We start from the raw sequence: 55153 nt of genomic DNA, 5'->3' as shown, positions 1-55153 counted from the left end.
AGACCATGGCGGCGGTCTCCACCCACTTCGAGGGCTTGGTTACAGGCACGGCGCCGGCGGCCAAGATGATGATCGAGATCAGGGTCAGGGCGATGAGGGCGTGCTTGTCGTGAAGTTGAAGCGCAAAGAAGCCGACGGCGGCCAGGACGCCGGCCCAGCCGGCCAGACGCGGGGCGATCCAGACCTTCTGGGCGAACCAGGCCAGGCACATGCCCAGGAAGAACAGCGGCAGGGCGCGGATGATGCCGTAGCGCATCGGCATCTGATAGACGGGATAGCCGAGGAACGACCAGCACAGCTGGTTGGCGATCAGATAGACGCCGACGCCGACGGCCAGGGCGGACCACGGGCCCAGACGCATCAGGCCGCGAATGATCCACGGGAAGGCCAGATAGCAGCCGATCAGGGCCGAGATCGACCAGGTCGGGGCGTTCCAGCCCAGGCCGCCATGCACGCCATAGGATTGCAGCAGCAGCAGCTGGGCCGGCAGCTGATCCCAGGCGAACCATTCGGGATTGCGGGGCGGCGAGCCGGCGGCGGTGGCCAGCAGCACGAAGCCGACCAGCGACAAACCCATGATCAGGTGGGCGGGCACGACGCGCAGGAAACGCTTCAGGAAGAAATCGCCGGGCGACATCCGACCCTTGTCCACCGCCGCGCCATAGACGCGCATCAGCACATAGCCGCTGTCGATCAGGAAGAAGTTGGTCAGCAGAAAGCCGCCGCGTTCGAAGATTGGATTGATCAGATGGGCGAGCGGTTCGGGACCGGCGGCCTGGAAGTGATGCAGGATGATCAGGAAGGCCACGATGAAACGCAGCGCGTCCAGCCAGCCGCCGCGGGCGATCTGAACTGTCTCATTGCGGGTCGAAATCAGGGACCAGGGCATCGTCAGCGCCTCCTTTGATCCCTTTACCGCAAGCGTCGGGCCAGTTCGCCTGTCAGGCGAACATCAGCCCCGCACCAGACGCAGAAACTCCTCGCGGGTGCGGGGGTCGTCGCGGACGACGCCGATCAGGTGGCTGGTCGACAGGCTGGCGCCCGGCGCATTGACGCCGCGCAGGGTCATGCAGCTGTGCTCGGCCTCGATTACCACGCCGACGCCGTGCGGCTTCAGCACGGTCTGGATGGCTTCGGCGATCTCGGAGGTCATCTTTTCCTGGATCTGAAGGCGGCGGGCGAAGCCGCGCACGACCCGAGCCAGTTTGGAGATGCCGACGACGCGGTCCGTCGGCAGATAGGCGACGTGCGCCTTGCCCACGACCGGCAGCATATGGTGCTCGCAGAAGCTGACGAAGCGGATGTCCTTCAGCACGACCAACTGGTCGTAGCCTCCCGTCTCTTCGAAGGTCTTCTCCAGATAGGAGAGGGGATCGACCTCATAGCCCTGGAAAAGCTCGCGGTAGCTCTTGGCGACGCGGGCGGGGGTTTCCAGCAGACCTTCGCGGTCCGGGTTGTCGCCGGCCCATTCGATCAGGGTGCGGACGGCGGCTTCGGCGTCGGCCTGGGAGACTTTGGAGGCGGGGGCGTCTGTCATGGCGGCCTAGATAGCGGAGCATTTGAGGGAAGGGGAGGCGAAGATCGGCCCCATTACGAGGCAGGCGCGCGTTCAGACGGCGAAGTCAAAAAAAGAGAGTCTAATTCGTCTAATTCGTCTGAAATCGAATGGATGGCGCTCCCCAAGGCGAAGGCGGGGACGTCGGCATCGAAGCGGCGCCGTTCAAGGCCGCACGCGAGATTTTTCCGTGGGTCAGGTCTGCGCGAAGACGCGTGTGGTTAGCGGCCTGTTAACCATCCTGTCGGCATTTTCTGCCCAGTAGTTGCTGGAGTGGGCCGATGAACGGCGCGGAAGTTCTGGACGTCGGGCGCGACGCCATCTGGCTGACGATCCAGCTGTGCCTGCCGGTGCTGCTGGTCGGCCTGGTCGTCGGCGTGGTGATCGGCCTGTTTCAGGCCCTGACGCAGATCCAGGAACAGACCCTGATCTATGCGCCCAAGATCATCGCCATCTTCGTTTCGCTGATCCTGTTCCTGCCGCTGATGGGCGCCCTGTTGGGCGGCTTCATGCGCCAGATCGCGGCCCGCATCGCGGGGATGTAGTGGACGCTTATGCGACCGCTGATCAGGTCTGGGCCGGGGGGCTGATCTTCGCCCGGATCGCGGCGATCCTGATGCTGATCCCCGGCTTTGGCGAGGCCTATGTGCCCCCGCGCGTGCGACTGTCGCTGGCGCTGGTCATCAGTCTGGCGCTGTGGCCGGTGGTGCGCGGTTCGCTGCCGGGCCTGCCGGACAGCATGGGGCTGATGGTCGGATGGATCATCCGCGAGGTGGTCGTCGGCCTGATGATCGGCCTGCTGCTGCGGATGTTCATGAGCGCCCTGGCGACGGCGGGCGAGATCGTGTCGCTGCAGACGACGCTCAGCTTCGCCCAGACCGCCAATCCGATGCAGGCCCAGCCGGGTTCGACCATCGCCGCCTTTCTGGCCCTGCTGGGGGTGACGCTGCTGTTCGCCACCGACACCCATCACCTGTTCATCGCCGGCATGGTGGGCTCGTATCGGCTGATCTCGCCGGCCCAGCCGCTGATGATGGCCGACTTCACCCAGATGGCCGTGCGGACCCTGGGCGACAGCTTCCTGCTGGGCGTGCAGTTGTCGGCGCCGGTGCTGGTCTTCGCCTTGATCTTCAACCTGGCGTCCGGCCTGGTGGCGCGGGTCATGCCGTCGTTCCAGGTCTATTTCGCCGCCGCGCCCTTGAGCGTCATCCTGGGCCTGTCGATCTTCGCCCTGAGCCTGGGTGCGCTGGGCACCCTCTTCATCGACCGCTACCGCCGTCTGGCGGAGTATTTCGTGCTGGGAGGCCCTGGTGGCTGAAGGCGCGGATCCCGAGTCGAAAACCGAAGAGGCGACCCCGCGAAAGCTCGAGGACGCCCGAAAGAAGGGCGATGCGGCCAAGTCGCCCGACGTCGCCCAGGTGCTGTCGCTGGCGGGGGCGGCGGCGGTGATCCTGATGGGGGGAGGCTGGTTCGCCTCGTCCATCGCCGAACAGATGCTGCCCTTCATCGCCGCCCCGCACGAGATGCTGGGGGTGCTGAACTCGGGCGCGGGCAACCAGATCATGGTGCGCGCCGTCTGGGCCGTGGCGCCCTTTCTGGGAGCGGTCATGCTGGCGACCGTCCTGGGCGGGGTCGGGGGCAATGTCGCCCAGTCAGGCCTGATCTTCACCGCCGAAAAGCTGAAGCCCAAATGGTCGGCGGTCAGCCCGATGCAGGGGTTCAAGCGCATCTTCGGCCCCGACGGCCTGGCGCAATTCGTCAAGACCTTCCTGAAGCTGATCGCCGTGTGCGCCGTGTGCTGGATGGTGTTGAAGCCGCACCTGCGCGAGTTCGAGAACATGGCCGCGATCAGCCCGCTGGCGATCCTGCCGCTGGCGCGCGACATGGCCATCTCGCTGTTCGTGTCCTCGATCATCCTGCTGGGCGCCACGGCCGGGGCCGACTTCATCTGGCAGAAGATGCGCTTCGCAAAGCGGATGCGCATGACCAAGGAAGAGCTGAAGGAAGACTTCAAACAGTCCGAAGGCGACCCGCACATCAAGGCCAAGCTAAAGCAGATCCGCATGCAGCGCAGCCGCCAGCGGATGATGGCCAATGTGCCAAAGGCCACCGTCATCGTGACCAACCCGACCCACTATTCGGTCGCCCTGCGCTATGAGCCGGATCAGGGCGACGGGGCGCCGATCTGTGTTGCCAAGGGCGTCGATGCCCTGGCCCTGCGCATCCGCGAAGTGGCGACCGAGCACGGCGTGCCGATCGTCGAGAACGTGCCGCTGGCGCGCGCCCTGTACGCCACCGTCGAGGTGGACGAGGTCATTCCGCGCGAACATTTCGACGCCGCCGCCAAGATCATCGGCTTCGTCTTCCAGTCCCGTAAGCGCCGGTAAGGCGGCGTCAGGATTTGGGCGTATGATCGCAACACTGATTCGCGAGGCTGTATGACGTCCACCCGCCGCCCTTCGTTCGACCTGTTGTCCGGCGTGATGGCGTTCGGCGTCGTGGCGGCGATCGCGGCCCTGGCCTATCCGGCGTTTCGTGCCAATCCGACCTCGGCGCCGGGACTGGTGCTGATTCTGACCGTGGGCGCGATCGCCCTGATCGGTCTGTTCGGCTTCCGCCGGGCGGCGGACGCCAAGCCGAGCAGCGACGCGGCCATCGAGGTGCTGGACGCCATGGCCGAACCGGCGGCGCTGGTCTGGGATTCGGGGCAGATCCTGGCCTTCAACGCCGCCTGGTCCGAGGCCAATGGGGCGACCGGCGCCCTGCCGCGCGGCAAGTCGGCCCAGGCGCTGTACATGGCCTTCGCCCAGGCGCGCAAAGGCGAGCCGGGCCGCGCCATCGTCATGATCGGACAGCGCGAGGTCGAGGTCGTCATCGGCCAGATCGGCGATGGAAAGACGGGCGAGGGACGGTTCCTGATGCGCGCCGCGCCGGACGCCGTCCTGCCCATAGCCGCCGCGCCCGTTCACACGCCCGCCGCCGCGGCGACCGGCGAGGCGCGAGCCATGGCTGCCGGGGCGCCGTTCGGCTCGGCCGTGATCGGCGGCGACGACCTGTTTTCCGGCCGCGCGGAAGAAGCTAATCCGGCGCTGGCGGTCCTGACCGGACCGGGGGCGGCGCGCGATGCAGCCTTCGGGCATCTGTTCGATCCGGGCGGCATCGCCGAGGCGCGGCTGAAGCTGGCGGGCGGATCGTCGGGCCCGATCGAACTGGTCGCACGGGCCTACCCCGACAAGATGCTGCATCTGTATGTGGCGCCCGAGGGCGACAAACGGCGCATCTGGCTGTTCGACGTCTCGGGTCAGAAGTCGATGGAGCTTCAGCTCAACCAGGCGCAGAAGATGCAGGCCGTGGGCCAGCTGGCCGGGGGCGTGGCGCACGACTTCAACAATCTGCTGACGGCGATCCAGCTTCAGCTTTCGGGTCTGCTGGAACGGCACCCGGTGGGCGATCCTTCGTACGAGGGGCTGAACGAGATCCGTCAAACGGCCATTCGCGCGGCCGATCTGGTGCGCAAGCTGCTGGCCTTCTCGCGCAAGTCGACGGTGCGGCGCGAGCGGCTGGACCTGGGCGAACTGGTCGGCGAGTTCGCTATCCTGTTGCGGCGGCTGCTGCGCGAGGACGTCCGGCTGGAGACCGACTACGGACGCGACCTGCCAGTCGTGCTGGCCGACAAGTCTCAGCTGGAGACGGCGGTGATGAACCTGGCCGTCAATGCGCGCGACGCCATGCGCGGCGTGGTCGAGCCGGGCGCCGGCGTCGTCACCATCGCCACGCGCCGCCTGACGGGCGACGAGGCGCGAGCCCTGGGCTGGGTTGATGCGCCGACGGACGAGGTGGCCCTGATCGAGGTGTCGGACACCGGACCCGGCGTGCCGCCCGAACTGGCGGACAAGATCTTCGAACCCTTCTTCACCACCAAGGCGGTGAACGAGGGCACCGGCATGGGTCTGGCCACCGTCTATGGCATCGTGCAGCAGGCGGGCGGCCATATCACCGTCAGCAATATCGAGGGGGCTGGAGCCGCCTTCCGCATCTTCCTGCCGGCGGCGGGCGAGGCGGAGCTGGCCGAGGTTCAGCCGGTCGAGGTCAAGGCCAAGGCGCCGCGCGACCTGTCGGGAGCCGGCCGCATCCTGTTCGTCGAAGACGAGGACGCCGTGCGCGGCATCGCCGCCCGGCTGCTGCGCCAGCGCGGCTATGAGGTCATAGAGGCCGCCGACGGCGAGGAGGCCCTGCTGCTGGCCGAGGAACACGCCGGCCAGATCGACATGATGATCTCCGACGTCATCATGCCGGGGCTGGACGGGCCGTCCTTGCTGAAGAAGGCGCGCAAATATCTGGGCGACGCGCCGGTCATGTTCATCTCGGGCTATGCCGAAAGCGACTTCTCGGACCTGCTACAGGACGAGACGGGTGTGTCCTTCCTGCCCAAGCCGCTGGACATCAAGACGCTGGCGGAACGGGTGAAGCAGGAGTTGCACGCGGGCTGATCGCCCGCATGACGAGCGGGTTCAGGCGGCGCGGCGAAGCGCGGACGGCGTCTTTACATACAGGCCCCGGCGGCCGTTCACGGCGCGGAAGGCAACCGTCTCGCCTTCAAGACTCTCGTCCACGCCCAGAAGAAGGCACCCGTCATCGACCAGGCGGCGCTCCAGTCCGTCGAGAAGACGCGCCCGGCGCGACGGGTCCATATCGGTCATGACATTGCGGCAGAAGATGACGTCGAAACGGGCGTCATCGGTCGGTTCGTCCAGCAGGTTGGCGCGACCGAAACGCACGGCGTCGGCCAGTTCGGCCTTGACGATCCACTGGTCTTCTCGCGGCTCGAACCAGCGCAGCATGGTTTTGGCCGTAAGCCCGCGCTGAATCTCGAAGCCGGTATAGAGGCCCGAGCGCGCCTTCTCGATCGCGCGCTGCGACAGGTCGGTGGCGACCAGATCGACATCGACGCCGATCTCCCTGGCCGTCATGGCGATGGACCAGGCCTCTTGGCCGGTCGAGCAGCCGGCCGACCAGATCTTGATCCGCCCGTCGGGCCGCGCCTTGGACAGGGCCGGCAGCAGTTCGGTTTCGAGAATACGGAAAGGGGTGCGGTCGCGACGGAACCAGGTCTCGGCGTTCAGCAGGGCCTCGATCACCGACCAGGCCAGCGAGGCGACCGGATTGGCCCACAGGTTCGTCAGCAGAGCCTCGACATTGGCGTAGCCCTCACGCCGCGCGATCGGACCCAGCCGGTGTTCAGCCAGGTGGATGCGATCCCGCGACAGCCGATAGCCGGCGCGGGTGGCGAGAAGGGACTGCAGCTTGTCGAAGTCCTCAGGCGTCATGCGGCGATCGCTCCGACCTCCGTCAGCTTGGACTGCAGGATTTCGCCATCGAACGGCTTCATCACATAGTCGTCGGCGCCGGCGGCCAGGGCTTCGGCGATCCGCTCGGGGCGGGTCTCGATCGTGCAGAACAGCACCTTGGGTTGCTTGCCGCCCGGCATGGCGCGCAGGCGACGCAGGAAGGTGATCCCGTCCATCACGGGCATGTTCCAGTCCACCAGCAGGACGTCAGGCATGGCGCCGGTGCAATAGGCCAAGGCTTCGGAGCCGTCCGCCGCCTCATCGACCTCATAGCCCAGGCCCTCGACGATGCGGCGCGCAACCTTGCGGATGATGCGGCTGTCGTCGACGATCAGGCAGGTTCGGAAGTCCAAGGTCGATCCCTCAATGACACGACGGCTTTCGCCCGTGGCGCATGGACTGTTTTTATCTCAAACGCCAGTTAATGAGTCGTTTGGAAACGCCTCAGGCGGGCATTCGCGCGACCAGTGCGACCTTTCCGTCTTCAACCTTGACGCGTAGAGCGCCGCCGGCCTCGTTCACGGTCAGCCACAGCCAGTAGGGCTGGATCCATTGGCCGGCCAGGCCCTCAACCAGGCGTTCGCCGGCCAGACCCGTGACGGCCTCCGGCTTCAGCCGGGCGCGGGCGCCCTCGGCGAAGCCTTCCAGATAGAGCAGGCCGTTTTCCATCCGCGACTGAATGGTGGCGACGCCGCCCATCGGCAGGGCGCCGACGGTCAGATAGGCGAGGTTGGTCAGGGCGCGGGCCTGGGGCTTGGTGAACTCGCCGTCGGCGATGCGCCAGTCCAGCGAGGCGCGGCCCCCCTGGACCATGCCGGACACCAGGCCTTCGATCTCGCGGGCTGTGAACTTCTCGCTGGTGGTGGCGGCGCCGAAGGCGACGCGGGCGAAGTGAACCAGGGCGACCATCTTCCTGGCGCTCTGCTCGATCAGGGCCAGGGCGTCGTCGCGCATATCCTGAGCCGTCGGGTCCTGCATCAGGTCCAGGCCAGAGACGATGGCGCCCGACGGGCTGATGAAGTCATGGCACAGCTTAGCCGCGATATAGGTCGCCAGCTCCGTCCCATCGACCGGAAGGTCCAGCGGAGCGGCGTCTGTGTCGTGGGGGGAGGTCATGATGTCTGGCGCGCTCAGGTCACAGTTCGTGTCGCGCGGGAAGTTGGAGTGATTTGCCGGTTCATGGAACCGTCCGGATGGTCTATCGACCCGCCAATGACGACCTCTTCCACACCTGCTCTTGAGCGCGATCTGACGTCCGGCGCGCTGTCCCTGGCCATCGCCGAGATCGCAGAGGAGGCCGCGCGGCTGATCCTGCCCTATTGGCGCGCAGGCACGGCGGTCGAGACCAAGTCCGACGACAGCCCGGTGACGCAAGCGGACCGGGCGGCTGAGGCTCTGATCCTGGAACGGTTGGCGGCCCTGTATCCGGGCGTGCAGACGGTGGCGGAGGAGGCCGTGTCGGCCGATGGCGCGCCTGAAACCGCCGAGGACTGGTTCTGGCTGATCGATCCGCTGGACGGCACGCGCGGCTTCGTGCGCGGCGGCGAGGCCTTCACCGTCAATATCGCCCTGATCCATGACGGCTATCCGGTCGCGGGCGTGGTGACGGCGCCGGCGACGGCGACGACCTGGCGCACCGACAAGCCCGAGGGCGGCGCCTTCCGGCGTCAGTTCGGCGCCCTTCAGGCCGGCGAGGCGCATTCGGGCGAGGACTGGCGTCCGATCCGGGTGCGCGACCGGCCGCAGGAAGGCATGGCCCTGCTGAGCCACAGCGTCACCGACGAAGAGGCGACGCGTCTGGCCGCCCGTCACGGCTGCTCGCGCTGGCAGGGGACGGATTCGTCGCTGAAGTTCTGCCTGATCGCCGAGGGGCGGTTCGACGCCTATCCGCGCACCGGTCCGACCTCGGAATGGGACACCGCAGCGGGCCAGGCGGTGCTGGAAGCCGCCGGCGGGCGGGTTCTGGCCGATGACGGGCAGCGGATGGCCTATGGAAAGACGCGGTTCCTGAACGGGGCCTTCGTCGCCATGGGCGGCTGAGGTCTAGGCCCTCAGAAGCGCCTCGGCGCGATCGGCAAGGGCGTCGACGCCCATTTCCCGGGCCGTCATCGCCGCCTCGCCCAGGATCAGCCCCAGATCGGTCGGGACGACGCCGCCCAGCCGATGCCGCGCCAGCATGATCTCGGCCATACCGATCTGATCGGCGGCCCAGTCGAGCGGCGTCGCCGTCGCCATGCGCGCCCGCAACCGGGTCTCCAGCGTCATCAGGGCGGTCAGGTTCTTGACCGCCTCTGCCAAGGCCACCTCACGCGTGATGCGCCGCTCGCGCGCCAGGGCGCCGATGATCAGTTCGCCGCCCTGCGTCAGGGCTTCCGCCTGGGTCAACAGCATCAGCGGCTGGGCGTCGTCGCCGACACGCAGCACCTGGATCGCGGCCCAGTCCAGCGGGCTGTGATCCGGCGTGAACTGATCGGCGGCGGCGTCGAACATGATCCGCCCCTGGTTGCGGGCCTCGTCATGCCCCGCAATGGCGGCTAGGGCCGACAGGCCAGCGCCGCACAGAGCGAGGGCGCGGGCGCGGGTCAGGGGGCGATGGTCAGGGGATGCGGCCTCGACCAGGGCGCCCAAGTCGCGGCCGGCCTGATCCAGAAGATGCACGTCGCGCTGCACCACGCCCATTTCCAGCGACAGGGCCGCGCGATCCATACGCAGATCCATGTCCTCGGCGTCGTCTCTGCGCACCGCCTCATCCATCAAGACAGCCGCCTGATGAAGGCGGGCGATGTCGCCGCTCAGCCGGGCGGTGCGGACCGTGAGCCGGGCGTGAAGCGCGGCCATGCCGACCGCGATGCGTCGGCTGCGCGGCTGCCCGACCGCCGCAAGGGTCGTCGCCGCGCGGTCCAGACGGCCGGGGTCGCCGCACAGATCAAAGCGCAGCATCAGCACCGCCGCCTTGGCCATGGCGGCCCGCGCGATCTGATCCTCGCCCACGGCTGAACGCGCCAGGCTGTCGGCGCAGCGTTCGGCCCGGTCCAGACTGTCGGCGGCGCCGGTGCGCCGGGCGTGTTCGCGCCACAGGGCGCAGGCGCGGTTCTCGGTCTCGAAGGGACGAGCGCAGGAGACGCGTCCGGCGTCCGTGGCCTCGCGTCTCGCCTCGGCGCGCAGCAGATCTGCGCCGATCAGTTCGACCCAGCCCAGGTCTTCGCTCTCTCGCGCCTGGGCGAAGAGTTTTCGAAGATCACGGCCGAATTCGAACATGCTGGACCTCGGTTATCCCGCTTCGGGACGCAGACTGCGTCACCTGCGGCGTCCAATGCAAACGCAGCGCCGGGAATGCGGTTCGGCTTGGCCTTAAGCCGGCGACCTAGTCGAGTTTCGGCGTCTTCTGCTGGCAGCGTTGCAGATTGGCGCGGGCCTCGGGCGCCTCGGCGTTGAGCTGACGCACCGCGGTGATGCGCGCGCGGGTCTGATCGGCCTCCGCGGCCGGCGCCGTCTTGCCCGCCGCCGTCGCGGCCTGCATGGCCGCCAGGGACCAATAGAGCGCGGCGTCATAGAGCCGACGCCCCTGGACGCTCTCGCCGCCTTCAAGCTCCGACGCGGCCTGGGTCAGGCCCGCACAACGCACCGCCTCCTCATACGAAACCAGCCCCACGGAAGGGGCGGCCTGCAGCATAAAGACGGTGCTGGCTAGGGCGAGAAGCGTCGACATGACCTCAGAATGGCTCAGCTACGTGACCAAAGGAAGTCGTTAGCGGCGCCCGGCCTTAGCCGCGCTCCTTCGTCTTGGTGAAGGCGATCTTGGGGAAGCGTTCGCCGACATAGCCGGTCTCCCAGCTCGACTTGGCCAGGAAGACCGGGGCATGGTCGATGTCGCGCGCCATCTGGGGGCGGTATTTCCCGCTGAAGTCCTCGACGTCCGCGTCGGAGCCCTCCGCGCCTGGAGCGATCCAGCGCGCTTCGGCATAGGGGGAGGGTTCGAAGACGACGTCCAGGCCGTACTCCTCGCCCAGACGGTCGGCCATGACCTCGAACTGCAGCTGGCCCACGGCGCCGACGATGAAGTCCGAGCCGATTTCGGGGCGGAACAGCTGGGTCACGCCTTCCTCGGCCAGACCTTCCAGCGCCTTCTTTAGGTGTTTGGCCTTCAGCGGATCCTTCACGCGAACCCGTTGCAGGATTTCCGGAGCGAAGTTCGGCAGGCCGGCGAAACGAACCACGCCGCTCTCCGAAAGGCTGTCGCCGACGCGCAGCACGCCGTGGTTCGGGATGCCGATCACGTCGCCGGCGAAGGCGTCGTCGGCCAGTTCCCGATCCGAGGCGAAGAACATGATGGGCGCATTGACCGACAGGGACTTGCCGGTGTTCTGCACCTTCAGCTTCATGCCGCGCTTGAAGGCGCCCGACGCCATACGGAACATGGCGATCCGGTCGCGGTGGTTGGGGTCCATGTTCGCCTGGACCTTGAACACGAAGCCGGTGACCTCGTTGGATCCCGGTTCGACCTCGGTCTCGACGGGGGCGGGGGCGTTGCGGGTCTCGGGTGGGGATTCCTTTTTGGCCTTCATGACCTTGGGCGCCGGGGCCCAGTCGCCGATGGCCTTCAGCAGTTCGTCGATGCCGAAGTGGCGAAGCGCCGATCCCCACAGTACCGGGGTCATGTGACCTTCCAGGAAGGCCTGGCGGTCGAATGCCGGATAGCCGCCCTCGACCAGTTCGACGGCCTCGGCCAGGTTGTCCTGCTCGCTCGCCTCGAAATACTGCGCCGCCTGGTCCAGCGGCAGGGCGGGGGGGTGTTCGGGATCCTCGGCCGAACCAGCGGCCTTGCGGGTATAGGGCTGGAACCGGCCGGTTCCGACCTCGACCATGCCGCGCAGGCGATTGCCGCTCTCGGCCGGCCACCAGATCGGGGCGGGGTCCAGCTGAAGGCGTGACGCGATGTCGTCCAGCAGGGCCATCGGGTCCTGGGCCTCGCGGTCCAGCTTGTTGATGAAGGTGATGATCGGGATGTCGCGCAGGCGGCAGACCTCGAACAGCTTCAGCGTCTGCGGCTCGATGCCCTTGGCGGCATCGAGCACCATGATGGCGCAGTCGGCGGCGGTCAGGGTGCGATAGGTGTCCTCGGAGAAGTCCTCGTGCCCTGGGGTATCGAGCAAATTGAACATCTTGCCGTCGTGCTCGAACGTCATGACCGAGGCCGAGACCGAGATGCCCCGCTCCTTCTCGATCTTCATCCAGTCCGATCGGGTGCGCCGGTTCTCCCCGCGCGCCCGCACGGCGCCGGCCGCACGAATGGCGCCGCCGGCCAGGAGGATATGCTCGGTCAGGGTCGTCTTGCCCGCATCCGGGTGGGCGATGATGGCGAAGGTCCGGCGGCGCGCCGCTTCTTCAGGCAGGGTCAAGGAGGACATGGCGCGCGACTACCCTGCCGCGCGCCGAAAGTCACTCGTTGGCGGGAGATGGCGCGGATTCAGACGGTGTTTGCGGAGGGGTTTCCGGCTCCGGCTCGCTGATCTGGGGCGCCTCCTCATCTTCTGTTGCTTCCGGCAAGTCCTGACCTGCCTCGATGGCGGCGATCAGCCGACTAGCGTAGTTTGAAGCGCTGCCGCCGTGGGGGTTGTTGGCCAACGGTTTCAGCACCGCGATCGCCTCTTCCGGCTTGCCGGTTTTCACCAGGGCGTCCGCATAGGGGAAGCGCACCGCCGCCAGTTGAGGGGCGCGGTCCAGCGCCAGGCCCAGGGTCAGCAGATCGTTGTCATTGGGATAGCCTGGCTGGGTCCGACGGAGTTCGGACAGCAGCATCAGGGTGCGATAGTCGTTCTGACCGGCTGCATAGGCGCGAGAGAGATAACCGCGCGCCTGGATGCGCAACGCCTGAGCCTGGTCGTCATCGTCAGCCTCTCTCGCCTGTTTAAGCCGCTCCTGCGCCAGGAACTGCAAGGCTTCGACATGGTCCGGATTGATTTCCAGCAGGCGTTGAAGCGCACGTTCGCCGGCGGGGCGATCGCCGAAATGGAGACCGGCATGGCCGGCGGCGAGCAAGGCCAAGGGATCGTCGCCATGCCGGCCCGCCAACCTGGCGACTTCCTGGCCCAAGGCCTGGCGATCTTCGTCGGGGACGCCGATCTTGAGCCGTTGATTGATAAGCAGGAGATCATCGGCGGCGGGCGACAGTCGCGTGACGCTGATGTCCGCCGTTGGAAACTGGCCGCTGAGCGTCCTGCCCATCAGGCGACCACGGGAGTACTGTCGCAGCGCGGTCTGAAGGTCTCGCAACGACATTCCGGTAGCGGCCTCCATCGCAGGAACGGAATCCTCACCGCCCGAAACGCGCCTCAGATAGTCTTCCAACTGTTCCAGACGCGAAGGGTCGCTGATGAACCAGTGGGTCAGCAGCCAGGCGATCGGATAGTAGGTCGCCTTCTGGCTGTCGGACCGAACTTCACCCGGGCGCTTGGTCAGCAGGACATCAAGAGGAATCCAGCTCTCCGTCAAAATCCAGTAGGCGCGGTTCTGGTTGAACTGCCCCAGCTGCACCTTTCGGTCGCGAACATCGATGTCCGCGGTCATGTAATATTCGGCAAAGCCCTCGACGAACCACGCCGGGTAGGAGCCTGGGAAGTTGCCCAGCATGAAGTGGTGGGCGTATTCGTGCATCAGGATGTCATCGCCCGACATCCCGCCGGCGCCGTCGCCTCTGATGGCGACCGCAAAGATGTCCTCTTCCGTCGGGAAGTAGGTGCCCATCGTGTTTTCACCGCTTTGCGGATGCACACGCGTCAAGCCTCGGCGGCCGCCGACGAGATAGATCGGCATCTTACGCTGCGGCTCGTCCGACATCGAGCCGCCGTGTCGGACCTGCATGACACGATCGAAAATCTCGAGTTTTTGGACGTAATCGCGCAGGGCGCGCTCGCCGCCGTCGCTATAGACGATGAAGCGTTCGCTTTCGGCCCGCAGCCAGTCCGCCCGTGCTGGCTGAGCCATTGCGGCAAACACAATCGATCCCACCGCCGAAATGGCGCAGGTTACCAGCTTCGAACTCATACAATCAGTCCCGAACATCCCGTGAGGGCGAAGGTGCAACTTCCACGCGCCGACGTCCAGCCGATTGGTCCACGTAAAATAACCCCTCGCCACGAAGGGCTATCGGAGTCATGCTCGGTTCTGGAGGAGACGATCAGGCCGTCAGAGTCCGACGCTCCCCTCCCGGATCGATCCGGGATCATAGGGAAAGGACAAGGACGATGGCTGTCATCCATCCTCAAGATCGTATCGCCCACGCGCCGCGTGAGCGGGCGCCGCTGCATCCGGCGGTGGGGCTGGTCGTCGGCTTCGGCTTTATCGTAGCCGTGGCGACGCTGGTCCATGTGGTGTTCAACGCCGTCTTCTGACGGCGTTTCAGGCCGCGATCAGGCGGCCAGGCGGTTCCAAACGGCGCGGTCGGCAGAGACAGCGTCGAGGCGACGGCCCTTGGCCTGAAGCTGGCGCATCACCTGTTCGGGCAGGGTGCAGAAACGCGGCTCGACCAGGTCGGGATTGCAGGCGGGTGCCGGCGCCGCGAACAGGGCGGCGTTCACGTCCGGGCTGCGCTCGGCGATCAGCCAGGCCAGGCGACGGGCGCGTTCGGGATCGTTGCGGTGAAGCAGCGGGTCCTCGGCGAACAGTTCGCAACCCAGTTCCAGCAGATAGTCCAGACCCAGCTTCTCGAACCGGCGCGCGTCGGCGGGCGTGACCGGGCAGGCCTCGTCCAGGTCGAACACGACATCGTTCAGAAGAAACAGCATGGGCGAGACGCTCGACTGGCCGGACGCGAGTTCGTCCGTAAGCTCACAATAGGCGCCGCCGCTTGCAGTCCCGTTCACGGACGCGGTTAAGAGTTTCTGACCAGCCGGCCGTCGCCTTGTAAGAAAAGCGACGGCGATGACGCGACGTTACCCTTGCGCCAGTGTGCGGCCTCAGCTTACCTGATCACGCATTGTTACAGGCCGGCGTCGCGCCGGAGAGAGGCCGTCATGACGACCCATGAAGATCGCGCCGGGCTGAAGGTCGCGGGCGAATTGATCGCCCTGATCGAGCAGGACGTACTGCCTGGGCTGGGGCTTGATGCGGCCGCCTTCTGGAGCGGGGCTGCGGCGATCTTCGAGCGGTTCGCGCCCGAGAACCGCTCGCTTCTGGCGCGACGCGACGCCTTGCAGGCTCAGATTGACGACTGGCACCGGGCGCGGCGGAGCCAGCCGTATGATGTGGCGGCGTCGCAGGCCTTCCTGAAAGAGATCGGCTATCTGGCCGAGGAGCCGGCGCCGTTCACCGTCGGGACCGAAGGCGTGGACGCGGAGATCGCGCGCATGGCCGGGCCGCAGCTGGTGGTGCCGGTGCTGAACGCGCGCTTTCTGTTGAACGCCGCCAATGCGCGGTGGGGCAGCCTGTATGACGCGCTTTACGGCACGGATGCGTTGGGCGACCTGCCGGCCGGCGGCGGCTATGACGCGGCGCGCGGCGCGCGGGTGGTGGCGCGGGCCAAGGCCTTTTTGGACGAGGCGGCGCCGCTGGCGGAGGGATCGCATGCGGATGTCGCCGGCTGGTCGGTGATCGACGGCGCGTTGTCGCCCGCGTTGAGGGATGCGGGCCAGTTCGTCGGCTTTACCGGCGAGCCCGGCGCACCCGCCTCAATCCTGCTGGTCAACAACGGGCTGCACATCGAACTGGTGATCGACCGCAGCCATCCAGTGGGGCGCGGCGATGCGGCGGGTCTAGCGGACGTAGTCCTGGAATCGGCCCTGTCGACCATCGTCGATCTGGAGGATTCCGTCGCGGCCGTCGATGCGGCGGACAAGGCCGAGGCCTATCGCAACTGGCTGGGTCTGATGCGCGGCGACCTGTCCGCGACGTTCAAGAAGGGCGGCGAGACCCTGACCCGCGCCTTGGAGCCGGATCGCCAGTGGACGGCGCCGGGCGGGTCGTCGGTGATGCTGAAGGGACGCAGCCTGCTGTTCGTGCGCAATGTCGGCCATCTGATGACGACCCCGGCCATTCTTCTGGCGGACGGGTCGGAGGCGCCCGAGGGGATCATGGACGCCATCGTGACCAGCCTGATCGCCCTGTATGACATCAAGGGTCTGGGTGGGTTCGGCAACAGCGCGACGGGCTCTGTCTATATCGTCAAACCCAAGATGCACGGGCCGGAAGAGGCCGCCTTCACCGACCGTCTGTTCGACGCGGTCGAGGATCTGCTGGCCCTGCCGCGCCATGCGATCAAGGTCGGGGTGATGGATGAAGAGCGCAGGACCTCAGCCAATCTGGCGGCCTGCATTCAGGCGGTGAAGGACCGGATCGTCTTCATCAACACCGGCTTTTTGGACCGCACCGGCGACGAGATCCACACGGCCATGCAGGCCGGGCCGGTGGTGCGAAAGGCCGACATCAAGTCCAGCGCCTGGATCGCGGCCTATGAGGCGAGAAACGTCGCCATCGGCCTGAAATGCGGCCTGTCCGGCAAGGCCCAGATCGGCAAGGGGATGTGGGCAGCGCCGGACCGGATGGCGGACATGCTGGATCAGAAGATCGGCCACCCGAAGACGGGCGCCAACACCGCCTGGACCCCCTCGCCGACGGCGGCGACCCTGCATGCGCTGCACTATCATGCGGTCGATGTGTTCGTGGTTCAGAAGGAGGTGGCCGGGCGCGAGACGCCGGGGCTGGAGGCCTTGCTGACCCCGCCGTTGGCGAACGGCGTCAACTGGTCCGAGGACGAGGTGGCGGCCGAGCTGGACAACAACGCCCAAGGCATACTGGGCTATGTCGTGCGCTGGATCGATCAGGGGGTGGGCTGTTCCAAGGTGCCGGACATCCACGACATCGGTCTGATGGAGGACCGGGCGACGCTGCGGATCAGTTCGCAGCATATCGCCAACTGGCTGCTGCACGGGGTCTGTACGGCCGATCAGGTCGAGGCGGCGTTCCAGCGCATGGCGGCCAAGGTCGATGGTCAGAATGCGAGCGATCCGCTGTATCGGCCGATGGCGACGGACCCGGATAACAGTCTGGCCTATCAGGCGGCGCGGGCGCTGGTGTTCGAAGGCGTCGAGCAGCCGAACGGCTATACCGAGCCGTTGCTGCACGCCTGGCGGTTGAAGGCGAAGGCGGCTCAGTCCGTCTGACGGGCCTTGGGCGGAGCGGGCGGTTCCGGAATCTCCGCTTCATCGTCGGCCATGACGTCGTCGGCGGCGTCGTTGGCGGTTCGGGCGGGGGTTTGCGGGCCGGTCGGTCGCGGCGGTGCGCCGATGCCGTAGCCGAGGCGCTTCAAGGCCTCTTCGCCGTCCAGGCCGAAGGCGGTGCGCAGGCGAAGATCGGTCTGGGGCACCGGCACCTCGACGCCCGCCGCATCCAGGGCGTCGGCGATCAGCCAAGTGTAGGCGGCGTGCATGGCCGCCGGGCGTTTGACGGCGTCGCGCGTCGGCCAGACCACCAGTTCGAACGACAAGCCCCGATCGCCGAAAGCCACCAGCCAGACCTGGCTCTTGCGGGCCTCCGTTTCCGGCAGGGTGAAGGGGCTGGCGCGGGCGGCGGCCAGAACCGCATCGCGCACCTGTCCCCGGTCCGACCCATAGGCGACGGTGAAGGGCACATGGATGCGACGGGTGTCGCCCTTCATCGTCCAGTTGGTCACGGGCTGTTCGATGAAGCGCGAGTTGGGCACCAGCACATTGACGTTGTCATTGGTGCGGACACGGGTGGCGCGAGGGCCGATCTCCATGATGGCGCCGCGAATGCCGATGTCCTCGATCTCGATATAATCGCCGACCGACACCATCCGGTCGAAGATCAGGAACAGGCCGGAGACGAACTCCTTGACCACGCCCTGCAGCCCGAGACCCACGCCGATGCCCAGCGCGCCGGCGAAGACGGTCAGGGACGACAGGTTCAGCCCCGCCGCCGACAGGGCTGACATGATACCCACGACGATGATGCCGTAGCCGGCCAGGCGCTCCAGCAGATAGATCGCCTGACGGCTGCGGTCCGAGCGCTCGCGCACCCGGCGCAGCGACCGCGTCACCAGCCAATGGGCCGCGAACGCGATCAGCAGGATCACGCCCGCGCTGACCAGACCGCCCAGCGTCAGATTGATCCCGGCGATGCGCGCGATCTGCGACTGCTCGATGGTGTCGAGGCCCAGCTTCTGGATCGGATTGGTCATCAGTTCCTAGAGCGTCCGGCGAACGGTCAAGGTTCCGAACCTAGATGGCGAAGTCCTCGGTCGAGAATTGCCCATCCAGCCAGGCGACGATGCGTTCAGCGGCGTCCTCGGGCGACATGGTCGTGGTGTCCACGACGATCTCGGGGTGTTCGGGCGCTTCATAGGGGCTGTCGATGCCGGTGAAGTTCTTGAGCTCTCCCGCGCGGGCCTTCTTGTACAGGCCCTTGACGTCGCGGGTCTCGGCCACCGCCAGCGGTGTGTCGACGTGGACCTCGACGAACTCGCCCTCGCCCAGCAGGTCGCGGGCCAGACGGCGTTCGGCGCGGAAGGGCGAGATAAAGCTGACCAGGACGATCAGGGCGGCGTCCACCATCAGTTTCGACACTTCGGCGACGCGGCGGATGTTCTCGACCCGGTCCTCTTCGGTGAAGCCCAGGTCGCGATTCAGCCCGTGGCGGACATTGTCGCCGTCCAGCAGATAGGTGTGGCGACCGTCGGCGTGCAGCCGCTTTTCCACCAGATCGGCGATGGTCGACTTGCCTGCGCCGGACAGGCCGGTCAGCCAGACGACGCGCCCTTTCTGGTTCTTGATGGCTGCTCGAGCGTCCTTGTCCACCGACAGAGCCTGCCAATGGATGTTGTGGGCGCGGCGCAGGGCGAAGTGCAGCAAACCCGCCCCGACCGTGCGGTTCGAGATCCGGTCGATCAGGATGAAGCCGCCCAGATCCTTGTTCTCGGCATAGGGGGCGAAGGCGACCGGGGCATCCAGCGACAGGTTGCAGACCCCGATCTCGTTCAGCTCCAGCCGACGGGCCGGTTGCTGTTCCAGGGTGTTGACGTTCACCTTGTGCTTGGGCTCGGTGATGGTGGCGCCCACCAGCTTTGCGCCGATCTTGAGCAGGTAGGGGCGGCCAGGCAGCAGGGGCTCGTCGTCCATCCAGACCACGGTGGCCTCGAACTGGTCGGCCGCCTCGGGCGAGGCGTCGGCGCTGGCCAGGACGTCGCCGCGCGAGACATCGATCTCGTCGTCCAGGGTCAGGGTGATCGACTGACCGGCGACGGCCTGATCCAGATCTCCGCCGGCGGTGACGATGCGAGCGACGGTCGAGGTCTTGCCCGACGGCAGGACGCGCACCGGGTCGCCCGGGCGCACGGTCCCGGCGGCGATCTGGCCGGAGAAGCCGCGGAAGTCGAGGTTGGGCCGGTTGACCCATTGCACCGGCAGGCGGAACGGATCGGCCTGAAGATCGTCGCCGACCTCCAACGTTTCCAAGAGGTGCATCAGCGGCGGGCCGGCGTACCAGGGCGAATGGGCGCTGGGCTCGGTGATGTTGTCCCCGCGCAGGGCCGACATCGGAATGGCGTCGAAGCCCTTCAGCCCGATCTGACCGGCGAAGGCGCGGAAGTCGGAAACAATGGAATCGAACACGGACTGGGACCAGCCCATGAGGTCCATCTTGTTGACCGCCAGGATGACGTGGCGGATGCCCAGCAGGCTGACCAGATAGGCGTGACGCCGCGTCTGGGTCAGGACGCCCCGGCGCGCGTCAATCAGGATGACGGCGGCGTCGGCGGTCGAGGCGCCGGTGACCATGTTGCGCGTGTACTGTTCGTGGCCTGGCGTGTCGGCGACGATGAATTTGCGCTTTTCGGTCGAGAAGAACCGATAGGCCACATCAATGGTGATGCCCTGCTCCCGCTCGGCGGCCAGGCCGTCGACCAGCAGGGCGAAGTCGATGTCGCCGCCTTGGGTGCCGACCCGGCGGCTGTCCGCCTCCAGCGCCGCCATCTGATCCTCGAAGATCATCTTGGAGTCGTAGAGCAGCCGCCCGATCAGGGTGGACTTGCCGTCGTCCACGCTGCCGCAGGTGATGAAGCGCAGCAGGCTCTTGTGCCGGTGGACGTCCAGATAGGCGTCGATGTCGCGGGCGATCAGGTCTGATTGGTGGGCCATCAGAAATAGCCCTCCTGCTTCTTCTTCTCCATCGAGGCGGACTGGTCGTGGTCGATCATCCGCCCCTGTCGCTCGGAGGTGGTGGTCAGAAGCATTTCCTGGATCACCTCGGGCAGGGTCGCGGCCGTGCTCTCGACCGCGCCGGTCAGGGGGTAGCAGCCCAGGGTGCGGAAGCGCACGGACTTCATCTGCGGCGTCTCGCCGGGACGCAGTCGGAACCGGTCGTCATCGACCATGATCAGGGTGCCGTCACGCTCCACCACTGGCCTTTCGGCGGCGAGGTAGAGAGGCACAATGGGGATCCGCTCCAGGTGGATGTATTGCCAGACGTCCAGCTCGGTCCAGTTTGAGATCGGGAAGACGCGGATGCTCTCACCGGGCCTTTTGCGCGTGTTGTAGAGCCGCCAGGGTTCGGGGCGCTGGTTCTTGGGGTCCCAACGGTGTTCGGCCGTGCGGAAGGAAAAGATGCGTTCCTTGGCGCGCGACTTCTCCTCGTCGCGACGGGCGCCGCCGAAGGCCGCGTCGAAGCCGTAACGGTTCAGGGCCTGTTTCAGCCCCTCGGTCTTCCACAGGTCCGTGTGCAGAGCCGAGCCGTGATCGAAGGGGTTGATGCCGCGTGCGAGGGCGTCGGGGTTCTGGTGGACCAGCAGTTCGACGCCCAGATCGGCCGCCGCCTGTTCGCGCATCGCGTACATGGCGCGGAACTTCCACGTCGTGTCGACGTGCAGAAGCGGGAAGGGCGGCCTGGACGGATAGAAGGCCTTCTTCGCCAAGTGCAGCATGACGGCTGAATCCTTGCCGATCGAATACAGCATGACCGGACGCTCGGCCTCGGCCGCCACCTCGCGCAGGATGTTGATGCTCTCGGCCTCCAGGCGCTGAAGGTGCGTCAGGCGCGCAGGGCGCAGGGCGAGGCTGTTTCTGGTCAGGGTGGCGATATTCACCTAGGCGTCTCCGTCGAACGCCATGTGACAACGCCAATGCGCGCCAGGGGACAAGCGAGGGTTACTGTCGTCCGCTGTGAGATTTTCGGCCCGCAGCGTCCGATTTCGTCGTCGAAGCGTAACGGAACCAGGGTCGCTGAAAGCGGCTTATGGCTTCGAAACGGAAACGCCCATGTCCAGCTTGAAATCCCTCGCCGCATCCGCCGCCGCCGCGATCGCGCTGGCGGGATGCGTGACCGCGCCGTCGCCTTCCGAATATCGCGCGCCCCAGCCGGCCAAGCCGGTGGACGTGCAGCGTCTGTGGTCCGGGCGCTGGCACGAGATCGCGCGCCTGCCGGATCGGCTGACCGACGGCTGCGTCGCCGGCGCGTCGATCTATACGCCGGTGGAGGGCACACGCGTCGATGTGCGCGACACCTGTCAGGTCGGCACGCCGCAGGGCAAGGAAAAGGCCATCGGCGGGCGGGGCGAAATCCTCGATCCGGGCACCAACGCCAAGCTGAGGGTCAAGTATCTGGCCGGGTTCGTGACCTGGGATTATTGGGTGCTGGATCGGGCGGACGACTACAGCTGGTTCATCTCGGCCGATCCGACGTTCGAGCGCCTGTTCATCTACACGCGTGAACTGCCCAGCGAGCAGCAGGTGCGCGCCTTGACCGAACGGGCGCGGGCCCTCGGATACGACGTCAGTCGTCTGGAGTTCCCGGCCCAACCGGCGCGGTAAGGATCAAAGGCCATGCGCTCGTCACGGACGGTTCTGTTCGCCTCGACACTGCTCGCGACGGTGATCGGTCTGGGGGCCTGCGCGGGCGGGACAGCCTTGCCCGTCGCGGCGGGGTTTGGTCCGGACCCGCAACTGCCGGCGCCGCGTCAGGGCTTGCTGCCCACCGTCAACATCGCCCCGGCGTCGAGCTGGCCCGAAGGCGCGACGCCGGTCGCGGCGGCGGGTTTGCGCGTACAGGCGTTCGCGACCGGCCTTGATCACCCGCGCTGGCTCTATCGCCTGCCCAACGGCGATATTCTGGTCGCGGAGTCGAATGCACCGCCCAAGCCCGAAGACAAGAAGGGCGGTCTGCGTGGCTGGGTGATGGGCAAGGTCATGGCCAAGGCCGGCGCCGGTGTCCCGAGCCCCAACAAGATTGTCCTGCTGCGGGACGCGGACGGCGACGGCGCAGCGGAGATCAAGAGCGATTTCCTGACCGGACTGAGCTCGCCGTTTGGCATGGCTCTGGTCGGCGACCGGCTGTACGTCGCCAACGCCGATGCGGTTGTGGCGTTTCCGTATCAGAGCGGCCAGACGCAGATCGACGCTGCGGCCACGAAGGTCGCAGACCTGCCCGCCGGCCGCAATCACCACTGGACCAAGAGCCTTGTCGCCGGCCCGGACGGCCGGCGGCTTTATGTCGGGGTCGGATCGAACTCCAACGTCGGCGAAAACGGCCTGGATGAGGAAGTCGATCGCGCGGCCATCCTGGAGATCGATCCAGCGACGGGCGCGCGGCAGGTCTATGCCTCGGGCCTGCGCAATCCGGTCGGAATGGACTGGAACCCTCAGACCGGCCAGCTATGGGTCGCGGTCAACGAGCGTGATGAAATCGGCGACGATCTGGTGCCCGACTATATGACGTCGGTGACGCCGGGCGCCTTCTATGGCTGGCCGTGGAGCTATTACGGCCAGACTGTCGATACGCGCCCACCCGCCAATCCGGCGATGGTCGCGCGCGCGATCCGTCCGGATTACGCTCTCGGCGCGCACACGGCGTCGTTGGGGCTGACATTCGGACAAGGCGCGAACCTGTTGCCGCCAGCCTTGCGCTCGGGCGTTTTCGTCGGCCAGCATGGATCGTGGAATCGCAGCGTGCGCAGCGGCTACAAGGTGATCTTCGTGCCGTTCGTCGATGGACGTCCCGCCGGGCCGCCGCAGGATGTTCTGACCGGATTTCTGAACGCCCGGGGTCAGGCGCAAGGCCGGCCCGTCGGGGTGCAGATCGACCGAGAAGGCGCCCTGCTGGTCGCCGATGATGTGGGCAATGTCATCTGGCGCGTCAGCGGCGCCTGAACCTCGATCATAGAAAAAGCCCCGGCCGAAACCGGGGCTTTCCATTATTCTGCTGAGATCAGTTCAGCGGCTGGACCGTGATCGCCGGCGCGGCGGGCGTGGTCACGACCGGAGCCGGGGTCGAAGCTGGGGGCGCGGTGTTTAACTGGCTGGTGCTCGACGTCGAGGCGGCTGGCGCGGTGTAAGGTTGCGGACCCGAAGGCGTAGCCGGCGTCTCAACACGGGCAGCGGCAGGCCGTTCAACGGCCGGCGCAGCGCGACGAGCCACGGGTTCGGCGCGGCGAGCGACCGGCGCAGGCGCGGCGGCGGGCGTCGGAGCCGCAGTCGGCGTAGCCTCGGCCGGAGCGGGCGTGACCGGCGCCTGGGCGGCCGTCATCGCGGCGGGCGCGGTCTGCATGGCCGGTGCGGCCGTCTCGGCGGGCTGGGCCGGAGCGGCCTGTTCGCCGCCCATCATCATGGCGACGCCGCTGCCCAGCAGCACCACCGCGCCGATCGGGGCCAGGATCATCCAAGTCTTCACCGACTTCTTGGACTTGGTCGTGCGAGCGTAACGCGGGACGAAGGTCGTGTCGTCGGCGCGGGCTTCGGTATTGGCGTTGGCATAGGTCATAGACATTGTTTCTGTCCTCCATAACGTCGATCAACCAACCCGCCGTTCCGCAACGGTGTTCCGCGTAAAGCGCAAAAGCCCCGAAGAAACACCGTTTCCGCCCGCAATGGGGCGAAGACCGTGCGCGCGGCCGCCGCATTTGCCGTCAATGCGGCAACAAAAAGCAGGGCGGTGCTCTGGATTTCCGCCGCGTCAACCGAACAAATGGATCACGGCTGGGCGGCAATTCGTCAGGTTCGCGAAGGATTGCGGACCCTACGGTTGACCCGACCGGCCGCCTTCGTCCATCACCGGACCGGGTGGAACACGCATTGACCGGAGTACGGCGCGCATGGGTTTTGTAGCCAATATCCGTAGGGATGTCCGGTTCGCGCGCGGCCTGTTCCGTCTGTTGAAACGCATCAAGCCGATCGAGTTGGACAGCGACGTCCTGCTCTGCGACGACTTCGAAGAAGCCGTCGACAAGTTCGCCGACAACATCGCCATCGACGACGGTCAGCGCACCCTGACGTATCGCGACCTGGACGCCATGGCCAACCGCTTCGCCCACTGGGCCAAGAACCGGGGCCTGCGTCGCAGCGACACCATCGCCCTGATGATGACCAACCGGATCGAGTATCTGGCGGCGTGGATCGGCTTCTCCAAGGTCGGCATCGCGACGGCCCTGATCAACACCAATCTGAACGGGCAGGGGCTGGCCCACTGTCTGGCCATCTCCAAGGCGTTCAACGTCGTCGCGGACGAGGATTGCTGGCGTCAGATCGAGGAGGCGCGGCCTCTGGTCGATCACAACCTGGCGCTTTGGGTGCTGGGCCTGACCGACGATCTGGAGACCAGCGACCGTCGCGGCCTGGACAAGCCCGTGCGCGGCGGGTCTTCGGTGCGGCCGTCCAAGTCGGCGCGCGAAGGCCTGACCAACCGCGACACCGCCCTTTATATCTACACCTCCGGCACGACCGGTCTGCCCAAGGCGGCGCGCATCCCGCATTCTCGCGCCCGGACCTATATGCGCGCCTTCGCCGGCGCCACGCGTTCGACGCCCGAAGACCGGATCTTCAATGTCCTGCCGCTGTATCACTCGACCGGCGGTCTGGTCGGCGTGGGCGCAGCGCTGTTGAACGGCGCGCGGTTGGTGATCCGCAAGAAGTTCTCGGCCAGCACCTTCTGGCGCGACGTGCGCTCGTCGGGCGCGACCATGTTCGTCTATATCGGCGAGCTGTGCCGCTATCTGGTCAACTGCCCGCCGCACGAGGACGAGACCAAGCACAAGCTGCGTCTGGCGTTCGGCAACGGCCTGCGCGCCGATGTCTGGCCCGACTTCCAGAGCCGGTTCAAGATCCCCGACATCCTGGAGTTCTACGGCTCGACCGAAGGCAATGTCTCGCTGTTCAACTTCGACGGCAAACAGGGCGCGATCGGTCGGGTGCCGAGCTTCCTGAAGTCGCAGATCAATATCCGCCTGGTCGAGTTCGACGTGGAGACCGAACAGCCGATCCGCGGCTCGGACGGTCTGTGTCGCCTGGCGCGCGTCGGCGAGGTCGGCGAGGCCATCGGCCTGATCGGCAACGACATCCGCCACGACTTCTCGGGCTACGCCGACAAGGCTGCCTCGCAGAAGAAGATCCTGACCGACGTGTTCAAAAAGGGCGACCGCTGGTTCCGCACCGGCGACCTGATGAAGCAGGACAAGGAAGGCTATTTCTACTTCGTCGACCGGATGGGCGACACCTTCCGCTGGAAGGGCGAGAACGTCTCGACCTCCGAGGTCGAACAGGTGCTGATGGACGCGCCGGGCGTGACCGAAGCCATCGTCTATGGCGTGCCTGTGCCGGCCCAGGACGGCAAGGCCGGCATGGCGGCCCTGGTGGTCGAGGGCAAGTTCGACGCCCAGGCCTTCTCCGACCATGTCGAGGCCAAGCTGCCCGCCTATGCTCAGCCGGTCTTCGTGCGGCTGATCAAATCGGCGGAGACGACCGGCACCTTCAAATACCGTAAGGCCGATCTGGTGGTCGATGGTTTCGATCCGTCCAAGACCGGCGCCGCCCTCTATGTGCGGGGCGGGGCTGCGGGTTATCAGAAGCTGACGGCGGCCGGGCGCAACGCCATCCTGAAGGGCGAAAGCCGTCTGTAACGACTGGGAAGGCGGCGTTCGCGAAACGCCGTCTTAATGATTAATGGCGATAGTCCCGACCTCTCGCGTCAGGATTGTTCGCCTCCATGTTCCAGATCATCGGCATCGTGCTGCTGTTCGGCCTCGTCTTCGGCAGCTACGCCATTTCGGGCGGCAAGTTCGAAGTGATCCTGCACGCCGCGCCGCACGAGCTGATGGCCATCGGTGGGGCGGGCATCGCCGCCTTCCTGATCTCCAACTCCCTGCCGGTGATCAAGGGTTCTATGGCGGGTCTGGGCAAAACCTTCGCCGGGCCGAAGTGGAAGAAGCAGGACTATAAGGACCTGCTGTCGCTGCTGTTCCAGCTGACCAAGACGATGAAGTCCAAGGGCGTGGTGGCGCTGGAAAGCCATATCGAAAAGCCCAAGGAATCGACCATCTTCCAGAAGTATCCCAAGGTGCTGAAGGACCATTTCGCCGTCGACTTCATCTGCGACACCCTGCGGATGATGACGATGAACCTGGAGGATCCGCACCAGGTCGAGGATGCGATGGAAAAGCAGCTCGAAAAGCACCATCACGAGCATCTGGAAAACGCCCACGCGCTTCAGAACCTGGCCGACGGCCTGCCTGCGTTGGGCATCGTCGCCGCCGTGCTGGGGGTCATCAAGACCATGGGTTCAATCACTGAGCCGCCCGAGGTTCTGGGCGGCATGATCGGCGGCGCCCTGGTCGGCACCTTCATGGGCGTGTTCCTGGCCTATGGTCTGGTCGGTCCATTCGCGGCGCGCCTGACGGCCATCATCAACGAGGAAGCCGCCTACTATAAAATCATTCAGTCTGTGCTGGTGGCCCACCTGCACGGCAACGCAGCCCAGATTTCGGTCGAGATCGGCCGGGGCGACATCCCGTCGTCGGCGCAGCCGTCGTTCGGCGAGATGGAAGAGGCGCTGAACAGCATCACTGCCGACTGATCCCGACTTTCCTGATCTTAACTTGCCCTGCCGCGCGCGGCGGCCCTATCGTTTGCGCCAAGAGACGTTCCGGTCTCGCAAGCTTCGGAGACATCTTCATGCGTATCAAAGCCCTCGTCGCCGCATCCGCTGCGCTCCTGGTCCTGGCCGCCTGTAGCAAGGCCCCGGAAGAAAAGGCCGAAGCGCCGGCCACCGATGCTGTCGAGGCCGCCGGCAGCGCTGAAGAAGCCGCTTTGACGGTCGATCAGGCGGCCAAGGACGCCGAAGCGGCGGCCAATCAGGCCATTCAGGAAGACACCGCCGCCCAGGCCGCCACGACGATGCAGGGCGCCGACGCCTCCGCCGCCGCGCCCGCGCCTGTCGCGCCGGCCGAACCTGCGCATGGTCCGGCGGCCGCCCACTAGGCCGCGTCGAAACCAAAGCCCAAAGAGGCCGCTCCGACGGGGGCGGCCTTTTTCATGTCGGCGACGAAGGTGCTAGAGCCGCGCGATGACGCCTGATGATGACGCCTCGCCCCTGCTCACCTGGACCGAAGAGGGCGAGCCGCGCTCCGGCCGATTCGGCGACGTCTATTTCTCGCGAGACGACGGGTTGGCTGAAACGCGGGCGGTGTTTCTGGAAGGTTGCGGCCTGCCGGACGCCTGGATGGGGCGAGATCATTTCACGGTGGCCGAGCTGGGGTTCGGCACGGGGTTGAACATCGCCGCCCTGCTGGATCTGTGGCGACGGACGCGGCCCGAGGGCGGGCGGCTGCACATCTTTTCTATCGAGGGGTTTCCGCTGACGGCGGCGGAAGCGGCGCGGGCGCTGGGCGCCTGGCCCGAACTGGCGGTGGCGACCGAGGCCTTGATCGCAAACTGGCCGGCCGCGACGCCGGGCTTTCACCGGGTGGATCTGCCGGGCTTCGACGCCGTGCTGGACCTGGCGGTGGGCGATGCGGCCTGGGCGCTGGAGCAGTGGTCGGGAGCGGCGGACGCCTGGTTCCTGGACGGTTTCTCGCCTGCGCTGAACCCGGGCATGTGGTCGCCCGAAGTGATGGCCTTGATCGCTAGGCGCTCGGCGCCGGGCGCGCGCCTGGCCACCTTCACCGTCGCCGGAGCCGTGCGGCGGGGCCTGGCTGGGCAGGGCTTCATCGTCGAGAAGCGCCCCGGTCATGGCCGCAAGCGCGAGCGGCTTGAGGCGCGTCTCCCCTCAGTGTTCGAACCGTCGCCGCTGCCCCGCGTCGCCGTGATCGGCGCGGGTATCGCCGGCGCCTCGGTGGCGCGCGCGATGACGGCGCAGGGCGTCCGGGCGATGGTGTTCGAGGGTGAGCGCCCCGGCGCGGGTGGCTCTGGCTTTCCGGCGGCCCTGGTCACGCCGCGTCTGGACGCCGGCGACCTCGGCATCGCCGCCCTGCACGCCCAGGCGCTGGAGCGGGCGGCACATCTGTATGCCTCGATCCCGGATGCCGTAACGGGCCACCGCGTGCTGCAACTCCCCCAGGCGCCGCGGGATGCGGTCCGGTTCGAAAAGATCGCTCGCCAGCCGATCTGGAATGACGATGACATGGCGGTGCTGGACGAAGGGGCGGCGTCAGCCGTCGCCGGCGAAGCAACGGGGCAAGGCGGTCTGCTGATGAAGGGAGCATTCGCGCTGCGCCCTGCGGCGGTGCTCTCGAAATGGCTTTCGGACGCGGAGATGCGCTCTGAGCGCGTGACACGGCTGGAGCACGCCGACGGCCACTGGCGGCTGATCGGCGAAAACGACGCGGTGCTGGGCGAGGTCGATGCGGTGGTTCTCGCCGCCGGTTGGGGATCGGCCGCCCTGTTAGAAGGGTTCGACCAGACGCCGCGCCTGTCGCCCGTGCGGGGGCAGGCGGACTGGATCGACGGGGACGCGACCGTCCACCCCATGGCCTGGGGCGGCTATGCGGTCCCGACGGGCCAAGGGGTATTGTTCGGCGCGACCCATGATCGGGGCGACACCGACGCGACGCCGCGCGAGGACGACAGCGCGCGAAATCTGGCGACCTTGGAAGCGCGCTTGCCGGCGTTGGCCAAGCGCATCGCGGCGGCCGCGCCGGTGCAGCATCGGGCGGCAGTCCGCGCCACGACGCCGGATCGCCTGCCTGTGGCGGGCGCTCTCGATGATGGACTCTATGTACTCGGCGGTCTGGGGTCGCGCGGCTTTTGCGTCGGGCCCTTGCTGGGCGAGCATATCGCCGCCCTCGTCCTTGGTCGGCCCTCGCCCCTGCCGCGAGATCTGGCGGCGCGCGTATCGCCCCGTCGGTCTTCGGTTCTGGCGGACGCCCTTGCATCATCCTCGCCGACGCGCGCAGGATGAAGCGGGGGCTTGTTCAGGAGTTGACTATGCATCGCCTCATTCTGTCGTCTGCGGCTCTCCTCGTACTGTCGGCCTGTGCGCCGTCGCCGGGCGTGGCGACGGCCAGCCGCGCCGACGCCGGCCAGTGCTTCCGGCCCAATCTGGTGCGCAACTTCACCGCGCCGAACGACCAGACCCTGTATGTCCGCACAGCCGACGCCGGGGTGTTTCAGATCGAAACCCCCTTCTGTCGCGACATGACCCGCGCCCTGTCGATTGCCTTGGAACCTGTCGCCGGATCCAGCCGACTGTGTCCCGGCGATCAGGCCTCACTGCTCAGTCCGGCGACGGGCCCTCAACCGTGCCGCGTGCGCATCGCCAGGAAGCTGACGACCGCAGAGATCGAGGCCCTGCCGTCTCGCGATCGGCCCTGATCAAAAACGCTTTCGAAGTCTTCGGGAGAGATTGAATTCTCGCTTGCGCGGGTATGAAATGATCGTCTTGCCCTGGGGAGGGAAGAGGATGATCAGAACAATCGGCGTGGCGGCGATCCTGGCGACGGCGGCGATCGCATCGCCATCGGCGGCCGAAAGCTGGGCCACGTTTTCACGCAGCGACGCCACCGTCTATCTGGTGGATGTCGATGCGCTGACGCCGGTGGACGGCGTGGCGACGACGCGAATGGCGCGGGTGCCCGCGCGCGGGGAGGCGACCAATCTCAGCCATGAAACCGAAGAGGTCATTGTGCGGTGTTCGGACGGCCAGTCGCGTTCGGGCGCGACGGTGACCTATGGCGCGGACGGGGCGGAAACCGATCGCTATTCCGAGGACACGCCGTGGGAAGCGACGCCCAGCGGCGGCATATACCACGCCATCAAATCCTTCGCCTGTGAGGACATGCGGCCCCAGACGGCGGCCTTCCCGACCATCCAGGCCTTCATCGCGGGCGGACGCGGCCAGTAGGCCGCCGCGCCCTTTCGCCCATCAGACGTCGACGGCCGCGTCCAGAGCGTTGTCCTGGATGAACTCGCGCCGGGGTTCGACCACGTCGCCCATCAGTTTGGCGAAAAGGTCGTTGGCGTCTTCCTCGTGCTCGACCGAGACCTGCAACAGGGTGCGGGCGTTGACGTCCAGCGTCGTCTCCCACAGCTGCTCGGGGTTCATTTCGCCCAGGCCCTTGTAGCGCTGGATCGACAGGCCCTTCTTACCGGCATCCAGCACGGCGGTCAGCAAGTCCAGCGGACCGCGAATGGTCGTGGACTTGTCCTTGCGGCGGTAGGTGGCGGGGGCGACGAAGACGCCGTCGAAAGCGGCTGCGCGTTCGGCCAGACGACGGGCGTCCAGCGAGCGGATCAGGGTCTCCTCCAGCACGATGGTCTCCTGCACCGCGCGACGGGTGCGGGTGAAGACTACGGCGCCCTGTTCGCCCGGCGCGCCCGTCCACTCGCCATCGCCCTCTTCGGCATAGAGGTTCAGGCGCACGGCGGCGGCGGCCGAGGCGGTCGCCATGTCCGAATGCTCGGCGAACAGACCGGCGAGCGCCGCCTGTTCGATAGCGAAGGCGGGGGCGCGCTGGCTGAGGCGATCGACGCTGGCGCTGAAGGCCTTGGCCTCGCGCACCAGCGATTGCAGGTCCAGACCCAGGCGACGCTCGCCAGTGGACAGGTCCAGCTCGGCCTCTGACGAGCCTTCCTCGATCAGATAGGCGTCCATCTCGGCCTGATCCTTCAGGTAGCGCGATTGCTTGCCCTTGGAGACCTTATAGAGAGGCGGTTGGGCGATATAGACGTGGCCGCGCGTGATCAGCTCGGGCATCTGGCGATAGAAGAAGGTCAGCAGCAGGGTGCGGATGTGGGCGCCGTCGACGTCGGCGTCCGCCATCAGGATGATCTTGTGATAGCGCAGCTTGTCGGCGTTGAAGTCGTCGCGGCCGATGCCGGTGCCCAGCGCTAGGATCAGCGTGCCGATCAGGTCCGACGACAGCATCCGGTCAAAACGCGCGCGCTCGACGTTCAGGATCTTGCCGCGCAGAGGCAGGACGGCCTGGTTCTCGCGGTTGCGCGCCTGTTTGGCCGAGCCGCCGGCGGAATCGCCCTCGACGATGAACAGTTCGGACTTGGCGGGATCGCGCTCCTGGCAGTCGGCCAGCTTGCCCGGCAGGCTCGAGATTTCCAGCGCCGACTTGCGCCGGGTCAGGTCGCGGGCCTTGCGGGCGGCCTCACGCGCTGACGCCGCCTCGATGATCTTGGCCACGATCTGCTTGGCCTCGACCGGATGCTCCTCGAACCAGGTCGACAGGCCTTCCGAGCACAGACTTTCGACGGCCGGACGCACTTCGGAGGAGACCAGCTTGTCCTTGGTTTGCGAGCTGAACTTGGGATCCGGCACCTTGACCGACAGGACGCAGGTCAGGCCCTCGCGCGCGTCCTCGCCGGTGACAGACACTTTCTCTTTTTTGCCGGCGCCCGAGCTCTCGATATAGCCGCCCATGACGCGCGTCAGGCTGGCGCGGAAGGCCGACAGGTGGGTGCCTCCATCCCGCTGGGGGATGTTGTTGGTGAAGCACAGCATGGTCTCGTGGTAGCTGTCGTTCCACCAAAGGGCGAGATCCAGTTCGATCCCTTCCTTCTTGCCGCGAATGACGATGACGTCCTTCAGGATCGGCGTCTTGGACTTGTCGAGGTGGCGCACGAAGGCTTCGACACCGCCCTCGTAGTGCAGGATCATCTCGACCGGCTCGGCGTGGCGCTGGTCGGCCAGCTTGATGACCACGCCCGAGTTCAGGAAGGCCAGTTCGCGCAGACGGTGTTCCAGCGTCTTCAGGTCGAAGTCGATGTGGCTGAAGGTCGTGACGGACGGGAAGAAGGTGACCTCGGTGCCGCTCAGCGGCTTGCCGGTGTCCTCGCGAATGGGAGCGTCGCCGGTGACTTCCAGCGACTTGACCGTGTCGCCGCGCTCGAAGCGCATCTGGTGCGCCTTGCCGTCGCGATAGATCTTCAGCTCCAGCCAGTCGGACAGGGCGTTGACCACGGACACGCCCACGCCGTGCAGGCCGCCGGACACCTTGTAGGAGTTCTGGTCGAACTTACCGCCGGCGTGCAACTGGGTCATGATGACCTCGGCCGCCGAGACGCCTTCGCCTTCGTGGATGCCGGTGGGAATGCCGCGGCCGTTGTCGGTCACGGTGACCGAGCCATCGCTGTTCAGGATGACTTGGACCAGGTCGGCGTGGCCGGCCAAGGCCTCGTCGATGGCGTTATCGACCACCTCATAGACCATATGGTGCAGGCCCGAACCGTCGTCGGTGTCGCCGATATACATGCCGGGGCGTTTGCGCACGGCGTCCAGGCCTTTGAGAACCTTGATGGAATCGGCGCCGTATTCGGGCAGGTCGGCAATCGGATCGGTCATAAAGTCATTGGCTCTGAAGTCCCGACCGGGACGGGGATGGAGCGCCGGACCCGGCGCTCGAATCGACGGCGGGATCGCACCGCGCCGAAGCCCGCAACATATAGGAAATTCCGGTGAAAAAGCGAGGAATTCCGCGATTGCAGCCTAGTCGGTTTCCAGCGCGCCGCCGGCCACGCGGACGAACTGGGCGCGGCCTTCCAGACCGGCGAACAGGTCGTGTTCGGTCCCGGTCATGAAGGCCTGAAGATCCAGCGCCGTGATCTCGTCGAACAGGGCTGTGCGGCGCGCTTCGTCGAGGTGGGCGGGGGCTTCGTCCAGCAGCAGGATCGGGCGCGCAGCATGATCTGAAAGCCGCGCGATCTGGGCCAAAATCAGGTTCAGGACCAAGGCCTTCTGCTCACCGGAAGAGCCCTCGGCCGCAGGGCGCTGTTTCTCGCGGTGAAGCGCGGTCAGGTCGGTGCGGTGCGGCCCGAACAGCGAGCGGCCGGCGGCACCGTCGCGGGCGCGGGCCTTGGCCAGGCCCTCGCGGATGGCGGCGGCGATCTCGTCCTCCTCGGCGCCCGCTTCGGCCATTTGTTCAGCGCCGCCGTCCAGGCCGAGGTCGGCCTGCGGGAAGGGCCGATCGCTGCGGGCGTCGATGGCGGCCTGAAGCGCGTGCAGGGCGGCGACGCGGGCCAGGGAGGCGCGGGCGCCGGCCTCGCCCAGCCGAACCTCCAGGGCGTCCAGCCAGACGGGGTCCGCCTCACGGCCGTCCTGGGCGTCGTTCAGCAGGCGCAGCCGCTCGCGCAGGGCCTTTTCATAGGCGGAGACGCTGGCGGCGTGGTCGGGATCGGCGGCGAAGACTAGCCGGTCGAAGAACTTCAGCCGCTCGGCGCGCGCGTCCGAGAACAGACGGTCCTGTTCCGGCGTCGCCCAGACGGGACGCAGATAATCGAGCAGCCGCCCCGGCTGGGCCGTCTCGCCGTCGATCCGCACGATGCGCCGCGCGGCGCCCGCCGTCTGAACGCCGGTGCCCAGCCGCGTCTCGTCGTCCAGTTCGACCATGACGGCCCAGGCGCGTCCTGTCGCCTCGCCCGGCTCGCGCCGACCCATCTCGGCGGCGGTGGCGCCCCGCAGCCCCTTGCCGGGGGTCAGGAGACTGATCGCCTCCAGAAGATTGGTCTTTCCCGCCCCGTTCGGCCCATGCAGCACGACAGGCCCGGAGGTCATCTCCAGCCGCGCCCCTGCATAGGAGCGGAAGTCGGTGAGTGTGAGGGAGGTGATCACGCTCGCTCTCTAACGCGCGTGAGGCAGGATTACACCCGCAGCGGCATCAGCACATATTGAACGCCGGGATCGCCCGGATCGAGCACCAGGGTCGGCGAGGCCGGGTCGGCGAAGCGGAAGGCGGCGTTTTCGCCCGTGATCTGGCCGGCGACGTCCAGCAGGTAGCGGGCGTTGAAGCCGATCTCGAACGGTTCGTCGGAATAGCCGATCTCGACCTCTTCCTCGGCCTGGCCGGCTTCCATGTTGCGCACGGTCAGCTTCACGCGGTCGTTGTCGAACGCCAGTTTCACCGAACGGCTCTTCTCGGCCGAGATGGTGGCGACGCGGTCGACGGCCTTGGCGAACAGGGCGTTGTCGATGTCGGCCTGTTTGTCGTTGCCGCGCGGGATGACGCGCAGATAGTCGGGGAAGGCGCCGTCGATGACCTTGGAGGTCAGGGACGCCTCGCCCATCTGGAAGCGGATTTTCTGGGCCGAGACGGTGACCTCGACCGGGCCGCCGGCGTCGTCCAGCAGGCGACGGACCTGATCCACCGTCTTGCGCGGCACGATGACGCCGGGGCCGCCGGCCGCGCCCTCAGGAGCTGGGGTCTCTGCCAGGGCCAGGCGGTGGCCGTCGGTGGCGACGGCGCGCAACAGCGGAATGCCAGCCTCGGCGACCGTGTGCAGATACAGGCCGTTCAGATAGTAGCGCGTTTCCTCGGTCGAGACGGCGAACCGGGTCTTGTCGATCAGGCGGGCCAGATCCTCCTTGGGCAGGACATAGGAGGCGCCGGCGCTGTCTGTGGACATCACGGGGAAGTCGCCGGCCGGCAGGACCGGCAGGTTGAAGCGCGACCGGCCGGCCGAGACGACCAGGCGCGGATCGTCGCCCGAATAAAGCAGCGAGACCTCGGCGCCTTCCGGCAGCTTGCGCACGATCTCGTACAGGGTGTGGGCGGGGGCCGTGATCTGACCCTCGACCTGAACCTGGGCCTCGGCCTCGTCCACCATTTCCATGTCCAGATCGGTGGCGGCGAAGGCCAGCCGGTCGCGGCCCGCGCTCAGCAGGACGTTGGACAGGATCGGAATGGTGTTTCGACGTTCGACGACGCTCTGCACGTGGCCCAGGGCCTTCAGGAGCGCGGATCGTTCGATGGTCAGCTGCATGTCGTCTCGCCCGGCGCGGCCGACTCGCAAGGCGGCTGCGGTTAAGTGACCTGGGACACTAGCGGATTGGGCGCGGGCTGCAAGGAAGTGGCGCGTGGTTAGTGGCGAGTGGCGAGTGGATATTGGGGGCAACTCGGTAGGAGGAGACAGTTTCTCCTCACTCGTCACTCGCCACGCGTCACTCGCCGCTCGAAATCAGCCCCGCAGCTTGCGCGTCAGGGCCTCGACGTCGCGGGCGATCTGATCGTCCTGCGGCATCAGCTCCTCGATCTTGCGCACGCCGTGCAGGACCGTGGTGTGGTCGCGCCCGCCGAAACGGCGACCGATGTCGGGGTAGGAGCGGGTCGTGTGCTGCTTGCACAGATACATGGCGATCTGGCGCGGGCGGGCGACCGAACGGGTGCGGCGCTCGCTGAGCAGGTCGGCCTGTTTCATGTTGAAGTGGTCGGCGACCGTCTTCTGGATCTCGTCCACGGTGATGCGACGCTCGGGACCGCCGCGCATGGCCATGCCCAGCAGGGTCGAGGCTTCATCGACCGACACCGACGACAGGCGCGCGCCCGCAGCGGCGGCCAGGGTGTTCACGGCGCCCTCAAGCTCGCGCATGGAACCGGGGGTGCGGTCCACCAGCTGGGCCAGGACCTCCGGGTTGGCCTCGCCCTGGACGACGCCCAGAGCCGACAGCGCCTTCAGACGGTTCTGGGCCACGGCGATCTTCAACTCGCGGTCGCCCGCCTCGACCGGGCAGGTCAGGCCGGCGGCGAGATGGCTGCGCAGGCGCGGCTCGACCTCGGTCAGGGCCATGGGCGCACGATCGGCCGAGAAGACGATGCGTTTGCCGTCCTCGATCAGGGCGGTCAGGGTCGAGAGCAGTTCTTCCTGGGTCGACGTCTTGCCGCCCACGAACTGGACGTCGTCCACCAGCAGCATGTCGGCCGAGCGCAGGCTTTCCTTGAAGGCGGCGGTCGAGCGGTCCTGCATCGCCTTGACGAAGGTCGACAGGAAACGTTCGGCGGTCAGATAGACGACCTTGGCCTCGGGACGCAGACGCTGGGCCTCCCAGGCGATGGCGTTCAGCAGGTGGGTCTTGCCGTAGCCGTAGGGGCCGCAGAAGAAGACGGGGTTGAAGTGTCCGTCGGCCCAGCTGGCCACCTGTTTGGCGATGGCGAGGGCGAAGGCGTTGCCCTGACCCTCAACGAAGCTGTCGAACGTCAGGCGATCCTGCAGACCGGCGGCGCGAACGGCGCGGGCGCCGTCAGCGCTGATCGGGGCGGCGGGAGCCATCTGCGGCGAGGCGGCGAAGGCGGCCAGGCGTGGGGCGGCGTCCACCACATTGCCCGGCATCACGGCCGAGGCCGGCGGGGCCGATCCCACTTCGGCGCGGCAGCGCACTTCGAGGCGGCGTGACAGGCCATCCAGGCCCAGCCACAGCTCGTTCATGCGACGCAGGGCGTTCTTGCGCACCCAGTCGCGAGCATAGGCAGTCGGCGTGACCAGGATCAGATGGCCGGCGTTGTCCAGGCGGACGGCCGACGGGGCGATATAGGAGGAGAAGGGACCATCGCCGATTTCAGCGCGCAGGCGCACGGACGCCTCGCTCCAGATGCGGTCCGGATCCGTCAGTCCCGACGTCTTCGTTCCGCCCGCCATCGCCGCTGCGCCCCCAACCATCTTTGCCCGCCCACCTTAGAAGAACCATTCCGACCTTCCGCGCTTCAGGGCGATGGTTCAGGGACGACTTCTCCTGCGCCGAAAAGCGATGCTTTTCGGACGGGGTCTAACCTCTGAACAGACATCTCCCGCCGACGCGAAACATAGGCCTCGCGCCGTCTTCATCCGTGCTGGGATGGAAGTGCGTTAGAGGCCAAAACTTACGCCGCGAGCCGGGTGGGTCAACGCTGATTCGTTGGTCGATTTGCAGTTAAATTGTTTGACTCCGTCAAACCCTGACACCGCTTGGAATTTCGGCCGGATCATGGCTCGACGATCGGTGTTTTCGATTTTGACAGTTAGCGACACAACGCAAAACGGCGAAGGAGCTTGCGCGCCTTCGCCGTTGATATTGCTTTATAATCCCACAACGAAACAGCCACAGCTGCTCCGTCCGCTGTTGGATTAATTTTGGCTCAGGCGGCAGACAGCTTCTTCAGCTGGGCGGCCAGGCGCGAGACCTTGCGCGAGCCGGTGTTCTTGTGAACGACGCCCTTGGAGACGGCGCGCATCAGCTCGGACTGAGCCTCAATGAAGGCGGTCTTGGCGACGGCGGCGTCGCCGCCGGCCAGAGCTTCCTGGAACTTGCGCAGATAGGTGCGGACGCGCGAACGGCGCGCCTTGTTCACTTCGGTACGCGCTTCGATCTTGCGGATCGCCTTGCGGGCGCCGGGGTTGTTGGCCATGTCAAACCTTCGAACGGAAAACGCCGCGGAGCACACGTCCACGGCGCGGAAATCTCAAGAGGGCGGGCCTATAGCCGAAAGCCCGGAGGCGGTCAACGCGGAGTCTTCATCGCTGGACTCCGAGGTTGGGCCAAGACGTCAGTTCGAGCGCCCCTTGCGCGCTGTCATCCAAACGCAACCCAACAGGCTTTAACGCGCTTTAGCGGACTTTCCGTCGCAGGTTTTTGCGTTGTGTGGAAAGTGCGCAACGCTTTCACTTTGTTCATGAATTGTGTCGTTTTACGGCCATGTTTGTGCCGTCCTGACAAGGGCTGAAATCATCTCCCGGATCGTCGTTCCATGACCCAGACCGCGCTTCTCCTGCTTGCGCTGGCCCCCGCCGCCGGTGTCGTCCAGCCTGTTCAGGCCCAAACCAACGAGGCCCAGCCGGTAGAAGCCCAGGCGCAGGTCCAGCAGGAGGAGCCGACGGTCGTTCTGCCGGACGTGGAGGTGACGGCGGCGCGGCGCGGGGTGGCCCTGGGCGGGCAGGAACCGATCGTCTCTTATGACTCCGCCCAGATTCAGGCGTTCGGCGCGACAAACATCGGCGAGCTGATCACCCTGCTGGAGGCCCAGACCCGCAGCGCGCGGGGTGGGTCTCCAGTCTTCCTGGTCAACGGGCGGCGTATCTCGGGCTTCCGCGAGATACGCGGCATTCCGCCCGAGGCCATCGACAGGTTCGACGTCCTGCCGGAAGAGACCGCGCTGTCCTATGGCTACAGCGCCAATCAGCGGGTGGTGAACATCGTGCTGAAGGCGGACTTCAAGTCCCTGACCGCCTCGGTCAACGTCAGCCGGCCGGAGCAGGGCGGTCGCACGACCACCGCCAGCGAGAACAACGTCCTGCGCATCGCCGGCTCGGACCGCTGGTCTGTCGATATCAATGGCACGACCTCCAACACCCTGTTCGAGACCGAGCGCGACATCGACCGCAGCACGACGGCCGGCGGCGACAGCGATCTGGCCAACGCCTATCGCACCCTGCTGCCCAAGACGGACGAGCTTTCGGTGTCGGGGACCTACAAGCACGACCTGAACGACAAGGTCGGCATGACGCTGAGCGGCAGCGTGGAGGACTCAAACAGCTTCAGCTACCAAGGGCTGCCCAATGTTCAGCTGACCGTGCCGGGGACCAATCCGTTTTCGCCGACCGGTCAGGAGGTGACCCTCTTCAGCTATCTGGACCTGCCCGGCGCCCTGACGCGCAAGACCGATACGCGCACGGCCGAACTGGGCACGGTGTTCGACGGCTATGTCGGCGATTGGCGCTGGACGGCGACGGGGGAATACAGCCGCGTCGAGACCGACACCACGACGGGACGAGGTGTGAACTCGACGGCGTTGCGGGCCCTGATCGCGGGCGATCTGACGGTCAATCCGTTCGGCGACCTGACCGACCGGGCCATCGTCAATCCGCGCGACACTGCCAACTCCGTGGCCCAGACGGCGACGGCGGAACTGGTGTTGAACGGGCGTCCCTATGAGCTGCCGGCCGGCGACATCACCTCGACCTTGAAGGTCGGGGCTGGTTATCAATCGCTGGATTCCGAGAGCCTGCGTTTCTCCGAGAGCTTGGGTTCAAGTGTCGCTGCGGATCGATCGCAGTCGCGCAACTCAGGCAGCGTGCAGGCCAACTTCGATCTGCCGATCTCCAACGTCGAGCGCGGCGTCCTGCCCAAAATCGGCGACCTGTCGGCCAATCTGAATCTGGCCTACCAAGAACTGTCCGACTTCGGCGGCGTGTCCTCGGTCGGGGCCGGGCTGAACTGGTCGCCGGTCGAGCGGCTGTCCTTCTCGGCCAACTATTCCGACGAGGGCAAGGCGCCGACGGTCCAGCAGCTGAACGACCCGACGGTGGGAACGCCGAATACGCCGGTCTTCGACTTCCGCACCGGCCAGACCGTCGAGATCAACCGCATCACCGGCGGCGATCCCAATCTGCAGGCCGAGGATCGGCGCATCCTGAAGCTGGGCATGAACTGGCAGCCGGTGTCGGACAAGGATTTCCGCCTGAACCTGGCCTACACCCGCACCGAGGCGGACAACGAAATCTCCAGCTTTCCGGCCATCACGCCCGATCTGGAAGCGGCCCTGCCGGATCGGTTCGTTCGCGATGCGGACGGCAATCTGGTGTCCATCGACGCCCGTCCGCTAAACTTCTTCAAGCGCGAGCAGCAGGACGTTCAGTGGGGTTTCAACTTCTCGCGCCCGTTCGGCAAGCCGAACCCGGCGGCGGCGGGCGGTCGTGGCCCGGGCGGACGTGGCGGTCCTGGCGGCGGCGGAATGATGATGATGGGAGGACCGGGCGGACCGGGCGGCCCCGGCGGCGGCGGGCGGATGCGCGGCGGGCGTGGATCGGGAATGCAGCCCGGCCAGGGCATCTTCAACCTGTCGCTGACCCACACCTGGCGTGTCCAGGACGAGGTCACCATTCGCGACGGTCTGGCGCCGCTGGATCTGCTGGACGGCGATTCCATCTCCGGCTCAGGCGGTCAGTCGCGCCATGAGGTCCAGCTTCAGACCGGCCTGTCCAGAAACGGCGTGGGCGCCTTCGTCAACGCCAACTGGCGCTCGGGCACGACGGTCAACGGCGACGCGCTGGGTTCGCCCGATCTGGACTTCTCGGGCCGGACCACGGTCAATCTGTTCGCCTTCGCCGACCTGACCCAACGCACGTCGTGGGTCGAGCGCTTCCCGTTCCTGAAGGGCACGCGGATCGGCTTCGGCGTTCAGAACATCTTTGACGACCGCGTCTCGGTGACCAGCAGCGACGGTCAGACGCCGGTCAACTATCAGCGCGACTATCTGGACCCGCAGGGGCGCGTCTTCCGCATCAATCTGCGCAAGATCCTCTTTTAGAGGATCAGGGCCAGACGGTCGCCAGGGCGATCATCACGACGGCGGCGGCGAGCGCCAGGGGAAAGAAAAGACGATCGGACATCGATCCGACCGTTACCCCGACCTGCGCGGCGCGACAAGCAATGGCGAGGCCCGCGAGCCTTGACCGACTTCGGAGGGCGTCCTACCCCGAAAGGCCGTATTCCGAAGGACCGACCGAATGCCGCGCCTGATCCTGCTCCGCCACGGCCAGAGCCAGTGGAACCTCGAGAACCGCTTCACCGGCTGGGTCGATGTCGATCTGACGGCGGAGGGCGAGGCCCAGGCGCGTCGCGGCGGCGAACTGATCGCCGAGGCCGGGTTCAAGCCGACGGTGATGTTCACCTCGGTCCTGACGCGCGCCCAGCGCACCGGCGCCCTGGCCTTGCAGTCGGCGGGCCTGACCGACGTGCCGGTGATCGAGGACTGGCGCCTGAACGAGCGCCACTATGGCGGTCTGACGGGTCTGAACAAGGCCGAGACGGCCCAGAAACACGGCGAAGACCAGGTCAAGATCTGGCGGCGCAGCTATGATGTGCCGCCGCCCCCGCTGGCCCCCGGCGGCGAGTTCGATTTCAACGCCGACCCGCGCTACGCCGGTAAGGCCATTCCCGACACCGAAAGCCTGAAGACCACGCTGGACCGGGTGAAGCCCTATTGGGACGCCGAGATCGCGCCGCGCCTGAAGGCGGGCGAGGACGTGCTGATCGCCGCCCACGGCAACTCCCTGCGCGCCATCGTCAAACTGCTGTTCGGCGTGCCGGACGATCAGATCGTCGGCGTCGAAATCCCCACGGGCAATCCGCTGGAGATCAATCTGGACGCGAATCTGAAGCCGACCGCCGCCCGCTACCTCGACGCCGCTCGCGCCGAGACATTGCCGACCGCATCATGAGCTGGAGCGAAGCCGACCAGGCCTTCATGGCCCAGGCGATCGCCCTGGCGACCGGCCGGATGGGCGAGACCTGGCCCAATCCGGCGGTCGGCTGCGTCATCGTCAAGGACGGCCGGGTCATCGCCCAGGCCGCCACCGCGCCGGGCGGTCGTCCCCATGCCGAGGAGCAGGCCGTGCCCGCCGCCGGCGCGGATGTCGTGGGCTCGACCGTCTACGTCACGCTGGAACCCTGCGGCGCCCGGTCGTCGGGCCGCAAGTCCTGCGCCCACTTCCTGACCGAGGCGGGCGTGGCGCGGGTCGTGATCGCCTGTATGGACCCGTCGCCGTTTGCGGCCGGGCGCGGCACCGAGCGGCTGCGCGCGCAAGGGCTGACCGTTGAAACCGGCCTGATGTGCGAAGAGGGCGCGGCCCTGTGCGAAGGCTTCCTGCATCGGCTGGAAACCGGCCGTCCGATGGTGCGCATCAGCGAGGATGGCGCCGGTTTCGACGGCCGGTTCGTCGCCTCGCCCAAGGCTGATCTGGTCACTGAGCTGAAACGTCTGGGCGAAGCGGGCTACACGCGCCTGTGGACCGGGCCGGGCGAGCTGGCCGAGGCCCTTCAGGCCCAGGGGCTGCTGACCGTCTGAGGCGGCTTCGCCGTTCAAAGGTTTCTTAAGTCAGGCCGCGTAATGTGCCCTGATGGCCCTCGCCGCTGAACCCCTCGTGAGAAAGCGCCTGACGCAGGCGGAGCTGGACGTCGTCTGCGCCCGGCACGATCGGCTGTTCCAGGCCCGACCCGGCGGCGCGCGCGCCGTCTTCGCCTGGATGGACCTGTCGGGCCTCAGCCTGAAAGGCCGCAATCTGGCCGACGCCGATTTCGCGGCCGCCTGTCTGGAAGGCTGCGATCTGACCGGGGCCAAGCTGGACAACGCCAACTTCTTCGGCGCGGACATGCAGGATGCGATCCTGGCCGAGGCCAGCCTGCGCCGCTCCGACCTGCGTGGCGCCTGCCTGCGGGGGGCGGACCTGTCGGGGGCCGATCTGTTCGAGGCGGACCTGCGCGAGGGCACCATCGCGGCCGCCGACGCCAGATTGGGCTTCAAGGTCATCGAACCACGCCACCGCGACGAGACCGAGGCCAGCGGGGCCTGCCTGGCCGGCGCCAATCTTCAACGCTCCAAGATGGCCGGCGTCATCGCCGTGAAGGCCGACTTCTCCGGCGCGGTGATGAAGGACTGCAAACTGGTGCGGGCCAATCTGAAACAGGCGGATTTCCGTGGGGCCGACCTCGCCGGCGCGGACCTGTCAGGGGCGGACTTGTCGGGTGCAGACCTGCGCGACGCCATCCTGGTGGGCTGTAAGACGACCATGTGGCGCGCCGACGGCGCCGACATGCAGGGCGCGCTGACCGACAACAAGTCGTCCTGCGAGTCCGTGGAAAAGATGCCCGCCGCCGAGATGCTGCGCGAACATGCGCGCTGGTGCGAGACCGGCGGCGCGGAGGGGCAGCCGTCGGTCTTCAACGGCGTCGATCTGCGTCCGCTGAAGTCGATCACGGGCCTGAACCTGACCGCCCTGTCGGCCAAGGGCGCGGTCTTCTACGGCCTGGATATGGAGGGGGTGCAGCTGCAGGGCGCGCAGCTCGACAACGCCGACCTGCGCTCGGCCAAGCTGCGTCGCGCCGACCTGCGCGGGGCGCGCCTGCGGGGCGCGCGACTGAACGGAGCGGACATGCGCGAGGCGCAACTGGGGCCGCTTCTGATCGCCGCCGACCGGCTGATGCCCGCGGATCTGACGGGCGCCGTGCTCCGCGGCGCGGACCTGTCGGGCGCCGACCTGAAGCGCGCCGTCCTGGCCGGCGCCGATCTGGGCCGTGCGACACTGCACGGCGCCCAGACCCGTCAGGCCGATCTGACCGACGCCAATCTGGCGGGCGTGCGCGGCCTGACGATCGATCAGGCCGCCTGAAGCCTTACGCCAGCGCCTTGAGCTGATCGACCAGATCGGTCTTTTCCCAGCTGAAACCGCCGTCCGCGTCCGGCTCGCGGCCGAAGTGGCCGTAGGCGGCCGAGCGGGCGTAGATCGGCTTGTTCAGTTGCAGGTGCTGGCGGATCGCACGCGGCGTGGCGCCGCCGATCAGGTCCAGAATCTTGTCTTCCAGCACCGCTTCGGAAATCTTGCCGGTGCCGTGCAGATCGACGTGGATCGACTGGGGCTTGGCCACGCCGATGGCGTAGGAAATCTGGATCGTGCAGCGGTCGGCCAGGCCGGCGGCGACGACGTTCTTGGCCAGGTAGCGGCAGGCATAGGCCGCCGAACGGTCCACCTTGGTTGGATCCTTGCCCGAGAAGGCGCCGCCGCCGTGGGGCGCCGCGCCGCCGTAGGTGTCGACGATGATCTTGCGGCCGGTCAGGCCGGCGTCGCCGTCCGGTCCGCCGATCTCGAAGATGCCGGTCGGGTTGATGTGCCAGACGGTGTTCTCGTCGGTGAAGCCTTCAGGCAGCACTTCCAGGATATAGGGTTTGACGATTTCGGCGACCTGCTCGGAGCTCAGCCCCTTGGCGTGCTGGGTCGATAGGACGATCGAGGTGGCGCGGACCGGCTTGCCGTCCTTGTATTCGATCGTGACCTGGCTCTTGGCGTCGGGCTCCAGCAGACTGCCCCCGGCGTGACGAACCTCGGCGAGGCGCTTCAGGATGTTGTGGCTGTATTGCAGGGTCGCCGGCATCAGCTCCGGCGTCTCGTTCGACGCATAGCCGAACATGATGCCCTGATCGCCCGCGCCCTCGTCCTTCTCATTGGTCGAGTCGACGCCGACGGCGATGTCGGCCGACTGGGCGTGCAGATAGCAGGCGTATTCGGCGGTTTCCCAGTGGAAGCCGTCCTGCTCATAGCCGATGTCCTTGACCGCGGTGCGGACCAGCGGCTCCAGGCTGTCGATGATGCTCTGGGTGAAGGCTTCGTTCTCTTCCTTGGTGTTGCCCGGCTGGGTGGCGCGAACCTCGCCGGCCAGCACGATGCGCTGGGTCGTCACCAGGGTCTCGCACGCCACGCGCGCCTCCGGGTCCTTGGCCAGGAAGGCGTCCACGACCGTGTCGGAGATGCGGTCCGCGACCTTGTCGGGGTGGCCTTCGGAAACGCTTTCCGAGGTGAAGAGGAAGGAAGAACGAGCGGCCAAGAGAGGCTCCTGTCAGTGTCAGACCGACAGACATATAAAGATATGCTTATATGTTCAAGTGATCTGACGCAGCGCCCAGCCGCCAGAAACTGCTTTGCGGCGTAAGCATATCGGCTGACTCCCCCTCATTTTAGGGTAAACAGGCCCAAGGGGGTCCCCATGCCAGAAGGCCTGACGACGAGAGAGAGCGAATGTGTCCGCCTGGCCGGCCAGGGTCTTGAGGACAAGGAAATCGCTGCGCGCCTGCGTATCTCGCCGCGCACGGTCGGCAATCACCTGCATCGCGCCTATGCCAAGCTGGGCGTTTCGGACCGCAAACTGGCGGCCAGGCGACTGAGTATTGGCTACTCAGAGGCGTCGATACTCATTCCCGACACCGGCCCCAATACGCTCAATGATCCCACGTCGGCCGAACAGTCGGACGATGCGGTTTCCGACCCAACGACTTCCTGGCTTCTGCCTGCGCCTCCTCGGGGCGCTCTGGCGAGAGTGGGGATCATTGTCGCCGGGGCCGCCATCGCCCTTCTGTTCGCCATCGGGATCGTGACGGCGGGCATGGTGGTTCCATCCCTTTTCGACCGGCTTGCTCCCGCTGAAATGCGCTGACCAAACGGCTTAAAGGAAGGTGAGCCAATGAAGAACATGCACGTCGGCGTCCGCGTGGCACGGCAGGTCAGAACCGCAGAACACGCCGTCGATCAGGCGATGATCGAGGTCAGCCGCTTGGTTCAGACCGCGTTGGAAGGTCGGGTCGAGGCGCGTCTGGCGGCGGAAGTCGGACAGGAGGCCCTGGCCAATATGGTTCGCGGCCTCAGCCAACTCGCCGAGGTTCGCGGCTCGGTCATCGCCAGTCATGGCGAGCTGGCCCAGGTCGCCGACGACCATCAGGTCGGCTGGTATTTGGACGGTGCGCACGAAGACAAGACGGTCAAACCCACTGGGTTCGCCCCGGTTCTCTCCGTCGCCGCTTGATCGCGGCCGTCGGAATGGGGTCGCCGCTGTCCTTGGTTCTGGCGTGTCTGACCTACGGCGTCATGGCGCTCCTGCTCTGGAAAGGTCGCATGCCGGAGCGGATCGCTTTGGTCGCTCTGGTCGTCCTTAACTGGGGCACACCGTTGGTCGATCACCTGTTCATCGGGCATTTCCGGTGGGGGGTGGCGATCCTGTCGGTGTCCATGTTCTGTCTGCTGGTCGGTCTGGCTCTCCGTTACGACCGATGGTGGCTGCTTCTTGCCGCCGGCGCCCAGCTTATCGCGGTCTCGACCCATCTGGCCGGCATCGCTGGTTCTGACGCCCTCCTGTGGTCGATCGTATCGACCCGAATGGTTGTCTGGTTCGAGCTCCTGCTCCTCGCCCTCTTAGGCGTCTGGGAGGCCCAGTGCGCCCCCTACGCCCATGTCAAACCAGCGCGGGGATCGATCCGCGCGCTGCAGAAAGTCTGAATGTCATGAATACCCAAACCACCCCCGCCTTCATGCCGCTGTTCCGCTCGTGGCTGGAAACGGCCAATCTGGCGAAACAGGTCGTATCGTCATCGCTGTCCGCCAGCGGCGAGAACCTGCTCGTCGAACTGGATCTGGCGCCGATGGAAGCGGCGGAAACCACGCTTCTCGATCACGCCCCGACCTCGGCCGTCGAAGCCGTCTGCATGATCGAAATTATCCGCCAGAGCCTGTCCGACGCCGGCCGCTCGGACGGTCGCGATGCACGTGCGCTGGACGCCATCCAGTCGTGGTTGGCAGGCGCGGCTCTCGACGGAGCCGACCATCGCGATGAGGTCGAGCAGTTGCTGAAAAGCGCCAGCAACCGGGCCTGATCAGCCGCGCAGGCCCTTGGCCACGGTCAGAAGGGCGTCGCGTTGAGCGGCGTCCTTGATGCCGCGGAAAGCCGCCAGCAGCTCGGCGACCCCGGGGGCGGCCAAAGCCAGTTCGTCGCCCTCGGCCGTTTCCAGTTCGCCCAGCAGGGCCGCGCCGGTCGATTTCAGCACCGAAGCGATCTGCAGCAGGCGGGCGGCCGAGACGCGGTTCACGCCCCGCTCGTACTTCTGGATCTGCTGGAAGGTCACGCCTGCGCCGGCGGCCAACTGCGCCTGGGTGATGCGCAGTTCCTCACGACGGGTGCGGATGCGTCCGCCGATGGCGATGTCTACGGGATCAACTGCGTCGTTCATGTCGGCCTGCGGGCATAGATAATGCGGCGCCATGGCCCCAAAACACCGATCCCGTCAAGCCAAAGCTGCTTAGCTAAGGATTGCTACGTGCGCTGCAGGTGACGATTCAACCATGAGGATATATTTTGGCGCTCTAGATGCCGCCTCCAGCGCGAACCGCGCTCGGAGAAGTGGTGCCGCTTAGGTGACTCGAACACCTGACCCCATCATTACGAATGATGTGCTCTACCGGCTGAGCTAAAGCGGCCCGGTTGCGACGGACGAAGCTGTCCGCGCGAGACGGGGTCTTTATACGGCCGGATCGCGCTTGCCAAGCGCCGCGTTCAAGATCGTGAGCAATGAGGTCTCGTCGGGCGATTTTGCCATAACGGGCGTCAGGCCCAGCGCGGCGAGCGGGGCCGCGGCGGCGGGAGAGATGCAGGCGAGGACCGCGTGCGCCAAGGCGTCGTGACCAAGCTTGGCGAGGGCTTTTCCGGCGCGGGGGGAGTGGATCAGAACGGCGTCGAACAGTGCGGGCGCTGCGACTGACGTTTCGATGGCGCGATAGACTGTCAGCGAATGGATCGACACGTTACGGGCGCCGGCGGCGGTGAGGGCGGCGGTGAAATCGCCGGCGGGGGTTTCCGCTTGAGGGACCAGGACGGCGGCGCTGGCGATGGCGCTGGCGATCAGGCGGGCGAGGTCGCGCAGGTCGCCGGAGGCGGAGCGGACATCGGCGAAGCCCGCATCATGGGCGGCCTGGGCGGTCGCATCGCCGACGGCGAAGACCGGACGGTCGCGGCGGGGCGTCAGAGCGGCGAAGGCGGCCACGCCGTTGATGCTGGTGAAGGCCAAGGCGGCGAACGACGCCAGATCGGGAACGGGAGGCGTCAGCGTTTCGAGGCTCAGCAGGGGCGCGACGATCGGCTCGAACCCCATGTCGCGCAGGCGGGCGGCGGTGCGTGCGGCGCCCGGTTCGGCGCGGGTGATCCAGACTCGTGTCGGCGGAACGTTCATCCGTCCAGGGTCGCGGGATCGACTTCCTGATCACCGGCCGAGGCGTGGACCTCTCCGCCCAGGCGTTGGCCCAGTGCGCGCGCGTCGGCTTCGGTCGGTTGGAAAAGGTCGCCGACGCGCCGCCAGCGGGCGGACCCATCCGGGCTGAGCATCTCGGTGGTCAGGTGCAGGGTGTCGTGTTCGATGCGGGCAAAGGCGCCGACGGCGGTGCGGCACGACCCCTCCAGCGCCGTCATGGCGCCGCGCTCGGCGGCGATGCACAGGGCGGTCTCGGGATGGTTCAGGGCGGCGACCCATTGGGCGTTTAGGGGCGCGTCGATGTCGGCGGCGCGGGTCTGGATGGCCAGGGCGCCCTGGCCCGGCGCCGGCAGGAAGGCGTCCAGAGACAGCTTCTCGCGGATATGGTCGGTGACGCCCAGGCGCGTCATGCCCGAGACGGCCAGAAGGATGGCGTCGAAGTCGCCCTCGGCCGCGCGGCGCAGGCGGGTGTCGATGTTTCCGCGCAGCATCTCGATTTTCAGGTCCGGCCGCAGCGCAAGCGCCTGGGCTTGCCGTCTAAGGCTGGCGGTGCCCAGGCGCGCGCCGAAGGGCAGGGTGTCGAAACTGTCGAAGTCACGGCTGATGAAGGCGTCGCGGGCGTCCTCGCGCTCGGGGATGGCGGCGATGCACAGGCCCTCGGGCTGTTCGGCAGGGACGTCCTTCATCGAATGGATGGCGATGTCGATCCGGCCAGCCAGAAGGGCCTCCTCGATCTCCTTGGTGAACAGAGCCTTGCCGCCGACTTCCAGCAGGCGGCGATCCTGGATGCGGTCGCCGGTGGTGACGATCTCGACCAGAGGAACGGCGGTCTCGATCTCGGCCTCGGGCACGTGCAGGGCGCGGCCGATGGCGCGCTGCATCATGCCGGATTGGGCGAGCGCCAGCTTGGAGCGCCGGGTGCCGATGCGGAGAGGAAAGGTCATGAGCGTTGCGCACCGGTCGCCGGGTCGCTACCTCGACCCGATGGAGATGTCCGCCGACTATAGCAGCAGCGCCGATGCAGCAACTGGACGGGATGTCCCCCCTCGTCCCGGTCCGCTGACGGTGCTGGGCCTGGAGACCAGTTGCGACGAGACCGCCGCCTCGGTCGTGCGCCTGACGGGCGGTCGGGCGGAGGTGTTGTCCTCGGTCGTTCACAGCCAGATCGACGACCATGCGGCCTATGGCGGCGTGGTGCCCGAGATCGCGGCGCGCAGCCATGTCGAGATGATCGCCGAGGTCACGCGCCGCGCGATGGCCGAGGCCGATATGGGCTATGACGGGCTGGACGGGATCGCGGCGACGGCCGGGCCGGGTCTGGTCGGCGGGGTCATGGTGGGCCTCAGCTTTGGCAAGGCGGCGGCGCTGGCGCGCGGCCTGCCGCTGGTGGCGGTCAACCATCTTGAGGGGCATGCGGTGTCGGCCCGCCTGGGGGCGGAAGTCGCCTATCCCTTCCTGCTGCTGCTGGTGTCGGGCGGCCACTGCCAGCTTCTGGAGGTGCGCGGCGTCGGCGACATGAGCCGGATCGGCGCTACCATTGACGACGCGGCCGGCGAGGCGTTCGACAAGATCGCCAAGGCCTTGGGGCTAGGTTATCCGGGCGGCCCGGCGCTGGAGCGGTTGGCCATGCAAGGCGACGGGTCGAAGATCGATCTGCCGCGCGCCCTCTTGGGCCGCAAGGATTGCGACTTTTCCTTCTCGGGCCTGAAGACGGCGGCCTTCCGTATCGCTCAGACCTGCCAGACCGAGCAGGACAAGGCGGATCTGGCCGACGCAGTGCAAAACGCCATCGCGCGCCAGTTGTCGGATCGGTCGGAACGGGCGCTGGCGGCCTATGCCGAAACCCATGAGCATCGGCTCTTCGTCGTCGCGGGCGGCGTTGCGGCCAACAAGACCATCCGCGCGAGCTTGCAGGCGACGGCGGCGAAACACGGCTTCGACTTCCTGGCGCCGCCCATGGCTTATTGCACCGACAATGCGGCGATGATCGCCCTGGCGGGGGCGGAACGGCTGGCGCTGGGCCTTACCAGCGACATTGACGTCGTCGCCCGGCCGCGATGGCCGCTGGACGAAGCGCGCGCCCTGTCCGATCCTTCTCACAAGCCGGGCCGCAAGGGCGCCAAGGCGTGAACGACAAACAAGCCTCGGGAGGGCGTATGGAATTCCGCACGGCAGGGGTCATCGGCGCGGGCGCCTGGGGCACGGCTCTGGCGCAAGTGTGCGTTTGGGCCGGACTGGATACGACCTTGCAGGCGCGCGAGCAGCAGTTGGTTGAGACGCTGCGGGCGACGCGCGCCAACGACCTGTATCTGCCTGGTGTGCCTCTGGCCGACGACCTGAAATTCACCGCCGATCTGGCTGATCTGGGCGACTGCGACGTGATCCTGGCCGTGCCGCCGGCCCAGCACATGCGCGCGACGCTGACGGCTTTTGCGCCCTACTATCGCGCCGGCGTGCCGGTGGTGCTGTGCTCCAAGGGCGTCGAGCGCGGGACGATGAAGCTGATGACCGAGGTGCTGGCCGAGACCCTGCCGGACGCCCCCGCCGCCGTCCTGTCCGGTCCCAGTTTCGCGGGCGAGGTGTCGCGCGGCCTGCCGACCGCCGTGACCCTGGCCTGCGCCGATCAGGGGCTGGGCGAGGCCTTGCTGAACACCCTGTCGGCGCCGGGCTTCCGACCCTATCTGGCGACCGATCTGGTGGGCGCCGAGGCGGGTGGCGCGCTGAAGAACGTCCTGGCCATCGCCTGCGGCATCTCCGAGGGGCGCCAGTTGGGCCGCAGCGCCCATGCCGCCCTGATCACGCGCGGCTTTGCGGAGATGACTCGCCTCGCCGTCGCCATGGGCGGGCAGGCGGAGACGGTGTCGGGCCTGTGCGGCTTGGGCGACCTCGTCCTGACCTGCTCCAGCCCCCAGTCGCGCAACATGAGCCTGGGTCTGGCCCTGGGTCAGGGCCAGACGGTCGAACAGGCCTTGGCCGGCAAACGGTCGGTGGCGGAAGGCTATGAGAGCGCGCCCGCCGTGCGCCAACTGGCCGCGCGTTTGGGCGTGGAAATCCCGATCTCCGAAGGCGTCGCAGCCCTGCTGGCCGGCGAGATCGACGTGGACGGCCTGATCGACGGTCTGTTGTCGCGTCCGCTGAAGGCCGAGCGTGTCTGAGGAGGTCCCGGCCGAGCGCAAGCGGGTCTGGAAAACGCCGCCGGGCGTGACGCTGTGCGCCGAGGGCGACATCCCCGACCCCGGCTCGCGCGGCTTCGTGCTTCAGATCGGCGAGGCCTTCTTCCACGGCTTCGTGGTCAGGAAGGACGGTCAGGTCGCCGGCTGGGTCGACCGCTGCCCCCATGCGGGCTTTCCCATCGCCATGGAGATCGACCGCTATCTGACGCCCGACGGATCGCTGATCCTGTGCGGCTGGCACGGGGCGGTGTTCGAGCCGCTGACGGGCGAGTGCAAGGGCGGCCCCTGCGCGGGCGGGCGGCTGACGCCCTGGCCGGTGTCGGCCTCGGGCGGGATCGTCAGAACGGCCTGAAGTCGATCAGCGCGCCAGCCTGCCCTTGGCCTTTCCGGCGGCGAAGACTACGTCCGGGTCCGGCGTCTTCACCTCGACGCTGGTGTGATTGAGCACTGACAGGATGTAACGGCCGATGTTCAACCGCGCCGTCTTCTTGTCGTCGGTGGCGACGACGGTCCAGGGCGCATAGTCGCGGTCGGTCTCGTCCAACATCCGGTCGCGGGCGTCGGAATAGGCGTCGAACCGCGCCTCGGCCTCGGCGTCCAGCGACGACAGCTTGAACTTCTTCAACGGATCCTCGCGGCGTTCCTTGAGCCGCTTGGCCTGCTCCTTGCGCGAGATATCCAGCCAGATCTTGATCAGGATGATCCCGTCGTCGGTCAGCATCCGCTCGAAGCGCGGGGCGTCGGTCATGAACTGGGCGTACTGCTCGGGCGTGCAATAGCCCATGACTGGCTCGACCCCGGCGCGGTTGTACCAGGACCGGTTGAAGATCACCGTCTCGCCCGCGGCCGGAAGGTGCGGGACATAGCGCTGGAAATACCACTGGCTGGTCTCGCGGTCGCTGGGTTTGGGCAGGGCGATGACGCGGGTCTGGCGCGGCGACATATGTTCGGTCAGGCGCTTGATCGCGCCGTCCTTGCCGGCTGTGTCGCGCCCTTCCAGCACGATGACCACGCGCGAGCCATGCTCGATGCTCCAGGCCTGGGTCTGGACGATGGCCAGCTGGATCTGCTCCAACTCGGCGTCATAGGCGTCGGATTTCTTTCCCATGGCAAGAGAGTGGGCCGAGGGCCGGCAGAGAGCAAGGGCGAGGGAGCCGACTGCGAAGCTGGGCGTTAAGGCGCCGGGCCCGTCCGGCCTGCGAGGGCCGAATGAAGCGCGATCTGGCGGACATGTGGAATCTGGTGTGGGAGCTGGCGTTGCTGGTCTGCGCTGGCTTTGCGTTGTTGAACGCCTTCGCTCCGCCCCAGGACCTGCCGTGGAAGCCGCTGGATCTGGATCGTCCGCTGGGCCGCGCGACCACCGCAAAGGTCGCCGCCTTCGATGTGCCGACCGCCGCCACGCCCGAGGCTGTCGAAGGCGCGACCGAGGCTTGTATGCAGGCGCTGCGCAATGCGGGGGTTCAGGTCGAACGCGCGCCCGACCGCGACGACGGCGGCTTCTGCGTGGTGCGCGGGGCGGTGCGGATCACGGGCGGAGAGGTGACGCCGCTGGCGCCGTCCGACGTCGTCATGCAGTGCCCGCTGGCGGTCCGCTACGTCATCTGGGATCGACAGGTGCTGCGCCCGGCCTCGCGCGACATTCTGGGCTCGGCGCCCGCGCGGGTGGAGAACTACGGCACCTATTCATGCCGCCGCATCTACGGCTCGCAGGACGAGACCGAGCGGCCCAGCGAACATGCCAAAGCCAATGCGCTGGATGTCGCAGCGGTGACCTTGAAGGACGGTCGGAGCGTCAGCGTTCTGAACGACTGGCGCGGCGACGGGCCGGCGGGCGAGCCGGGCGGCCGCTTCCTGCACGCCTTGCGCGACGGGGCCTGCCAGCTGTTCTCGACGGTGTTGACGCCCGACTACAACGCCGCCCACGCCAACCATCTGCACATCGACGGGGCTGCGCGGGGCCTCTGTCGTTAAGCCTGAATGCGTCCGGTGCGACTCGCTTTGCTGTTGACCGTCTGGAAAAGCCGGGTGACAACATCGCTGCAGTCCGGATTTCGCGTGGGGTCCAAACCCGCGTTTCGCTCCTTCGCCTGAACGAGCTGTCCAGATGGATTGTCGGGTCACCTCGAGGGGGATCCGCCTGGAAAAGCGCGTTTACGGAGACGCAGACATGGCGACCGGCACGGTCAAGTGGTTCAACCCCACCAAGGGCTACGGCTTCATCCAGCCCGATAGCGGCGGCTCCGACGTGTTCGTTCACGTCACCGCCGTTCAGAAGGCCGGACTTCAGGGCCTCGATGAGAACGCCAAGGTCGAATACGAGCTGGAAAACCAGCGCGGCAAGACCTCGGCGATCGACCTCAAGGTTCTTTAAGTCGATCCAGCCTTCAAGGCTTAGGGACAGGCGCGGCGGCTTCGGCTTCCGCGCCTGTTTTCTTTTTGCCTGGGCTACAGCGCTTTGCGCTGCTTGATCCCGTTCGTTGAATCTTCAGCGGCTGCGGCGTTGACCGTCTTCGCCCTCTGCGACCGCTGCGCCAGGACGATTGCGCCTAGCACCAGGGCGCCGCCCAGGGCCTGAACCGGCGTCATGGTTTCTCCGAAGATCCACCAGCCCAGCAGGCCCGCGACGACCGGCTGGATCAGGATGGTCACGGCGGTGACCGAGGCCGGCAGCTTGCCCAGCGCCCAGGCCACGCCGCCTTGTCCGAAGACGTGCATCACGCCCATGCCCACGCAGGCGGCCCAGCCGGCCGGCCCGGCGGGGATGACAGCCTCGCCCAACGCCAGGGCGACGATCAGCAGCAGGGGCGCGCCCAGCAGGGTCGCCCAAAACGTCACCCGCATCGCGCCGGCCGTGCGCCGCGCCGCCTGCACCGCCAGGAAATAGCCCGAGTACCAGACCGCCACCGACAGGGAGAACAGGTCGCCCAGCATCGGATTGGTCCCTTGTCCGCCGTCTGCGCCCGCCGCCATGGCGAAGGCGCCGCCCATGGCCAGGGCCAGGGCCAGGATGAACAGCCGGTGCGGCCGCTCCTTTAGCACAAACCAGCCGAACAGGGTCACGACGACCGGCGTCAGGTTGCACAGCACCGTGGCGTTCGCGACCGAGGTCATGACGATGCCGTAGTGCCAGAAGCTGAGGTCCAGGGCGAAGAACAGGCCCGCCAGCAGCGCCCATTTCGACGGCACGCCGACGCCGCCCGGTTCGCGCGACGCCAGGATCGTCAGCAGGGGCAGGGCGAACAGGAACCGCCAGAAACCCGCGGCCGCCGGTCCCGTCTCGGTCAACCGCACCAGAATGGGCGCCAGGCCCAGCACGCTGGCCGCGATCAGCAGAACGATCAGCGCAAAGGCGCGCGAGGAGGGACGAAAGGCCATAGCGGACATGGCCCGGCTCTTACGGCGCCCTGCGACCTGACGCCACAGGCGCCGTCAGGCCGCGCCTTAAACGAGGGGGTCGATCCGCGACCGCAACGCGACGCTGAGGCCCGGCGCGCGGTCGCGATAGTCGATCGTCCCGTCCAGCTGACCGACCAGGCTCTTGATCATCATCGAGCCGAACCCCTTACCGGCCAGATGCCCGCCGGCGCCCTCGTCCTCCACCGTCATGCGGAAGAAGGCGCCGTCTTCCTGGAAGGCGATCCGCAGCGGACCAGGCTTGCCGCCGTAGGCGTATTTCTGGGCGTTGATGATCAGTTCCGTCAGGATCAGGCCGATGGTGATGGCGCGCCCTGGCTCGATGCAGACGGGGTCCAGATCGGTTTCGATGGCGGCGGCCCAGTCGGGCCCCATGCTGGAGCCCAGATCGCCGATCAGCTCGCCGATATAGCGGCTCATGTCGATGGTCGTGACCTGATCGCTCAGATACAGGCGACTGTGGACCGCAGAGACGGCGCGCACGCGACGTCGCGCCTCGTTCAGCGCGGTCGCGGCCGAGCCGCCCGCCTGTTCTCGCGCCTGAAGGCCCAGGAAGCTGGACACCAGCGTCAGGCTGTTCTGAACTCGGTGGTTCACCTCACGGATCAGATACTGCTGCTGCTCCAGCCGCAAGTCGCGCTCGGACAGGCGGTCCTGCAGCGATCGGTTCAGCCGTCGGATCTGATGGACCGCCGCGTAGTCGGCCAGTGCGTCCCTCAGCCGCGCGGCGGACTCGACGGCGGCAGGGCCCCAGCGGTGTGCGCGGCCCGAGACGGTGTCCGACCAGCTTTCGAACGAGGCGCGGGGCGTCAGAATGGCGTTGGGGCCAGTCTTCTCCGCCGTTGCGGGATTGCCGGCCCAACGCACCGTTTCCAGCACCTCTGAGCGGAACCACAGCAGCGAGACCGGCTGATCCAGAGGCAGGGTGACCGCCAGCAGACCGCTGGCGTGTGTCTTCCAAGCCTCGGCGGCGGGTAGAACCGAGGCCAGGTTGTGCGACGAGACGGGGCGCAGGCCCGGCCGTCCCGCCGCCCAGGCGGCGATGGCGCGTACGCCGTCTTCGGGCGGTGTATGGCCAAAGGTCTGGATATCGCCGTCGCTGACGATGGCCAGACCGTCCGCGCTGGTCAGTTGCATCAGGGCG

The 55153-nt window shown here is 67.0% G+C and carries 54 protein-coding genes and 1 tRNA gene (2 of these 55 only partly in view); 28 read left to right on the top strand and 27 right to left on the bottom strand.

Annotation, left to right across the window (positions count from 1 at the left end; all coding sequences use genetic code 11):
* A protein-coding gene (locus tag QRN13_RS04765; protein WP_284877026.1) for an acyltransferase family protein crosses the window boundary here: on the bottom strand, positions 1-889 show its 5' portion. The gene continues 269 nt to the left of window position 1, outside the view; 889 of the gene's 1158 nt are visible here — the first part of the coding sequence; the start codon lies at positions 887-889; its stop codon lies beyond the left edge, outside the window.
* A gap of 63 nt (positions 890-952) precedes the next feature.
* Positions 953-1537, bottom strand: a complete 585-nt coding sequence (gene folE / locus QRN13_RS04760; protein ID WP_055806832.1) for a GTP cyclohydrolase I FolE — start codon at positions 1535-1537, stop codon at positions 953-955.
* A 299-nt stretch (positions 1538-1836) separates the two neighbouring features.
* Between folE and fliQ the strand changes: the two genes are divergently transcribed.
* Genes fliQ through cckA form a run of 4 tightly spaced genes read left to right on the top strand, consistent with a single transcriptional unit; the run spans position 1837 to position 6045 of the window.
* Complete coding sequence (gene fliQ / locus QRN13_RS04755; protein WP_017505641.1) at positions 1837-2100, top strand: flagellar biosynthesis protein FliQ; 264 nt, start codon at positions 1837-1839, stop codon at positions 2098-2100.
* A complete protein-coding gene (gene fliR, locus QRN13_RS04750) occupies positions 2100-2873 on the top strand; it encodes a flagellar biosynthetic protein FliR (RefSeq protein ID WP_066629549.1) in 774 nt (257 codons plus the stop codon). The genes fliQ and fliR overlap by 1 nt, the downstream gene beginning before the upstream one ends.
* Positions 2866-3942: a flagellar biosynthesis protein FlhB gene (flhB, locus tag QRN13_RS04745; protein WP_284877025.1), complete on the top strand. Its 1077-nt coding sequence runs from the start codon at positions 2866-2868 to the stop codon at positions 3940-3942. Before fliR ends, flhB begins: the two co-directional genes overlap by 8 nt.
* A gap of 51 nt (positions 3943-3993) precedes the next feature.
* Positions 3994-6045 (top strand): cell cycle histidine kinase CckA, encoded by a 2052-nt coding sequence (cckA, locus tag QRN13_RS04740; protein WP_055806826.1) that lies wholly within the window; start codon positions 3994-3996, stop codon positions 6043-6045.
* Positions 6046-6066: 21 nt separating this feature from the next.
* Here the strand turns inward: cckA and QRN13_RS04735 are convergent, their stop codons facing one another.
* From QRN13_RS04735 to chpT, 3 genes are all read right to left on the bottom strand, one after another.
* Positions 6067-6882, bottom strand: coding sequence for a CheR family methyltransferase (locus QRN13_RS04735; RefSeq protein WP_284877024.1), 816 nt, complete (start codon positions 6880-6882; stop codon positions 6067-6069).
* Positions 6879-7256 (bottom strand): response regulator, encoded by a 378-nt coding sequence (locus QRN13_RS04730; RefSeq protein WP_017505646.1) that lies wholly within the window; start codon positions 7254-7256, stop codon positions 6879-6881. The genes QRN13_RS04735 and QRN13_RS04730 overlap by 4 nt, the downstream gene beginning before the upstream one ends.
* 91 nt (positions 7257-7347) lie before the next feature.
* Positions 7348-8019: a histidine phosphotransferase ChpT gene (gene chpT / locus QRN13_RS04725; RefSeq protein ID WP_284877023.1), complete on the bottom strand. Its 672-nt coding sequence runs from the start codon at positions 8017-8019 to the stop codon at positions 7348-7350.
* 96 nt (positions 8020-8115) lie between these two features.
* On the opposite strand from chpT, the gene cysQ reads away from it, so the two are divergent.
* Complete coding sequence (gene cysQ, locus QRN13_RS04720; RefSeq protein ID WP_017505648.1) at positions 8116-8943, top strand: 3'(2'),5'-bisphosphate nucleotidase CysQ; 828 nt, start codon at positions 8116-8118, stop codon at positions 8941-8943.
* A 3-nt stretch (positions 8944-8946) separates the two neighbouring features.
* Here cysQ and QRN13_RS04715 read toward each other — a convergent pair whose 3' ends face one another.
* From QRN13_RS04715 to QRN13_RS04700, 4 genes are all read right to left on the bottom strand, one after another.
* On the bottom strand, positions 8947-10161 hold the full coding sequence (locus QRN13_RS04715; protein ID WP_091750326.1) for a hypothetical protein: 1215 nt from the start codon (positions 10159-10161) through the stop codon (positions 8947-8949).
* A gap of 106 nt (positions 10162-10267) precedes the next feature.
* Entirely contained in the window at positions 10268-10612 is a 345-nt protein-coding gene (locus tag QRN13_RS04710) for a hypothetical protein (RefSeq protein ID WP_284877022.1), read from the bottom strand.
* 55 nt (positions 10613-10667) lie between these two features.
* Complete coding sequence (locus QRN13_RS04705; RefSeq protein ID WP_284877021.1) at positions 10668-12311, bottom strand: peptide chain release factor 3; 1644 nt, start codon at positions 12309-12311, stop codon at positions 10668-10670.
* Between the two features lie 31 nt (positions 12312-12342).
* Positions 12343-13947 carry a hypothetical protein gene (locus QRN13_RS04700; protein WP_284877020.1) on the bottom strand — a complete coding sequence of 535 codons (1605 nt, stop codon included), beginning with the start codon at positions 13945-13947 and terminating at the stop codon, positions 12343-12345.
* 200 nt (positions 13948-14147) lie between these two features.
* On the opposite strand from QRN13_RS04700, the gene QRN13_RS04695 reads away from it, so the two are divergent.
* Complete coding sequence (locus QRN13_RS04695) at positions 14148-14294, top strand: hypothetical protein (protein WP_165113816.1); 147 nt, start codon at positions 14148-14150, stop codon at positions 14292-14294.
* Positions 14295-14312: 18 nt separating this feature from the next.
* Here the strand turns inward: QRN13_RS04695 and QRN13_RS04690 are convergent, their stop codons facing one another.
* Positions 14313-14687 carry a hypothetical protein gene (locus tag QRN13_RS04690; protein ID WP_055753868.1) on the bottom strand — a complete coding sequence of 125 codons (375 nt, stop codon included), beginning with the start codon at positions 14685-14687 and terminating at the stop codon, positions 14313-14315.
* Positions 14688-14915: 228 nt separating this feature from the next.
* Between QRN13_RS04690 and QRN13_RS04685 the strand changes: the two genes are divergently transcribed.
* On the top strand, positions 14916-17060 hold the full coding sequence (locus QRN13_RS04685) for a malate synthase G (protein WP_284877019.1): 2145 nt from the start codon (positions 14916-14918) through the stop codon (positions 17058-17060).
* Here QRN13_RS04685 and QRN13_RS04680 read toward each other — a convergent pair.
* Genes QRN13_RS04680 through cysD form a run of 3 tightly spaced genes read right to left on the bottom strand, consistent with a single transcriptional unit; the run spans position 17048 to position 20995 of the window.
* On the bottom strand, positions 17048-18097 hold the full coding sequence (locus QRN13_RS04680; RefSeq protein ID WP_284877018.1) for a mechanosensitive ion channel family protein: 1050 nt from the start codon (positions 18095-18097) through the stop codon (positions 17048-17050). The two genes, QRN13_RS04685 and QRN13_RS04680, sit on opposite strands and share 13 nt — an antisense overlap.
* A 40-nt stretch (positions 18098-18137) precedes the next feature.
* Complete coding sequence (gene cysN / locus QRN13_RS04675) at positions 18138-20051, bottom strand: sulfate adenylyltransferase subunit CysN (RefSeq protein WP_284877017.1); 1914 nt, start codon at positions 20049-20051, stop codon at positions 18138-18140.
* The gene (gene cysD, locus QRN13_RS04670; protein ID WP_284877016.1) at positions 20051-20995 is read right to left on the bottom strand and encodes a sulfate adenylyltransferase subunit CysD; all 945 of its coding nucleotides are present in this window, start codon (positions 20993-20995) and stop codon (positions 20051-20053) included. Before cysD ends, cysN begins: the two co-directional genes overlap by 1 nt.
* 172 nt (positions 20996-21167) lie before the next feature.
* Here cysD and QRN13_RS04665 point away from each other — a divergent pair, with 172 nt between their 5' ends.
* A complete protein-coding gene (locus tag QRN13_RS04665; RefSeq protein ID WP_284877015.1) occupies positions 21168-21719 on the top strand; it encodes a lipocalin family protein in 552 nt (183 codons plus the stop codon).
* Between the two features lie 12 nt (positions 21720-21731).
* A complete protein-coding gene (locus QRN13_RS04660) occupies positions 21732-23054 on the top strand; it encodes a PQQ-dependent sugar dehydrogenase (RefSeq protein WP_284877014.1) in 1323 nt (440 codons plus the stop codon).
* A 58-nt stretch (positions 23055-23112) separates the two neighbouring features.
* Here QRN13_RS04660 and QRN13_RS04655 read toward each other — a convergent pair whose 3' ends face one another.
* Entirely contained in the window at positions 23113-23670 is a 558-nt protein-coding gene (locus QRN13_RS04655) for a flagellar basal body-associated FliL family protein (RefSeq protein ID WP_284877013.1), read from the bottom strand.
* Between the two features lie 325 nt (positions 23671-23995).
* Between QRN13_RS04655 and QRN13_RS04650 the strand changes: the two genes are divergently transcribed.
* From QRN13_RS04650 to QRN13_RS04625, 6 genes are all read left to right on the top strand, one after another.
* Positions 23996-25795: a long-chain-acyl-CoA synthetase gene (locus QRN13_RS04650; protein ID WP_284877012.1), complete on the top strand. Its 1800-nt coding sequence runs from the start codon at positions 23996-23998 to the stop codon at positions 25793-25795.
* Between the two features lie 86 nt (positions 25796-25881).
* Positions 25882-26748: a flagellar motor stator protein MotA gene (gene motA, locus QRN13_RS04645; RefSeq protein ID WP_055754172.1), complete on the top strand. Its 867-nt coding sequence runs from the start codon at positions 25882-25884 to the stop codon at positions 26746-26748.
* A gap of 98 nt (positions 26749-26846) precedes the next feature.
* Entirely contained in the window at positions 26847-27152 is a 306-nt protein-coding gene (locus QRN13_RS04640) for a hypothetical protein (protein WP_045811531.1), read from the top strand.
* An 85-nt stretch (positions 27153-27237) separates the two neighbouring features.
* Positions 27238-29070 carry an FAD-dependent 5-carboxymethylaminomethyl-2-thiouridine(34) oxidoreductase MnmC1 gene (gene mnmC1, locus QRN13_RS04635; protein ID WP_284877011.1) on the top strand — a complete coding sequence of 611 codons (1833 nt, stop codon included), beginning with the start codon at positions 27238-27240 and terminating at the stop codon, positions 29068-29070.
* A 26-nt stretch (positions 29071-29096) separates the two neighbouring features.
* A complete protein-coding gene (locus tag QRN13_RS04630; RefSeq protein WP_284877010.1) occupies positions 29097-29483 on the top strand; it encodes a DUF6491 family protein in 387 nt (128 codons plus the stop codon).
* Positions 29484-29571: 88 nt separating this feature from the next.
* A complete protein-coding gene (locus tag QRN13_RS04625; RefSeq protein WP_284877009.1) occupies positions 29572-30012 on the top strand; it encodes a hypothetical protein in 441 nt (146 codons plus the stop codon).
* A gap of 21 nt (positions 30013-30033) precedes the next feature.
* Here the strand turns inward: QRN13_RS04625 and gyrB are convergent, their stop codons facing one another.
* From gyrB to rpsT, 5 genes are all read right to left on the bottom strand, one after another.
* On the bottom strand, positions 30034-32460 hold the full coding sequence (gene gyrB, locus QRN13_RS04620) for a DNA topoisomerase (ATP-hydrolyzing) subunit B (protein ID WP_284877008.1): 2427 nt from the start codon (positions 32458-32460) through the stop codon (positions 30034-30036).
* Positions 32461-32604: 144 nt separating this feature from the next.
* On the bottom strand, positions 32605-33726 hold the full coding sequence (gene recF / locus QRN13_RS04615) for a DNA replication/repair protein RecF (RefSeq protein ID WP_284877007.1): 1122 nt from the start codon (positions 33724-33726) through the stop codon (positions 32605-32607).
* 29 nt (positions 33727-33755) lie between these two features.
* Positions 33756-34874, bottom strand: coding sequence for a DNA polymerase III subunit beta (gene dnaN / locus QRN13_RS04610; RefSeq protein WP_165113673.1), 1119 nt, complete (start codon positions 34872-34874; stop codon positions 33756-33758).
* A gap of 195 nt (positions 34875-35069) precedes the next feature.
* Positions 35070-36545 carry a chromosomal replication initiator protein DnaA gene (dnaA, locus tag QRN13_RS04605; protein WP_284877006.1) on the bottom strand — a complete coding sequence of 492 codons (1476 nt, stop codon included), beginning with the start codon at positions 36543-36545 and terminating at the stop codon, positions 35070-35072.
* 455 nt (positions 36546-37000) lie between these two features.
* Positions 37001-37270: a 30S ribosomal protein S20 gene (rpsT, locus tag QRN13_RS04600; protein WP_017505938.1), complete on the bottom strand. Its 270-nt coding sequence runs from the start codon at positions 37268-37270 to the stop codon at positions 37001-37003.
* 339 nt (positions 37271-37609) lie between these two features.
* Here rpsT and QRN13_RS04595 point away from each other — a divergent pair, with 339 nt between their 5' ends.
* From QRN13_RS04595 to QRN13_RS04580, 4 genes are all read left to right on the top strand, one after another.
* The gene (locus QRN13_RS04595) at positions 37610-40168 is read left to right on the top strand and encodes a TonB-dependent receptor plug domain-containing protein (RefSeq protein ID WP_284877005.1); all 2559 of its coding nucleotides are present in this window, start codon (positions 37610-37612) and stop codon (positions 40166-40168) included.
* Positions 40169-40367: 199 nt separating this feature from the next.
* Entirely contained in the window at positions 40368-41081 is a 714-nt protein-coding gene (gene gpmA / locus QRN13_RS04590; RefSeq protein WP_284877004.1) for a 2,3-diphosphoglycerate-dependent phosphoglycerate mutase, read from the top strand.
* Positions 41078-41707: a bifunctional diaminohydroxyphosphoribosylaminopyrimidine deaminase/5-amino-6-(5-phosphoribosylamino)uracil reductase RibD gene (locus tag QRN13_RS04585; protein WP_039246330.1), complete on the top strand. Its 630-nt coding sequence runs from the start codon at positions 41078-41080 to the stop codon at positions 41705-41707. The genes gpmA and QRN13_RS04585 overlap by 4 nt, the downstream gene beginning before the upstream one ends.
* 52 nt (positions 41708-41759) lie before the next feature.
* Entirely contained in the window at positions 41760-43028 is a 1269-nt protein-coding gene (locus QRN13_RS04580) for a pentapeptide repeat-containing protein (protein WP_284877003.1), read from the top strand.
* Positions 43029-43032: 4 nt separating this feature from the next.
* Here the strand turns inward: QRN13_RS04580 and metK are convergent, their stop codons facing one another.
* Complete coding sequence (metK, locus tag QRN13_RS04575) at positions 43033-44238, bottom strand: methionine adenosyltransferase (RefSeq protein ID WP_284877002.1); 1206 nt, start codon at positions 44236-44238, stop codon at positions 43033-43035.
* Between the two features lie 159 nt (positions 44239-44397).
* On the opposite strand from metK, the gene QRN13_RS04570 reads away from it, so the two are divergent.
* The 4 genes from QRN13_RS04570 to QRN13_RS04555 are packed head-to-tail and all read left to right on the top strand — an operon-like array spanning position 44398 to position 46054.
* Positions 44398-44844 (top strand): helix-turn-helix domain-containing protein, encoded by a 447-nt coding sequence (locus tag QRN13_RS04570; protein WP_066628679.1) that lies wholly within the window; start codon positions 44398-44400, stop codon positions 44842-44844.
* Between the two features lie 27 nt (positions 44845-44871).
* Entirely contained in the window at positions 44872-45210 is a 339-nt protein-coding gene (locus QRN13_RS04565) for a hypothetical protein (RefSeq protein ID WP_199061171.1), read from the top strand.
* Between the two features lie 14 nt (positions 45211-45224).
* Positions 45225-45680, top strand: a complete 456-nt coding sequence (locus QRN13_RS04560) for a hypothetical protein (RefSeq protein ID WP_284877001.1) — start codon at positions 45225-45227, stop codon at positions 45678-45680.
* A 5-nt stretch (positions 45681-45685) separates the two neighbouring features.
* The gene (locus tag QRN13_RS04555) at positions 45686-46054 is read left to right on the top strand and encodes a hypothetical protein (RefSeq protein ID WP_066554252.1); all 369 of its coding nucleotides are present in this window, start codon (positions 45686-45688) and stop codon (positions 46052-46054) included.
* On the opposite strand, the gene QRN13_RS04550 is transcribed toward QRN13_RS04555, so the two are convergent.
* From QRN13_RS04550 to hemC, 4 genes are all read right to left on the bottom strand, one after another.
* Positions 46055-46408 (bottom strand): helix-turn-helix domain-containing protein, encoded by a 354-nt coding sequence (locus QRN13_RS04550; protein ID WP_039246365.1) that lies wholly within the window; start codon positions 46406-46408, stop codon positions 46055-46057.
* Positions 46409-46579: 171 nt separating this feature from the next.
* A tRNA-Thr gene (locus QRN13_RS04545) sits at positions 46580-46655 on the bottom strand.
* A gap of 41 nt (positions 46656-46696) precedes the next feature.
* Complete coding sequence (locus tag QRN13_RS04540; protein ID WP_284877000.1) at positions 46697-47404, bottom strand: uroporphyrinogen-III synthase; 708 nt, start codon at positions 47402-47404, stop codon at positions 46697-46699.
* Entirely contained in the window at positions 47401-48366 is a 966-nt protein-coding gene (gene hemC / locus QRN13_RS04535) for a hydroxymethylbilane synthase (protein ID WP_284876999.1), read from the bottom strand. Before hemC ends, QRN13_RS04540 begins: the two co-directional genes overlap by 4 nt.
* Before the next feature lie 46 nt (positions 48367-48412).
* On the opposite strand from hemC, the gene tsaD reads away from it, so the two are divergent.
* The 3 genes from tsaD to QRN13_RS04520 are packed head-to-tail and all read left to right on the top strand — an operon-like array spanning position 48413 to position 50947.
* Complete coding sequence (gene tsaD / locus QRN13_RS04530; protein WP_502868577.1) at positions 48413-49552, top strand: tRNA (adenosine(37)-N6)-threonylcarbamoyltransferase complex transferase subunit TsaD; 1140 nt, start codon at positions 48413-48415, stop codon at positions 49550-49552.
* 26 nt (positions 49553-49578) lie between these two features.
* Positions 49579-50577: an NAD(P)H-dependent glycerol-3-phosphate dehydrogenase gene (locus QRN13_RS04525; RefSeq protein WP_284877042.1), complete on the top strand. Its 999-nt coding sequence runs from the start codon at positions 49579-49581 to the stop codon at positions 50575-50577.
* Complete coding sequence (locus QRN13_RS04520; protein ID WP_284876997.1) at positions 50570-50947, top strand: Rieske (2Fe-2S) protein; 378 nt, start codon at positions 50570-50572, stop codon at positions 50945-50947. The genes QRN13_RS04525 and QRN13_RS04520 overlap by 8 nt, the downstream gene beginning before the upstream one ends.
* A gap of 6 nt (positions 50948-50953) precedes the next feature.
* Here QRN13_RS04520 and ppk2 read toward each other — a convergent pair whose 3' ends face one another.
* Complete coding sequence (ppk2, locus tag QRN13_RS04515) at positions 50954-51703, bottom strand: polyphosphate kinase 2 (protein WP_284876995.1); 750 nt, start codon at positions 51701-51703, stop codon at positions 50954-50956.
* A 101-nt stretch (positions 51704-51804) separates the two neighbouring features.
* On the opposite strand from ppk2, the gene QRN13_RS04510 reads away from it, so the two are divergent.
* Together QRN13_RS04510 and QRN13_RS04505 are read left to right on the top strand one after the other, a co-directional pair.
* Positions 51805-52566, top strand: a complete 762-nt coding sequence (locus QRN13_RS04510) for an extensin-like domain-containing protein (protein WP_284876994.1) — start codon at positions 51805-51807, stop codon at positions 52564-52566.
* Positions 52567-52762: 196 nt separating this feature from the next.
* A complete protein-coding gene (locus QRN13_RS04505) occupies positions 52763-52966 on the top strand; it encodes a cold-shock protein (RefSeq protein WP_017505920.1) in 204 nt (67 codons plus the stop codon).
* A 74-nt stretch (positions 52967-53040) separates the two neighbouring features.
* Here QRN13_RS04505 and QRN13_RS04500 read toward each other — a convergent pair whose 3' ends face one another.
* Together QRN13_RS04500 and QRN13_RS04495 are read right to left on the bottom strand one after the other, a co-directional pair.
* Entirely contained in the window at positions 53041-53979 is a 939-nt protein-coding gene (locus QRN13_RS04500; protein WP_284876993.1) for a DMT family transporter, read from the bottom strand.
* Positions 53980-54036: 57 nt separating this feature from the next.
* Positions 54037-55153, bottom strand: the 3' portion of a protein-coding gene (locus QRN13_RS04495) for a histidine kinase dimerization/phosphoacceptor domain -containing protein (RefSeq protein WP_284876992.1). Its footprint extends 1058 nt past the window's final position; only the last 1117 of its 2175 coding nucleotides appear in the window; the start codon falls outside the window, past its right edge; the stop codon is at positions 54037-54039.

Source organism: Brevundimonas sp. MEB006b, from assembly GCF_030209705.1.
Classification (GTDB): domain Bacteria; phylum Pseudomonadota; class Alphaproteobacteria; order Caulobacterales; family Caulobacteraceae; genus Brevundimonas.
This window is presented reverse-complemented; position numbering and strand designations above follow the sequence as displayed.

What these genes read in the sequence shown, in the direction of transcription:
- QRN13_RS04565 (WP_199061171.1), top strand. Translation starts at nt 44,872, where the DNA reads ATGAAGAACATGCACGTCGGCGTCCGCGTGGCACGGCAGGTCAGAACC.
- QRN13_RS04570 (WP_066628679.1), top strand. Translation starts at nt 44,398, where the DNA reads ATGCCAGAAGGCCTGACGACGAGAGAGAGCGAATGTGTCCGCCTGGCC.
- cckA (WP_055806826.1), top strand. Translation starts at nt 3,994, where the DNA reads ATGACGTCCACCCGCCGCCCTTCGTTCGACCTGTTGTCCGGCGTGATG.
- fliQ (WP_017505641.1), top strand. Translation starts at nt 1,837, where the DNA reads ATGAACGGCGCGGAAGTTCTGGACGTCGGGCGCGACGCCATCTGGCTG.
- QRN13_RS04685 (WP_284877019.1), top strand. Translation starts at nt 14,916, where the DNA reads ATGACGACCCATGAAGATCGCGCCGGGCTGAAGGTCGCGGGCGAATTG.
- tsaD (WP_502868577.1), top strand. Translation starts at nt 48,413, where the DNA reads ATGTCCGCCGACTATAGCAGCAGCGCCGATGCAGCAACTGGACGGGAT.
- dnaA (WP_284877006.1), bottom strand. Translation starts at nt 36,545, where the DNA reads ATGGTTGGGGGCGCAGCGGCGATGGCGGGCGGAACGAAGACGTCGGGA.
- gpmA (WP_284877004.1), top strand. Translation starts at nt 40,368, where the DNA reads ATGCCGCGCCTGATCCTGCTCCGCCACGGCCAGAGCCAGTGGAACCTC.
- QRN13_RS04665 (WP_284877015.1), top strand. Translation starts at nt 21,168, where the DNA reads ATGTCCAGCTTGAAATCCCTCGCCGCATCCGCCGCCGCCGCGATCGCG.
- gyrB (WP_284877008.1), bottom strand. Translation starts at nt 32,460, where the DNA reads ATGACCGATCCGATTGCCGACCTGCCCGAATACGGCGCCGATTCCATC.
- QRN13_RS04705 (WP_284877021.1), bottom strand. Translation starts at nt 12,311, where the DNA reads ATGTCCTCCTTGACCCTGCCTGAAGAAGCGGCGCGCCGCCGGACCTTC.
- QRN13_RS04595 (WP_284877005.1), top strand. Translation starts at nt 37,610, where the DNA reads ATGACCCAGACCGCGCTTCTCCTGCTTGCGCTGGCCCCCGCCGCCGGT.
- QRN13_RS04580 (WP_284877003.1), top strand. Translation starts at nt 41,760, where the DNA reads ATGGCCCTCGCCGCTGAACCCCTCGTGAGAAAGCGCCTGACGCAGGCG.
- QRN13_RS04680 (WP_284877018.1), bottom strand. Translation starts at nt 18,097, where the DNA reads ATGACCAATCCGATCCAGAAGCTGGGCCTCGACACCATCGAGCAGTCG.
- hemC (WP_284876999.1), bottom strand. Translation starts at nt 48,366, where the DNA reads ATGACCTTTCCTCTCCGCATCGGCACCCGGCGCTCCAAGCTGGCGCTC.
- QRN13_RS04625 (WP_284877009.1), top strand. Translation starts at nt 29,572, where the DNA reads ATGATCAGAACAATCGGCGTGGCGGCGATCCTGGCGACGGCGGCGATC.
- QRN13_RS04640 (WP_045811531.1), top strand. Translation starts at nt 26,847, where the DNA reads ATGCGTATCAAAGCCCTCGTCGCCGCATCCGCTGCGCTCCTGGTCCTG.
- QRN13_RS04710 (WP_284877022.1), bottom strand. Translation starts at nt 10,612, where the DNA reads ATGTCGACGCTTCTCGCCCTAGCCAGCACCGTCTTTATGCTGCAGGCC.
- dnaN (WP_165113673.1), bottom strand. Translation starts at nt 34,874, where the DNA reads ATGCAGCTGACCATCGAACGATCCGCGCTCCTGAAGGCCCTGGGCCAC.
- QRN13_RS04510 (WP_284876994.1), top strand. Translation starts at nt 51,805, where the DNA reads ATGAAGCGCGATCTGGCGGACATGTGGAATCTGGTGTGGGAGCTGGCG.
- QRN13_RS04500 (WP_284876993.1), bottom strand. Translation starts at nt 53,979, where the DNA reads ATGTCCGCTATGGCCTTTCGTCCCTCCTCGCGCGCCTTTGCGCTGATC.
- QRN13_RS04735 (WP_284877024.1), bottom strand. Translation starts at nt 6,882, where the DNA reads ATGACGCCTGAGGACTTCGACAAGCTGCAGTCCCTTCTCGCCACCCGC.
- cysQ (WP_017505648.1), top strand. Translation starts at nt 8,116, where the DNA reads ATGACGACCTCTTCCACACCTGCTCTTGAGCGCGATCTGACGTCCGGC.
- QRN13_RS04630 (WP_284877010.1), top strand. Translation starts at nt 29,097, where the DNA reads ATGCATCGCCTCATTCTGTCGTCTGCGGCTCTCCTCGTACTGTCGGCC.
- QRN13_RS04660 (WP_284877014.1), top strand. Translation starts at nt 21,732, where the DNA reads ATGCGCTCGTCACGGACGGTTCTGTTCGCCTCGACACTGCTCGCGACG.
- QRN13_RS04690 (WP_055753868.1), bottom strand. Translation starts at nt 14,687, where the DNA reads ATGCTGTTTCTTCTGAACGATGTCGTGTTCGACCTGGACGAGGCCTGC.
- QRN13_RS04550 (WP_039246365.1), bottom strand. Translation starts at nt 46,408, where the DNA reads ATGAACGACGCAGTTGATCCCGTAGACATCGCCATCGGCGGACGCATC.
- QRN13_RS04700 (WP_284877020.1), bottom strand. Translation starts at nt 13,947, where the DNA reads ATGAGTTCGAAGCTGGTAACCTGCGCCATTTCGGCGGTGGGATCGATT.
- mnmC1 (WP_284877011.1), top strand. Translation starts at nt 27,238, where the DNA reads ATGACGCCTGATGATGACGCCTCGCCCCTGCTCACCTGGACCGAAGAG.
- motA (WP_055754172.1), top strand. Translation starts at nt 25,882, where the DNA reads ATGTTCCAGATCATCGGCATCGTGCTGCTGTTCGGCCTCGTCTTCGGC.
- QRN13_RS04585 (WP_039246330.1), top strand. Translation starts at nt 41,078, where the DNA reads ATGAGCTGGAGCGAAGCCGACCAGGCCTTCATGGCCCAGGCGATCGCC.
- chpT (WP_284877023.1), bottom strand. Translation starts at nt 8,019, where the DNA reads ATGACCTCCCCCCACGACACAGACGCCGCTCCGCTGGACCTTCCGGTC.
- QRN13_RS04650 (WP_284877012.1), top strand. Translation starts at nt 23,996, where the DNA reads ATGGGTTTTGTAGCCAATATCCGTAGGGATGTCCGGTTCGCGCGCGGC.
- QRN13_RS04505 (WP_017505920.1), top strand. Translation starts at nt 52,763, where the DNA reads ATGGCGACCGGCACGGTCAAGTGGTTCAACCCCACCAAGGGCTACGGC.
- QRN13_RS04525 (WP_284877042.1), top strand. Translation starts at nt 49,579, where the DNA reads ATGGAATTCCGCACGGCAGGGGTCATCGGCGCGGGCGCCTGGGGCACG.
- cysN (WP_284877017.1), bottom strand. Translation starts at nt 20,051, where the DNA reads ATGGCCCACCAATCAGACCTGATCGCCCGCGACATCGACGCCTATCTG.
- QRN13_RS04655 (WP_284877013.1), bottom strand. Translation starts at nt 23,670, where the DNA reads ATGTCTATGACCTATGCCAACGCCAATACCGAAGCCCGCGCCGACGAC.
- QRN13_RS04540 (WP_284877000.1), bottom strand. Translation starts at nt 47,404, where the DNA reads ATGAACGTTCCGCCGACACGAGTCTGGATCACCCGCGCCGAACCGGGC.
- rpsT (WP_017505938.1), bottom strand. Translation starts at nt 37,270, where the DNA reads ATGGCCAACAACCCCGGCGCCCGCAAGGCGATCCGCAAGATCGAAGCG.
- QRN13_RS04560 (WP_284877001.1), top strand. Translation starts at nt 45,225, where the DNA reads ATGGGGTCGCCGCTGTCCTTGGTTCTGGCGTGTCTGACCTACGGCGTC.
- QRN13_RS04695 (WP_165113816.1), top strand. Translation starts at nt 14,148, where the DNA reads ATGGCTGTCATCCATCCTCAAGATCGTATCGCCCACGCGCCGCGTGAG.
- ppk2 (WP_284876995.1), bottom strand. Translation starts at nt 51,703, where the DNA reads ATGGGAAAGAAATCCGACGCCTATGACGCCGAGTTGGAGCAGATCCAG.
- folE (WP_055806832.1), bottom strand. Translation starts at nt 1,537, where the DNA reads ATGACAGACGCCCCCGCCTCCAAAGTCTCCCAGGCCGACGCCGAAGCC.
- QRN13_RS04555 (WP_066554252.1), top strand. Translation starts at nt 45,686, where the DNA reads ATGAATACCCAAACCACCCCCGCCTTCATGCCGCTGTTCCGCTCGTGG.
- QRN13_RS04715 (WP_091750326.1), bottom strand. Translation starts at nt 10,161, where the DNA reads ATGTTCGAATTCGGCCGTGATCTTCGAAAACTCTTCGCCCAGGCGCGA.